Genomic DNA, 57,671 nt, shown 5'->3' with positions numbered 1-57,671 from the left:
CGGACCGCAATCGACTCGGCCGGGGCTGCGGGCGATCTCATTAGCGGTGTACCAGAACTCCCAGAAATACCAGTTGTTGCAGCCTTCGTGAAACGCGAGAGAGCGCGCGTGGCGGACAGATTGGCGTCGTTCCCGCAAGACGTTAGACAGGCAGATCAAGCCGCCGCCTTCTGGTGGGATCTGGTCAGCGATATGGACTCGGCTCGTAATGAAGCAGTAAAGCAGACGGCGTGCGTTGGTCTGCAAGCGCTAGAGTTGGCGCGGAGCCTTCGCGAAGCGTTCACTCTGCCGCGACGAGATCTCGTGTTCGGTGAGTACAACGTCCGAACGACGCTGGAGAGGGAGGCATCCGTCAATGTCGATTAGTAGTTCGATGCGCAAGGAATCACTGCAACCGACGCGGCAACCGCTACGTGCTTGCGGGACCGCTGAGCCTTTTTGTTGAGTTTAAGAGAGAGCGCAGTGTCCAAGACCTTCCGAATCGTGATTCTCGGCGCTGGTTTTTCGAAACCTGCAGGTCTCCCGCTCGGTGATGAGTTGTTCGCGAAGGTTCGAGAGGTAATCAAGCGACGGTACGGGATAGATAATCCAATTGAACGCGACCTAATCCGTTATGCAACTTACATCAAAGACTGCGAAGGAATATCCGTTACGATCGACTCCGTCGATTACGAACAATTTATGGGGTTCTTGGATATAGAACACGTCCTCGGGCTTAAGGGAAAAGATACATGGAGTGATGAGGGAAACGAATCCCAGTTGATGATCCGACAAGGGATCGCCGAAGTGTTAAATACTGCTACGCCGAAAGAGGTTCCGTCACTGTACCGAGAATTTGCGCGACGCCTAAACCCAGACGACGTAATCTTTACATTCAACTATGACACGTTACTTGAGTGTGCTCTTGAAGCTGAAGAAATTCCGTATCGGCTATTCCCAGAGCGTTTCTCGGAGATCGGTTGGGCGTCTAATACGATCGATGACTCTCGTGAAGAAGTTGTTGTTATAAAACTACACGGCTCTATTGATTGGTTTCATCGTGCACCGTATGAAAGGAAGGTAGAGCATGCTCAATCGTGCCCGATGCCTTATACCGTTAAGCATGCGGTTTTCGGGGAGCGATCAATAGTCGATGCAGTTCCACTGACAGATGGTCCAAGAGAAGAAGGAGACCATTTGGCGAAGATCTACCGGGTATCAGATGTTGCTCCTCTGATTAATCGAGGATTCTGGGAATGTTGTCCGCTTGTACTGACGCCCTCGCATAACAAGATCTTCTATTCCGGACCTCTACGGCCGTTTTGGTGGGGATTACAGCGACTCGGCGGGCTAAATCGCTCGTTGTCGGTTATCGGATACTCATTGCCGCCGTACGATGAGTACGCCAAACAAGTCCTATACCATATCTTTTCGAATTTTACTGAAGTTGAGCCGGATTTGGAACTGGCGGGACGGAAGAAGGGGCCTGCACGGATACTCGACTACGATCCGAGCGATAAAAACGACGCTGAAATTCGGGATCGGTATCGCTTCGTCAACTGGGATCGTACAGAGATTTGCCTTGATGGATTTAGTGCCGCAAGTATGGATTGGATATTGAACTAACAGGCTACTGTGGCACAGAGCGATACTAGGGGTAGCCCGGTGTGGTTCTCACTAAGGAAACTCTAATCGATGCGCCCTGACTGGCACTATGGCAGCTCCTAAAGGAAGTGACCGCGCGGGGCGCATTCCGCTAGAGCCTCGGTCCGCGTTCGCTCGGGTAGTGGCTTGAGGTGTCCTCGTTCCCACCTTCACATTCCCGGCGGCTCGAATCCAGGGTACGGTCAGCCTGGCCGCGGCGATCTCTCAGCAGCACAGCCCGCGCCCACTCGGGCCGGAGGCGGACCGAAGACGCACTGATACCGGCAACCGATACGACCAAACCAATCCGCTCGGCCACGGGTGGATGCACCCCTGTGCGCCGGTTCTGGCCATCGCCACCCGAGGCGCGCTACATTGCTCGCACAGGCGCGACTCAGGGAAGGGAATGATGCTCCGGCCAGTACGCGATCCAGCCACGTATGGTGAGAATCGAAGACCAATCACGACCACGAGGAGCGTATATGCGGAAACGCATCGACCGCTACGTTGAAGATGCGTTAGTGGATTTCGGGGACTGGTACATCGATGCGGAGTGGTATGGGAAGGAACGGGATTGCGTGAATATGTATGCGCTCGGCTTTCTTGCTCGCAACGTCCAAAAAGGGGTGGCCATTGAAGACATGGCGCAGATTCGGATTGAATCGCCAGTCCCGCAGCCTCCGGGATATAAAAGTCCAACAGCGCACAAAGACTTGACGGTCTGGAGCGATGGCTTGAGCACGAGTTGGGACCAAAACTGGGAAGTGGCGGACTGGCCCCGCATTGTGATGGAGTGGAAGTTTAAGCGGATAGGTAAACCACCAACAACATTTGATGAACACGACACGGGATGGCTTCGCTCATTCACGGCGGCGTTCGAAGATACATTCGGTTACGTCATTCGGGTCTATGACGGATCGCGTGGCCGCGTAGTAGATTGGGCGAAGATCACCCGAGGGATACTGAACGCTACAAATCGGCGTTCGTAGCATGAAGTGATGGCCAGGTTATCCATCGAATTGGCGCTTTATAGAACAACTCGCGTGGCCTCCGTGGCGGACAACGCGGTAACTATGTGAAGGCGATAAATGGCACGTATGCGGCACCTCTAAAAAAGAAGGGAGGCGCGCGATTGGCGGACGAATACACAGATGGAGCCGTATAATGACGTGGACCGAAAACTATTGGGACATTGTCGGGGAGTTCTATTGGGTGCCTTCGTACTTGGGATTGAAATCGATTCCACGTCGCGATTGGACCATCGATGGCGACATGGTCTCGATTCCCCGAGAGATGACAAACGCTTCAGGACCATTGTATAGGCGGGTGCGGTCCGGAGAGGACTACTGGAAGTTTTTTCGTCGGCAAGAAGAAACCTTCAACCATATTTTCAATCTAACGCTCTCGGTTTTACCGGGTGACATAGTATCCGAGATCTTTAAGGATATTTTGGGATTGGATCGGATACATGATTATCAGTTATGCGGAGCGGGCATTCGTGATAGGTACTCATGGATTGGAGGAGCCAATGTAACAACTCCAGACGCGTTTCTTGTTTCGGCCGAGTCGGTATTGGCGATCGAGATAAAGTTCAATGCTAAAACTTCATTAGATCAGCTCGCCAAATACATTGCATTGATCGCGGGAGAGAAGATTGAAGGACACGCTCATGAAAACCTGAATCTGCTCTACATTTCGCCGTCGCTGGGCGACGAGAACTTCCGCAGGCAGACATCCCTAGAGCCGGATAAGTTGTCGAGTCAAGACGCAGCCTTGCTGGAGAGGTCGGTATCGAATCCTCAGGTAAAGGCGCTTTTCGAGGCCAACAGGGCCGCGATCATGGATGTCGTCTCGCGCCTACAGGTCACGTGTGCGACCTGGGTCGAAGTATTGGCCGCCTTGGACCAATACCGAGACACCCTCAGCAATACGCGAGGCGATAGAACGCTTCGTCGACTACTCGACGGCCTCGCTACGGAGATTCGTATGCATCCGCTTTCGAGGGTAGAGGATGAGAGGCCGGTGGGTGGTCCCGTGGTTTCTAAGTGACCCCAGAAATGGAAATCGAGCGTCCATGGCGGTCTTCATCGTCGGGGGTTCGCCGGGGGCCATATTCGGTCGTTCGTCGTTGTGCGTCCAGAGCCATTCAATACCGACTAACCGCGTTCTGACGCCCGACGGTACCGATTCGGGCGGACTTCGAGCACGGACGAAAGAACGAAACCAACCGTGCATTAGGAATACATAATTGTCGTTTCCCGTGACGCGATCGCAGTATGGCGTTGCTCCGATTCTAGTGTCCTTTGCGAAACGGGTTGGATAAGGTACACCATATATATCGCGCTCCAGCTTCGAAAAAGGAAATCGAGATGACCCGAAACCGTACCGGTATCGTGCTCGCGGTATTGCTCGCCTTGGCGCCGACCTGGGTGGCAGCGAACAGGGAATTCATCGCCTTTGATCCGGATACGGTCTCAGTACCCGAGGGATTGACGGAAAACGAGACTACGAAAGCCCTTATGACCGCGTTCGTCATGCGAGGGTGGAGAATGACCGAGGTTTCACGGGATCAGGGGTACATTGATGCGGAAATCCCGGTGCGTGCCCATGTCGGCCGGGTCCGCGCGCAGATCGACGATGGTGTTATCTCATTTCAGTTTCGAGAGGGCGAGAACTTACCGCAAAAGTGGCTGACCGATCGTGGCGGAACAACGGGGAAAGAGATTTTCTACAAGAAGCAGGACGAGTCGGACGTAATGGCAGTCCATCGGAACTATCTCAGCTGGGTTCAGGAATTAGCCCGGACCGTTGAGGGAACGCTTAGGCTGCAAAGTCTCCCCAAAGACGGGTAGCTACAGAACAGAATGCGCAACGGCGGCGGATGGTTAAGCCCCAAAGGGCGATTGCTCTGGATTACCCAGAGCCATGTGCTCGATATCATTGGATATCCCCAGGCCTTCGGGCTCGCGAGAGCCGATGTGGACGCCATATATCTCGCGCACGTCGAGCCAGTGGGGCAAGTAGGGGATGGCGCGCGAAAAGCTCATACAGGACGCTGTGGCGGCCCACTGGATACGGTTCCGGCGGTATGAGTGGGGTGTGCGTCGGCCGTGCGTAACCGCGTGGGAGATTGTGCGATTGCCCCCGGACTATCTCTGGCTGGACCACGTTACCGGCTTTGTCGAGCCGTCCTGTTAGCTATGCGTTGAGCGTCAAGTTGCGTGCTGTTGCGTTTTGCCGTGCTTTTGACAAGAGGTTCTGAGTATATATGACGGAATCGATTGATATTACGTTTGACTTGCGCCGCGATACACCGTCAGGTAAGGACCCCGACACCCATAGTCCTACGCTTCGCCGCTATCACCGAATGTTGTGGAGCAAACCGCTTCCGAACGGACGGCATTTCCATCTTGTAGATACTAAGCCAGAGGTCTATTTGCATCACAAGTCTGATATGGGCGAGTTCCGACTAGGAAGCGATGCCGTTATTCCTTCGTTCGCGAGGGAGCAAACGATAAGACATGTCATTGAGCAAATTCCGGAGGAAAAGTTAGAGTTTTTTAATGCGGTTGGTTACACGATAGGCGGAATGATGCTCTGGCCCAGTCAGCGCGTTGGTCGAAAAATGACGATAAATCAGCGGCGCGGATTGCATCCGAGAATCAAAGACCGATTTGACCTGACGCTGGAGTGCGTGAAGCGGCATTACGATGCATCGCCGAGTCCTATGTCAGATACCTTGAATCGGCACGAGAAGTTCTTTTCTTTGTTCGGTGACTTTAAGGGGTTCGTTGAGCATTTCCTCTTGCAGGATATTGTCACTAGCAGTTTCGACGGTGTATGCATGTTCATACCATTTAACGGTTTTGACGTGTCTCCGTTACCGCAGACGCCAACTGAATACAATGCATACATGACTGAATCGATAAACTTTATTGAGGCCCGAAACCGAAGAATTTCGCGGTATTGGCAGCTGAAAGGCACGTAAAGGGTCGGAGACCAGCCAGTTGCTCGAGTAGGGGGTGTGCAAGGAGAGAACGCGCTAAGAGCTTATACACCAGGCTGTGTCGGCCCAGTAGCGACGAGTCTGACGATAGGAGCGTCGCGAACCCCGGTGGTCGGTGGTGGTCTTGAGGCTCGATCCCACGCGTGTCGCAGTATCACCGGTCTTTTCCTCCAGATGGTTCACCACAGAACAGCATGGGGACGTGAAAGCCAACTGGGACTCCCACTTCGGATTCTTGAGATCGGTCCGGATGTCGTACGCGAGGAGACTACGATCGCCAAAATCACGGGGGACCGATCATGGAGGACGATTCTGTCGTATTGTCGTATTGTCGTATTGTCGTATTGTCGTAATGCAGCGTGAACGGCGAAGGTGTTTAACAGCAAATAGTTGTGATCACGGGTCTATTTACGCGCGGATAGTCTGGGGGCTGTCGAAGTGAGTGAAGACAATTCGGATAAAGACGCCGCGTGGACAGTGCACAAGTGGCGATTCCGGGCGCTAGTCGGAACCGAGTCGTCCGTGGAGGTCAGCGAAATTAATGTACTGATTTTGGCGTTCGGTGACGCCGCTGCGATCCATGCTGATGCGCTCACGCGCCACGCCCAGGCATGGTGTGCTAAACCCAATTGTCCCCTCGAAACAGAACGCGGTGAGATGAGCCGGTCCGCGTTGCTATCGGTTGTTTCATTGCAGAGGGTAGATCTGGTCGTACTTGTGACGGTTGGTCCGTCGGTTCTATACACTGATCTTGGCCGGGAGATGCTAACGGCGTGTGCGGATCGGTGCTTGCACCTTGAACTCGGTAATGTGGGTGGCGGAGCCACGGACGACGCCTCCGTCGCGCCCAAGCCCCATCTACGCGTTTCGGGCGGAAGCGTACTCGCTCCGGACTGTGATGGCCCGTGTGTGTTCGCGGGATTCGGGCAGGCCTTGTTCACCGGCTTGTTCACTAAGGGAATGGTCGGCGTGGACTGGGCTGACTTCCGGCAGGTGTTCCGGGGCAGCTGGTGGCAAGTGCTCGCGGGCTTCGGCCAGGCCTGTGGAGAAGGCCGCGCAGCGCTGGCCTGCGACCAAGCAATCGCCGCGCTCGAGTGCCGCGCGTTCGACACCACGTGTTACTCGGCGGGTTTCGTTGTGGTCGGGCTGCCGACTGACTGCGCCATCTGGGAGTTCGAGCACGTCGCGGATATGTTCAGGCGAATCGCGCCCGCGGCGAATTTTGCGCTCGCCGCACCGGTGCTGGATGACCGCACCCTCGAGGTCGCGCTCCTCGCGGGCCAACGTGTCGATGACGCTTCGACGTAGCTCTGAACGAGAACTGGGGAGGTGTCCTTTCAACGGGGGCCAGATGCAGTTCGGAGTACGCGTCCTGTTGGGCGTAAGCGCCCATGACGTCGGTGCGACCGACTTCTTGGGCGTGCCATGATCCGGCATTGTCAAGCGACAGGATATTCCTCCCCGGCGCGGAGACGACCTGCAAGGACAAGTAGCGACAGGTTCGTTCCGAAGCGAAACGCGTCGAGACAAAGTATCTCGCGACCCTGGAGGCAGGGATCAGCGAAGCGCAGACGGATGAAATGGTGGCAAAGAAGCTACAGTTTGTGGTCGCATCGCCAATCCAATAAACGTACGGTAGTAATCAAATAAAGTGGATCGTTTTGATCACTGAGTTCGTCAGCGCTTTGTCGTCTGCGGGCAGTAGGAAGGTCCATTCGTAGTTACGACTGTTGAAGAAAGCCGAACGTAAATGTTGAAACCGCTTAGTATCCAGTTACGGAGTTGGGTGAAATTGTGATCCAAGAATTGTGTTGATTATGAAAACGGTACCATCGCGCTATAAGAGGAGAGAAATAAATTGACCGACTTTGTCACCGATACCGATATAGTGCAACGAGTGCGCGATCTTATCGATGAGCCAGGAGATGCATTTCTAATATCTGCTTTTTGGGGAAAGGGCGCGCCCGAGAAGTTGCTGGGTTCTTCCACGCATATGAAGCAGGTTCGCGCTATTTGCAATCTGGCCCTTGGAGGAACAAATCCAGACGCTGTCCAGGACTTGCTTGATAGGGGGGTCTATATCCGACATAACTCGAATCTGCATGCGAAGGTATATGCGAGCGCTCATCGGGCAATCGTAGGTTCCGCGAATGCCTCGGCGAATGGACTGGGATTTGAGGATGAAGGTAGCACTCAACTTTACGAGGCGGCCATTGAGGTATCGGACCCCAATATTCTGGCCGACATCAATTCATGGGCGCAGTCGCTTTGGGATTCCGCGGCGACGAAAGAGATCACGAAGCACGATTTAAAGCTGGCGCGAAAAGCGTGGGAACGGCGCCGCATTAAGGGACGAATCCATCGGAATCGCAATGAACGGCTCCTCGACGTGCTTCAAAATAGCCCCGATGATCTTCGGGATCGGGTTGTGTTCGCCGTATACAATGAGGAGGAGTCTGATCTAAGTAAGGCGGCCAAAGGGTATATCAAAGACCGAGCGCTAGAGTTGCAAGAAGAGCAGCCTCAATTGGCAGAGAATCTTGACGGGTACGAGAATTGGCGGGAAGTAGATAGACTTCTTGATGGTGTAGACATTATCGACTTGTGCTTTGACCGTTGGGGAAACCTGAATAATGAGGACGTCATCTGGCGCGTTTATGGAGATTCGCCGGTAAAGGACGTTAAAGGGGCGTCACCGATAAAACTCGCTTACCGGCCTCCGGATTTCGCCTATCGTCTCCCTAAACGCGATATACGCGTTCTCGAGAAAGCTGGTGAGCGAATCTGGAAAGAAGCCTATCCGGGTGCAGAGCCATTTGAAGTTAACGCTAGAGAAGGACCAGGGGTTCTGTCCGTAGATCAAATGCGGGAACTGATTAGGTGACGCGGACCGCCTGTCAATGTCTCGGCTTCGATTGGGCAAGTTGTACTGGTTGAGTAATTGGCTGGCGCTTGGAGGCGCCGACGACGCCGATTACCCGGCCTCGGTGGCGGCGGTTGCATTCGCCTTCGGGCTGATTGGCGAAAGCTTCTTTCGGCCGGCTGCTTCGCGCGACGTTTAGGCGGGCCTTCTGCCGTTGATCGGCTCGCTCGGATGGCTGCCCTTGAGTATGTGTGCTGAAGGATCGCGTGGCGGAACGCTGCCCTAGCTGCGAAGTCCCGAAGCCGCGAGGCAAAATCAAATTTCGATTCCCCGGGCACGAGGAAAGTGCTCCGGTGGGCGTTTCCGGCAAGGACAGTAGGCAAGGGTATTCGGAAGCAAACAGACAGCGCAACGACGGCGAATGTCTCAGCCCTATCGCCGATTGCATGGGAGTGCCGCGGCGCCAATTGACGGATATGATCGGATATCACCAGGCCTTCTGCCTCACGAGAGCGCATGTGGACGCTGTGTACTGCGAGTATGGCGAACCTGTAGGGCAAAGGCGGGGAAAGCACGGGGAAAGCTCATACAGGACGCTGTGGCGGCCCAGTGGATACGATTCCGGCGGTACGAGCGGGGTGAACCCCGGTTGTCCGTGGCCGTGCAGGAGCTTGACGGCTCGGCGTGCCGCCGGATCACCGGTCTTTTCCTCCGGCTAGTACGGGGGTCGGCGCGGGGGCGCGAAAGCCATCTGGGACTCCCGGTCCGAATTTTCAAACTCGCTCCGAACGCTGTACGGGTGTCTAGCTTTACAATACCGGTCAAAACCATCGCTCAATGACGAGGTGCACGATCGTGCTATCGCGGCAGGAATTAATTCTGGAGGCGTCTACATGACAATGATATGCGGCGGTATGCTGGCAATCGGACAGCCACACGGGCAGCGCTCAGGTATCGAGAGTCCGACTACCGTACTGATTCTACGGAGGGATAAGAAAGCCGCGTGGATTCGGGCATCAATGCCGCGGCGACGTAAAGGTGATGAACCACGTTCACCGAGCGAGCTTTGGTTGGATACTAGAACCTACGCAGGCTACGAGTACCGATACGCGCTTACCGATGCGCTGATCTGGTGGGCGGACAGCGGAAAACTCGGTCTTGATACCGATTTGGTCGGCGAACTACGCGCATACCGGCAAATGGGGGACCTCGTAGCCGACGAAGCGCCCGCCGCCAAACTAAAGGCCGCTAGAGAACAGGTAGAATCGGCCGAATTGACCGGCACGATTTCGCTGTTGATCTCGTTGGTGACCGGAGATGAACCCTTGGCCACGATTCCGCCACGATCGGACCATCTGTCGGGGTTACTAGAGAACCTCCGGAATTTGAACGTTCAATACGAAGTGAGTGCGCCGATCGCATCACGGCTCATTCCGGGTATGAATCAGAAGGTTGTGGAAACGACTTATCAGCCGGATGGCGACGCATTAGGCCTGGGGACAAGTAAACAGGACGGAATGGACGACTAATGTGACCGGACTCCCTTGTCCCGTGTCGACGCTGTAGCACTGACCGGTGACGTTCGCCCAATACGGCGCTGACGCACGGGGCTGCAATGCCGGCACGAAGCGTCTCGCATGGGCGACGGGTCCCCGAATGCTGGTCATCGCCCCCCGGTGCGCGCTACATTGAACGCACAGGCGGAACTCAGGGAAGGAAACGATGCTCAATCCACTCTGCCGCCCAGCCACCCAACGTGGCTCCCACGGTGATTTCGGACGCCAGGTCCCGGTGCTAGAAGGACAATGCGCCTCCATAACGCTTGAGCGCGATGGACGGCGGCCCAGTGCAACTGACATTTGTGCGCCGTCTAGCGTACGGCGCACAACTGCTTTCCTATTAGATATCGTAAGACCAGAACGTGGGTGCGTGACGCCCTGCGGACATTCAAAACTATGTTAGTAGGCAACGTGGGAAATATGTAATGTCGAATAAGAATAACCAAGTCGTGAAGATTAGCGCCCGTGAAGCCCAGCTAAAACGGAAAATACGACGGCATTTGAATGGAATAGGTTTGCGGAAAGGAGCTGACGGCAATCTTCATGCGTCCGGTAATGGTAAAGAGGTGGTGAGAGCGCTGCACGGTCCGCAAAGAGCGGACCGACAAAAAGAGAATAAGGAATTCATACAACATAATATCGATCGTTTAAATAAGTACTTTGCATCTGGAAATGAAGTCGACCCGGAGAGAATTCGACCTACAATAGAACGGGTTCGAGCAAAAAGCTGGCAGGGCGATCTGTTCCGACTCGCTTCGTTGACTTGGTCAGTGCCTGTGTCTCAAGGGTTTGGTCGCAGGCTCAGGTATCTAGTATGGGACGCGTCCAACGGCAAATTGATAGGAATATTCGCAATTGGCGATCCGGTCTTCAATCTTGGAGTGCGAGACCGCTACATTGGCTGGGACTCGAGAGACCGATCAAACCGACTTGCGAATCTCATGGACGCATACGTGGTTGGTGCAGTGCCTCCGTACAACTTGCTACTAGGAGGAAAGCTTGTCGCCTGCCTGATCAGTAGTCGAGACGTTTATGATGATTTTCGAAAGGTCTACGGATCGAGTACGGGGATAATATCGGAACAGCGGAAACAAGCACGTCTGCTCGCAATAACCACGTCCTCGTCGATGGGCCGTTCCTCCGTGTATAACAGACTAAAAATTAACGGTACTCGGTACTTGACATCAATCGGCTATACGGGTGGGTGGGGGCATTTCCACATCCCGGATGGTTTGTTCCAGGAACTCCGCGAGTATTTGCGGCTTATTGGGCATCATTACGCCGATCACCATGCGTACGGCCAAGGACCCAATTGGCGACTTCGAACGTTACGGACTGCGTTCGTGGAATTAGGAATCGGGGACGATATATTACGTCACGGTGTAAACCGGGAGGTGTTTATTTCGTTTTTAGCCCGAAACGGTGCCTCGATTCTACGTACCGGTAAGGGGCGTCCGGACCTATCATCGCTCTCCACGGTTCAGGAAATCGGCGAACAGGCGGTCAATCGGTGGATGGTGCCGCGTGCGTCTAGACGCCCGGAGTTTCGCGACTGGCCGTCAAAAGGAATAAGAGATCTAGTCGCGCATCCACAAAGAGTTGACCTAGCATGGACGAGGGAAGGGGATAGTAACACTCCGAGGACACTGTCGGATGAAGAAGGTTAGTTGAGCGTGTCAGCACCTCTCGATTCGTTGCAAGAGAAACTAGAGGCTCACTTTGCGCGACTCGCATCGCGGCGCAGTGGTACTGGGTTTCGATTGTTCGTATTCGAACACGGACTCTCGCAGTCCGATCTAATTGATCTCTCGGAAGGGCTGCGCGCGCTTGCGTATGATCGAACGGCCCGGGAGCGCTACTGGTTATTGTGGGCCGTGTACGCTACTGAGCAGGGCTATGCCTATGAAGGCGATGAGTACTGGCCATCGTTTGAAGCGAATACACCGGGTTGGGGTATCGGAGACCGTAGCAGCATATTGCCATTTTTCAAAGCGTTTCAGGAACGGTACGACGGCGTAATTCCATCGGGAGCGTGGGCGAACCAGTTTAAGATCATAGCGTGGCCGATAACGCACGCCATTCTTCCGCGCTTCCTGCAGATGCACTTCGCGAAAGCGGTATATGATCTTCGTTATCAGTTGTTATCGCTGAGTACCGGGTCACCGATTGAAATCGGCCGCGTTATGGCGGCGCATGCACATCCGAATTCAAAAAGATTCGGTCAATTCCTTGAGCAGGAAGAACTGTGCGGACGCATCGTACTAGCCATGCTGCACAGCGAACAGAAGCTGGAAATAGAGCCGATATATGAATCGACTTTGTCTCGTATAGTAACGGATCTCGAAAGAGTCCGTAAGGCGCGGGAGTGGCTTAACGAAACGCGAAACGTTGTAACGGATTCATTTCGATGGGCGCGCCGCCGCTCAAGATCGTCAAGGCCGCGGACGCGGGACGCGAGGGAATCATCAGACGATCAGGACGAGAAGTCATACCCCGAGATTCGACCGAAACTGGTCCTGCGCCACGTGGGCGAGAACGAGTGGTCAGTCATCGTCGATATCCCCGGATTGAGCGCCATTTTGGGTATGGTCAATGACGAAACAAGGAACTTCCTTCGCCAAACACGATGCAGGGTCCAAGGTGCTCCGGATTGGAAACCCCGTGGGTGGGCGGCGTCCGGTAGACGCATGGCCGTAATAAGAACATGGCCTGACGACCGGCAGCCGTTGATTCAATTTGAAAGAGCGAATCCGCTTATTGAAAACATTCTCGACAATGACTGCCGACTTAGTGCCGGCCCCGTTTGGCTTTTTAAGGTCGGGCGAGATGGTCTGGCAAAAGAAGTCGTAACGAAGGCTGTCAGGCCGGGTAATCGTTACATCGTAATAAGCAAAAGTGACGCGCTTCAAGATCTACCTGGCATGACTCGGTGTTTGATCGATTGCGATCTGGTATCGGGAGTGCATTTTTCTATGCCGGATCACGTACCGGATGCATTGAGACGCAGAATCGAAAGCGAAGGATTACATGTCGCCAGAACAATCCGAGTATGGCCTGCTGGTTTGCCAGCGCGGAATTGGGACGGTGAAGGTAGGAGCGAATGGCTTACTACTGAGACACCGTGTTTTGGGGTTGTTAGTGACTATCCAGTCAATGGATACGTCGTGTACATCGACGACGATGATGGCACGTCGGTGTCAGCAAAATCAAACGGGGACCCTTCGTTTTTCCGCATACCACCGCTGAGTACTGGATCGCATTACATAGATATTGAAGTTGAGAGAGACGGGGACGATAAGTTCGGGGGTGTAGATGCGCCGCCTGAGGGGGAACTTATCCTGGATGTTCGAAATCCAGAGCCTTGGCGCGCCGGGACCACGTTGCAGAATGCGCTGCTCGTCACGACTGATCCTTATGACGCATATCTCGAGGACTTCTGGGAGAACAAGGTGCAGATTGGGATATCGGGCCCTCCAAGCCATGAGGTCATCTGCACCCTACAATTACACGACTACCAAGGGAATGAACTGTTTTCGCGTCAAGTTGACGGCGCAATGGGATTGCCGGTGTCAACAGAAACATGGGCGCATGAGTTCGACCACTCCACAAGAGATGAAGGGAGCCAATGGGCGTACCTTGAGGCCAACTCGTGCAGGGTAACCATAGACGGTGGCGAAATTGGTGCGTGCACGATCCACTTCGAACGTCGTCCGCGACCAGTGCGGTGGGTTCCTACGCGCCGGAACAGCACTGTCGGTCTAAGAATGATAGACGAGACGGGGATGGAATCGGAGAGAGCGGGGTGCGAGGTGTTCGATATGCAAACGCCGGTGCGCCAGCGGAGGTTTGACTCGACGTTATTTAGAGAGAATGTAGATGTCCATGAGCCGGGCGCGCTCTTCGTAGCGTACGCCGGAGAGTTTCGTGATTCGGTTGTCGTCAGTACGGGACTTGCCGGTGAAGGGCTTCAAGGCTTAAACGTGTCGCCGGAGGTGGATGATCTCAGCGCCGGTCCGCAAGCGTTACTGCGCGGAATGAACGCCCTGGTGCGTTGGAAAGAAGCATGGCTGGCGGGTCTTTTGGCAGATGTTCGCCGCAAAAAGGTTATCGAACGTATCCAAACGGAAATATGGCGCAGCCTATGTGGTTCGAAATGGATGCGACTCGAAGAACAATATTGGAAAGCACCGACTGACGAAAAGGCGTTACGGAACCTTATGCGCGGTGTGGGGCCAAGCACTAGCCAATGCGTTACGGAACTACGGAAAAGCAATTGGGAGAACCTTCCGACTTTTCGGGATGTGGAAAGTCACTTTGCAGGGATGGCTCAAACATATCGTCTTTGCGGTGATCGATCACATCTGTACGGAGCATTTTGGCTGGCGGTCGATCCGGCGCGAATCAATGACGAATACAACCAAGGTATGGAGAGTCTCCTCCAGTATATTTGGGCGAACCAATATATCATGCGCGCTGCCAGATTCGCGGTGCTTATGTGGCGAATGAACCGTGAACTAGATGGATAGGGACGCAATGGCCGTGGAAGAGATCGAGGCGCACGACGTAATCGCGCTATCAAAGAGAACCACAGGTTTAAGGTACGATAGTGAAGGAACTATTAGCGGTGAATTGCTCGCAATGCTTGTGCGTCGAGCGGCAGGCATCCTATGTCCTTGCGCACCAGCGACTTTGCGTAGCACAGTATGGGAATCGTTACAGTATTTAAGCAAAGCGTCGCGGTCACTGGAAGACGAGATAACGCATGCCATTGAAATGTTGGTGGTCGGAGGCGATTTGCTCGAGGTCCGGGACCTGTCGTCACATGACCCGGCGCTTAAGGGGACGTGGGTGTATGGGGCACCGCCGAGCTTCGTAGTGCGTCCTAGCGGTAATATATTCCTGATTGGAATCTCGCCGGATCAAGATACGTTTATCCCGGCCGCGCTGGTCGATCGCGTGGTGGTCGTGGGATCGATGCGCGTGATTAATCCGGAAGCAACGGAGGATCTAGCGGAGAAACTCCGGGAGTACGGGTTTCTGGAACTGTCTATGGACGCCTGGCTGAAAACACCAAGGGCCGACACGGCGGACGAGTTGGTAATCGATATGGAGAATAGACTGGCCGCTCAGGCTGAATGCGGAAAAGTCCCTAAGCTAACGATTATAGATATGGATAAGCCCGTCACGTATTACACAGGTAGGTGGGTAGAGCCTAATGCGCACACGGGAATGTTTGTTGGGCGGCGCCCGCAAGAGTACGGAAACCCGCTTTGGTGTTTAGTTAAACTGAAAGATGGTGTGCCGACGCGGTTAATGGATCTTCCCTCGGGGAATTCCCGCTGGAGAGGGTGTGATATCGCATGGCATGTTCAGATGGCACTGGATTATCTTTCAGGACAGCCGCAGCGCTACCGACGACAAGAGCAGGATGGAGAGGTCCGGCTGGATTTCCTGTCACCGCTGCCAAAGTGGGCAGAGCGGCGGTTGATGGCAGTGGGAGCCGCGTGTCCGAGCAACCGAAGCGTTGTGTCGTACGTCCTATCGAACGAGGAAGCAGAGACTGAGGAAGAGTTTCTGAAAAGCCGAACTTGGTTGATCCCGACCGATGACTGAAATGCGAGCGAAAACTGATGGTCGATACAATTCACAAGACGATCGATGAATTACACAGCGCCTTAACGGATTATATTGAAGCGACATATCATATTAGCGCTCCCTCGCTGATACAGCAACGAAAGAAGTTGCTCGACACCCCGGGGGTCGTCCATCAGGTGCCGTACGTCGAGTCAACCCGACGTTACCAGTTGGGCCATTCATTTGACGCAATCAAAGGATTGCCACAAGCGGCTCTGGACATCTATTCGCGGCTTTCGGGGCCGGAGGATGAACTTCCACGTATACTTTATGACCCGCCTTATAAGCACCAGTCGGAAGCAATCCGATATAGCTTGGTTGAAAATAAAAATCTTCTCGTAATGACCGGCACCGGTTCCGGGAAAACTGAATCATTCCTGCTTCCTGTTTTGGGCCGGTTGGCGAACGAGGCGAAGGAAAGTCCGACGACTTTCAATTCGAGGCCCGCTATGCGCGCATTGGTTTTGTATCCAATGAACGCGTTGGTCAACGATCAGTTGGGGCGTTTAAGGGCGTTGTTTGGGGACAGGCGTCTCGTCGACCAATTTATGGAATGGGCGGGCCGTCCCGTCCGATTTGCGCGGTACACGAGTAGAACACCATACGCAGGGGTGAGGACGGCAAAAAAGGATGGTGTGAAGCTTAAGCCGTTCGAGTCATTTTACGTCGACGTCTTGGTACGCAGGGGCAGTGACGATCAGAAAGAGAGAGAAGAGGCGGAGCGTTTTTTCAAGGCGCTGCAGGCAAAGGGTAAGTGGCCCGCAAAGGACGATTTATTGAAATGGATGGGGAATAAAGGGACTGAATGGCAAAATCGAAGTACAGGTAAGTTTCAAAGGGCGGTGACTCAGCCGTTGGACGCAGAGTTATTGACAAGGCATGAAGTGCAGGAGACTCCGCCAGATCTTCTCGTAACCAATTACTCGATGCTCGAGTATATGCTTATGCGACCGATAGAGCGGTCGATATTTGACAGCACAAGAATGTGGCTGGAAGAGAACCCGAGCGAAAAATTCGTCGTGGTTTTGGATGAGGCGCACTTGTATCGGGGTGCAGCTGGTGCAGAGGTTGGTCTACTTATCCGGCGTCTACGAGATCGACTCCACATTCCCCCAGAGCGGCTGCAGGTCATTTGCTCTACAGCGAGTTTCGAGCAAGAGAGCTACGCACCGGAGTTTGGTGAGCAGCTATCGGGAATTCCGGCGGATACTTTCAGAGCGATTAAAGGAGATCTTTCACTTAAGGATAATGGGGACGGTGGGACACGGGCCGATGCGGAGATGTTGGCGGGCATTGATATCGATAGATTTTACGATGCAAAAACAGACAACGAAAAGTCCGACATAATAAAGCCGCTATTAGATCACCGTGGAAGTTCCGCGACGGGACTCCCGGAGATGGATCTATTTGACGCGCTCATCGAGTACCCCCCGATGAGTCGGCTCATTAATGAAACGATGGTTGATGCCAAGAAAATTGAGGAACTTGGACCATTATTATTTCCGGAGGCTTCGCCGGAAACGGCAGATGCAGCCGTTACAACATTAATGGGACTCGGAAGCAGCGCGCGACGCGAGGAAGGCGAAGCGGGTTTGCTTCCCTGCCGGATACATAACTTCTTCCGAGGGCTTCCTGGGTTATGGGTGTGTATGAATCCAGAGTGCACTAATTTGGACGGGAAGGAGAAGGATGACATTTGTGGAGCGATGTACTCGCAGCCGGTTGAGCGGTGCGAATGCGGTTCGCGGGTTCTCGAGCTATTTACGTGCAGGAACTGCGGCACCGCGTACGCGCGAGCATATACAGACGACGTGGATGCTCCGTCTGCTTTGTGGTCGCATCCGGGCCACCGTATTCGTATTGGAGAAGAGCGGACCGAGGCGTTAAAGCCACTGGATCTTCTCCTTGAAAGGCCAAGCAACGAGGAGGTCGTTGAACCTGCAGAGTACGATGTTGAGACCGGAAGATTGAACCCTGAGATGCTCGGGCCTCGGATGAGGCAGGTGTATATACGGAATGAGCGCATTGCGGACAGCGTATCTGAGACGGGTGAGGGTTCCCGATTGGAGTCACGTGGTCAATTCATTCCGTGTGCTGTGTGCGGTAAAGGGGCCAGCTTTGGGCGATCGTCGGTTCAAGACCATCAAACGAAAGGAGACCAACCGTTCCAGGCGCTCGTGGCACGACAAATACAGATTCAGCCGCCCACGAGCACGGAAGAGAGTAGTTTCGCCCCGTTACGTGGTCGCAAAGTCCTGACATTCTCGGACTCGAGACAAGTTGCGGCTCGGTTGGCCCCTAATCTACAAATGTACTCGGTTCGGGATTCGTTGCGCCCAATGATCGCATGGGGATTTAAACGCCTGCAGGCGTTTAAGTCACTTTCGACGCAGTTGAGTTTGGAGGACTTGTACTTTGCGGTCCTGCTCGCGTCAAAGGAGTTGAAGGTACGGCTACGGCCGGAGTTGAAGACCGGTGAGAGTTTTGCAGCGGAGGATCGTGTTCAGGAAGCGGTCGACAATGCCTCCATCCAGACGGAAGATGGTGTCCGCGAATTGTGGATGGAGATGCGGAACGAACGGCCACCGCTAGCGCTGCTAGAGGATATTATAAAGACGGTGCAGGATCGGTATATCGGTTTTGAGTCGCTCGCGATCGCCTCCATACGCGAACGCGGAAAACATACCGAAGAAATAAAGAAATTACCCGATCTACCAGGTGTTGCGACGTCAGACGAAACGAAAGTCGAATTGGCACGCGCGTGGCTGCGGTGCTGGCAAAACTGGGGATTCTGGCTTAACTCAATGCCTGGCGATTGGCAGAACCGGTCGAAAACCGAAGGCGTCAGTGTAAAGACGCGGGACGGGGGAGCGCAATTCGAGGCTATCAAAAAGCTACTACGTGAAAAAGCGAACCGAGAGTCGTTCCGGGACTCGTGGACGCCGAAACTTAATGAGATCTTCACGGAAAATGTTGCGGGAGGATACAGACGGCTCCGTGGATCGGAATTGTCGTTGTGCTTTGACGGTGCGTGGGTGCAATGTCGGAGTTGTCGATCAATCCATCGACCCTTGACGGAAGTGAAGCGCTGTGTCGATTGCGCAGGCACGGATTTAAGGGAAATTGATCCAGAATCGGATCAGGTGTTCCTCGCGCGAAAAGGATTTTACAGGAAACCCGTCATGGAGGCCCTTGGTGATAAACAACGCCGACCTATGGCGCTAATCGCGGCCGAGCACACAGCACAGTTAAACTCACCGCAAAATGAAGATGTATTCTCCAAAGCTGAAGAAAATGAGTTGCTTTTTCAGGACATTGCATTACCGTCCGACGGGAGCCGTTCTAGGGCAACTGCGATCGATCTGTTATCGAGTACTACGACGATGGAGGTTGGGATTGACCTCGGGGCGTTGTCGGGCGTAGCGCTTAGGAACATGCCGCCAAGCCGCGCGAATTACCAACAACGCTCGGGTCGTGCTGGACGACGGGGTAAGGCGGTAGCGACCGTAGTGGCGTTCGGCAGTTCGGATACGCACGACGAGCATTACTTTGCAGAGCCGGACGAAATGATCCGCGGCGCGGTAGTAGACCCACAGCTTACGCTTGATAACCGTGAGATCGTACGACGGCATGTACGTGCCTCAGTACTGCAGGCTTACCATCAGGATCGGATTCGGGTAGTCGATCCGCAGCAACCGCACGATTTGTTTTCAGTGCTGGGCACCGTATCCGAGTTCTTAAAGGAAGACGCCGTCTTGAACAGGTGGGACTTCGAGAACTGGTTAAACGAACATAGGAGAGAACTGAGCGAGAATATACTAACGTGGATTCCGCGGCAGCTCCCTAAGTCGGAGCAGCGGGAGATAGTTGACAACCTTGTGTCGGATTGCCTGCGAGCAGTGGACCACGCAACGGGGCAATCACCAGATGCTGTACGGGGGGAATCCGAAAGCACTACGGTCGAGACCGATATAGTCGAGAGCGTTCCCGAGGAAGGCGACGACCTAAAACGAGAACTCACCGACCAAGATAAGCTTCTCGACCGTTTACTGTACTGCGGGCAACTCCCACGTTATGCCTTCCCGACGGATGTCGCCACATTCCACGTATTTGATACGGAGAGGTCGACCCGGTTTCGTCCGGTCATGCGATTCGCACCGTCGCAAGGCTTGCCGGTGGCATTAAGTCAATATGCGCCGGGGAAGCAGGTGTGGATCTCCGGAAAATGCTATACATCGGGCGCTATCTATTCCGTAATGAAAGAAGATCGGTACGCGGCATGGAATGATAAACGTCTATATATGGAATGTAGCGATTGTGGATTTGCGAGAACGCTTAGTCCAGATGAGGCCGAGCGGAATGAGGTGCGTGATTGTACCGCCTGTGGCGGCGAGGAGACCTTTGGTCCGGCCCGCTACTGGATGTGTCCCCCGGGATTTGCACACCCTATCGACGCAGAGGAAGTAACCTCGCCGGACGATATGCCCGAGACGAGTTATGCGACCCGTGCAAAACTGACGATGGGAACGCCTGACGCCGACGCGGGGTGGACTGCCGCAACCGAACGCGTACGCTCTATTCCAATCCGGCAACACTTGCTTGTATCCAATACAGGGCCGAACGACGAGGGATATACATACTGCGTCAAGTGCGGTCGTATCGAAGCAAGTGATACGCCAAACCCTTCTGTTTCGGGTGCGCATAAAAAACCTTACCCCGATACCGATCGACAGCAAACATGTGAGGGCGGCGGAGCAACTAAGCACTTGGTTCTCGGAACGGACTTTATTACAGATATCCTTCTCTTATCCATGAAGGTCGCCGCTCCGATCAAATTGAAACCTGGTGAGTATACAACGGACGTTGCCCTCCGAACCGTGAGCGAGGCGTTAGCACAGGCGGCCTGCCAGATTTTGGAGATTGAACCCGGTGAGTTGATGGCCGAGTATAGACCGGCACTAACGGCCGGAGGGTCGAGCGGCCTTGAGTCAGAGATCTTTTTATATGACACGTTGCCAGGTGGAGCGGGGTTCGCAAGTCAACTATCGGAATGTACATTGGACCTATACCGGCGGGCATTACGTTTATTGCAATCGTGTCCATCCAACTGCGACGCCTCATGCTATCGATGTCTTCGCAGCTTCAAGAATAGGTTCGAGCATGAACTGCTGGATCGTCACGTTGGCGCTGAACTATTGGAGTACCTGATTGACGGACGGCAACCCGAATTCGACGAAGCCCGTATCCGTGCGTCCACGGATCTACTGTGTAGCGATCTCGAGCGTCAAAGTGACGGAAGTCGAATCATATCAAAAGATGCGCGAGTCCCGGGACCGGATGGCGTGACTCGAGAGGTGCCGATCCTCGTGCAAGATGAGACGGGGGAGCAACATATTATTGCATTGTCTGGCGCGCTAACCGCCGGACATCCGGCCGATCCGAAGATTAGAGATATGCTAGATGGAACAATCCCCGTCTATGTTGAGAACGAATTACTCGTACGTCGGAATCTACCTACAGCGACTCGGAATGTGCAACGTCAACTGAAGGAGGCCAACCTATCATTCAGGTGAGTGAATAGCAGCAGTCCTGAGAATCTGTCGACCGAAAGACGATAGCCAACGAGTTCAGAGTAATGCTTGAGATTGTCGGGGTAAAAGAAGGTTCGGAATATGAGGCGGCGACCCATCTCGCATATCAGCTAAAAATGCTGTGGCCCGATATAACCCAAAGCCGCGGAGATCAGGTCAAGATCTTTGCTGGTATGAAGATGCATGGCCGACGTATTGAGGATTTAGATCTTGTCGTCCTCGGCAGGTTTGGCGATCCGCGTGCATTTGGCGTGGAGTGCGAGTTTCATCCACGGAATGGGGAGCGCTTCATCCCGAAGACGGCGGAAGTCCGAAACTTGGCTCTTGTGATCGAAGTAAAAGGTCACGACCCAAGTGGCGTCCACTTCGACGATACCGTAGCGTCGGTTCGGTATAGACGAAATGGAAAGGAGACGTGGCAGACGGTTACTGAAAAGAACCGAGATCAAATGTTCGAGTTCAAATACTATTTGGCCGATCATGGAATCCACGGTGTCTATGTTCAGAATCTAGTATTCTTTACCGGCCTTCGGGAAGATAACCTTCCGAAACGTCCCCATAATTTTTTTGGGATCGATGCAAGCGTCGAGAGGATACTCAATATTCTTGGCCAAGTGAGTGGGCCGATACGTAAGGGCCGACACGCCGTTATATCGGCCGGGTCCGACGACATGTTCAAAAGGGCGCTCGATCCGAAAACAGGGGTTCTTGCGCGACTGGAGCCGTCGGCATTAGACAGAAGACGCATGGATTCGATCGCTAAAGGAGGCGTACCAGAAACGTGGTTACGGGACGTTGGCGAAAAGCAAGTTACCATTCGGGGACGTGGAGGGGTTGGGAAGACGGTCGTGTTACTGCAACTTGCATATCGCGCGTTTGACCAGAACCAGCTGCGCTCACTGGTTCTAACATATAACCGCGCGCTAGTAGCGGACCTGAAACGAACTATGGCGCTACTGGGGGTTCCGGAAGGGTTGGACCGAGGCGGGATCTCGGTCACGACGGTGCACTCGTTAGTGAGAACCGTGTTGAAAGCCGTTGGACTACTGGACGACGACGAAGACAGGTTCTTGGAGAAATACGAGGACAGTAAAGCACGCTTACTCGAATACATTAAGGCCGGCGCGATCTCATCCGGGGACATTGAGGATGTAAAACGTGGCCAACCATTCGAGTTGGATTGGGATGCCGTGTTCGTCGACGAGGCGCAGGATTGGCCGGAGAATGAGATTGAAATCCTTCGCCATATGTACGGAGCCGAACGGCTAGTGATCGCCGATGGGGTCGATCAGTTCGTTCGGAAATCCATTGGAAACTGGTCGTCGGGAATTGACAAAAAGCGACGTAAGACACAACGCATGACGAAATGCCTGCGGATGAAAGCGAATCTGACGGCGTTTGTGGGCCGGGTAGCTAAGCACCTCGGATTGAACGAATGGGACCTTGCGGTAAATCGAGAGGCGAATGGTGGGCAAGTAGTCGTGATCGAAGGGGACCTTACAGGGCGTGCAGACGTGTATGAGGAGTTTCGTGCGTCGGCCGAAGAGCTAGGAAACGATCCCATCGACCTTTTAGCTTGTGTACCTCCGTCACTAGTGCGCCATGATGGCGCGCGGGCAGAGTCCGTGATCGGCCGCGAGATTGTATCGCGAGGAGGCAATGTATGGGACGGAACTGGAACGGATGTACGCAGAACATATCCGGTGGAGAAAGACGCGTTGCGGATCGTTCAGTATGACTCATGCCGGGGATTAGAGGGATGGTCGGTAATTAACTATGCATTAGATGATTTGTGGCGATATAAGTATCGCGAAGGCCTTGAGTCTGTCGATCCGGTTGACGAATTAGGTGGATCTCGCGAGGACTTGGCCGCGGTGTTCGCGTCAAGATGGGTTATGATTCCTCTTACCCGCGCAATGGATACATTGGTGATAAATATTCGAGATGGCGGAGGCCCAGTCAGGGACGCGCTGAACGCCGCATATCAGGAGTATCCAGATTTCGTGGAATGGAGGTCATTGTGACAGTCAGGTTTGGTGGATAATTGAGTTCGGTCGGTGGACGCGGAAAAAGCGAGCGCGATCGATAGACTGAAGCGGTAGGCGACTAGGAATTCGGGATCGGGCGTTCTTAAGGCGATCTTTGGATGATTGTATTCCATCGGAAACGGTGCTATAGCAAGTCGGGTAAGAGGCGGTGATCCGCGGGCGTAATGAATGCAGCAGTATCGCTCGCCAACCCGTGACGTAAGTATCTGTGTTTTCTGAAGGGTATATATAGGAGCCGATATCTAACGCGAACGTGAGTTCGGGCACGGTGCGCTTATAACTGTTGACCTCCGTTACGCTGGGAACGGACGGTGTCCTGGAACTGCTCCTAGTTCCACAGCCAGCTGTAGGAATCCATTGAATCAGGGCTAGTCCGATGGCCGACGAAATCACCCAACTCAAGAATGAACTTCAAAGGGCCGTAAAAACGGTCCAAGACATCAACGCTCAGCTTGAGTCGATGTGTCGGAACTGCGAGCAGTACCGGCAGGAGATACATCAACTCGAACACGCAAGGCAACCGTATCAGTTTCTGCGGGCGCGAGAAGTAGCCCGGCGATTTGATGCAAGTATACCGACGATCTATCGTTGGGTGAGCGAAGGGGTGCTCCCCGGACCGCATAAGCTGTCGAAGAATACTTCGCGGTGGCTGGAAAGTGAAATTGAGGCGGCGGCCATGAGGATTACTGAACCCGGCGAGAAGTCCAAGCCAGGGTGATTCAAGTCCAAGCCAGGGTGATTCGGGGAAACTGGGCCTTGAACAGAGAACTGTAGATGTAATTGGAACGCCATCGGGCAAGTTCAGCGCCCCGTTGCTCACGCTCGCGGCCTATACGGTAGTCTCGTTCAACGGCGCTGCCGCGGGGTAACCACTCTCTCTTAGGGAATGAAGGTTTTGAGTAGATACCCCGCGGCAGATGCTCAGCCTATATAACCTTATCGCGCCTTTCGAGATAGTTGAACAGCCGCGTCGTGTGACATTGATCGAACTCGAAAAACTTGACCCGTTTCGGTAACTCTTCAACTCCCAACGCGGTTTCCAAAACCTCCCTAACAGAGGCTGACAATTGACCAATTCGGTACTCTTTGGGACTAGGCCGGAAGCCGAATTCCTCGAGAACGCGTTTCAGGTATGAAGAAGGCTGTGCAACGACGTTGCTCGGGACTTTGGCTTTAAACACTCGATTAGCCTCGTCTCTGTTTCTCAATAAAAACTGCCCGAGTCCTCTACTCTTAAGAAGGGCATTGCAGATTATGGCCGACGGAATATCATAAATATCCGAGCATCCATCGATATGTCCGATAATCTCATCAAATAGGACCTTTCTTGCGGCTTCCGAGCGCCAATGAACGAGAGCGTCCGAACGCCCGGCCGCAGTATCTCTTCTCTGCAGAGTGGCCAAGTCGCAACATAGAGACTCCAATTTCGGTATGGCTTGCCGCATGGCACCGGATTCGTCGAATACGATTAGCGCCTCGGATATGGGTTCAATATAGAACTGTTCCATATCGTAACGTTCGAGCCTCCAGTTGTCGCTCGCGGACCGTGCAGTCCGTTGACGCAACTGCCAGGCTTCCGAATCGGCCGGCAACGACGCTTCTAGAATGCGCTCATTCCGGTCTTCGTCGGAATAGGTACGGCCTTCGGACAAAAGTGCTAGTCCGTTCGTGTGTTCCGTCTCAGTGCTGTCTACGTATTCCAGTGAATAGCCTTGTTCCTCAAGGAGTGTTATGAAGTGGAGAGTACCGCGACCATATTGGTCGTATTCGTGATGGCCAACTGTGGCAAGTAACTGCAGATACTGCTGACTGAGGGCGTTTTCTAGCGTCGGCTGGAGGTTCTGGTCGTAGGCGCAACGAATATGATCACCATCCTCCAAAATCTTTAGCAGCGCTTCATTGGTTTTCCATTCATTTTCGAAAAGATAGACACTACGGTCCGCCCGAACGCCTGAAAAGTCATTTATTCCGTGTTTACGATAAACCTTCCGTAAATGGGCATTCCGTATCCGGGCGAGCTGCTGGGCGTTATCGCTTGGGATCAGATACGAAAAATGGCCGTACACCGTATCGAATGACACGTCGTCAATCGAGTAACCAGTACCAAGCGTCGGCGAGTAGACCAAGTAATCGAAGTCGGCGAGTCGTTGGTCCAGGTTCGACCAGATTTCATCAATATCGGTTGGGCGTAACGAGACGTGGCGGTTAAACTCGGCGCTCGTTGTGACGCCATCAGCCGTTATAAGAAGACCGTGTTTTTCGGGAAAGGACTTCGCAACAGCATTGAATGTATTCTTCGCGGTTGATTTGTTGTCAACGGCGAGCGCGACGGTGTAGTGGTTCTTGACGCTTTCCTGAAAGTCGGCAAGCAGGGCATTCCCATCGTCTAACATCTCGACCGGTCGGCCCGCATAGGGCTGGAAGGTATTCGTAAGCTCCCTGACAGGCGTCGGCGGATCATACTGCGCAATGTAATCTTTGGTCAGACTGGACAGGTGAGCATCCAACGCTATAACTGAGGTAGCGCCGCGAATCAGATGACTCATGTACTCAAGGACTGGGAAACGCTGCGATCCGGAGTTGTTATTGTTCCCGAGTGTGTCACCGGTCAAATGACGGACGACCTGGTCGCTCTCGTCGATAATCACGTGATCGAACAGTACGCGGGCACGTCGTAGCTTGTGAACGGAGTTAACGCATATCGATAGGCCGCCGTACGGGTTGAGATTGTCGATATTGATCTGATCGAAATCACCGTAGAAAGCCAGTCCATGCTTATCCGCCACCTGGCGCGCGAGCTTGTGACGATGACAGATATAGACGACCGGGAGTCTTACCGGGAGGCGTTTTGGAGTGCCCGTTACCGAATGCGAGCCGGATATGGGCGTGTTTTGTGTTCCTTCTATGTATTCCCCCAAAGCGGTGGTTTTTCCAGTCGCCATTTGAGACCGAACAAACGTAGTGCCCGTATGGTGGAGAAGTGCAGGATCAAGGTACTGTTGTTCGACCGTGACTGTTTTGTCGATGTGCGCTGGATTGAGGAGTAGGGTTGGTCGTGCCCAGTAGATTATGTCCAACTTGCTGTCGTAAACGTATGGGACACCATAGGGATTCCGGGCCACAAAGGCCGATGGCCTGCTGTCATCCCTGAAAGGCGAGTGTATCGGCTGTCTGTAGGTAACTTCTCGGACCGTTATGATCTGATCGTCGGCGGTTCGGAGCGATTGGTCCATGTCGAGGTATGTAGGTTCTGAATTCTCGAAACAATCCTGTACGAGGTTCGACGGTACGTTCTGTGTAGTTCCGGAGGAGGTGAGGCATGCAAATCCTGATCCATCTTTCCAGCAAAACCCGCGGTCAACACGTGCTTCATTTTTAAGCTGGCGACAGAGCGGTTCGTAACGGTCCCTTTCGGCCTTGCTGAGCGCAGGGGGCGTAGGCAGAAGCGCGTGGGGGCGCGCCTGGGTTTCAAGATGAAGATCATCACTCCCTTCCGGGCGATACAAACCCGAGCCGAGTGCCGGGGGCGCCTCGATAAACCACTGGTTCGGGTTTTGGGTAACTGGGTCAATTAGCGACGCTATGTAGTAACGGTCGTCGGTCTCGGGTACGAACCCATATCCGGAGAGCACGAGGCGTTTGAACAGATTCTTGAGGTCGCTGGGTTTCCACGGCTTCTCCGTCATGAACCTGATATGGAAACCAAGTTTCGTGGAAACGAAGTCGTCGTTGTCCGTGTAGATATTCGCGCTGCTGCTGTAATTCCACAGGTAGGGTGTTTCCGCAAATGGCGGATGCACTTCCGAAAGAGCGGCCATTACTCCGCCTAGCGTGGAAATCCCGAGTGGATTATTGACGGGGAGGTCAACGTCCAGAACAAGGCCGCATGAGAGGTCGAAATCGGCATTTGTTCGGGATAGACGTTGTTCGACCTGATTGTTGTCGGGCACACAGGACTTGTGGCGGTGTTGAACGAATCCCGCAGACTCACGTAGATACAATATCTCGTTACGTAGCTCGCCCAGGCTGGAGTAGGTACAACAGGCTCCCCGCCAGTATTGTCCCTGAACCCCGTTAGCGAACGATTGGATGCCGGATTTTGATGAATCCCAGTCAATGTGCTTACGGGGAATAGGTCCGGATCGCATTATCGTAAAATAATGCGTGGGTACCGTGTTCGGATTCGGGTAGCTAGAAAAAAAGGGACGGAAGTCCGCATCGGAATCGTTTTTATTTTTATAGTTGAAAGTACTATTTTCGATATTTGTCGTCATTATTATTGTCTCCTTGTTGTTGTTATTAGCCGGACAATATGAATCCTCCGAGAACTAATTGGGGGGATTGTATGGGCGGGTCCGGTATATTGCAAGTATCGGTTTTTAAAGGAAAAATAGATTAAAAACTTACGTTTCCGCGAGCACTTACGCGTGCGAAAGAAGCCGGATGAAGGCATCGCCGTTTGAAATACGATCCAGGACGGCTCGGTATGCCCATGGGTGTGTTTCAACTCTGTCCCCGTCGGCGGGTCTGAGTACGGAGCGGCGGTTGGGCGCCGCGGACTTTCGTGTCCGTGAGCCATTCGTCCAGTTCACTGATCCGTATCCGGACGTTCCGTCCAATCTTGTGGACGGGAAGGGCACGACGTGAGGCCATATCCTGGACGGTCCGGACGGACAGACCGATGTACTGCGAGACAGTCTCGAGGGGGATAAGCTGGTCCGGTCCGTAAATCGTTTCGCCAATTCGTACTGATTTTGTGCTCATGATGATCGTCTCCTCTGGTTGTCATTCTCCGTATTTAGTCACGCCGCGCAGTGGGGCGTTGTTGAACGTAGTTGGGCGGAGAGGAGGGAGGACTGTCAGGAGCGACTGTTGCCGTGATCAGCTGAAGGCAGTCAGCGGGGAGGGGTCGCGATATAGAACCGGTGCGTCCGCGGGAAGAGCCGGGAGTGCCCAGCAGAAGAGCATCGGCCGGACGTGAAACGGGGCGTTACACGGTTCTTCAGAGCGCGTTCATGGCCGTTTGCTGGATAGGGCGTTGATGGAGATTGGTTGAGTCGTGGTCTGTCACGGACTTCGGTTTAAGGGACTGTTGACCGAGCGCTGGGCGTCTGGGGCTAATGCATGGTGGAACAGATCGCAGGTGGGCGAGGGCGCGCAGCGGTGTTTGATCGACCCTGTCGGTTGATATGGGCCTATGATCCGCGTGTTGGTTCGCGTGGCCAAGCGTTTGGTCTACGCGGTCGAGACACTGAGTCGCGCCTGTATGCGGCTTGTGAGGGCGGCAACCGGCAGAAGCGATTGCTGCCATCGCGGAGTATGGGTGGTAGTGCCTGCTCGGGTGGGCGGGTGAGTCTTTTGGAGTGGGCTGCGGGGTAGATTTTCGCTGGGGAATCCTCCAGGTTAGGTGCCTGAGCGAGACACCTTGAATGCATGAGGAAACTGTGGCGGCGCGCCATTGCCCCCTCAGTGCCCCCTCAGTCAGCTGGGCATTCGTAACTGTCTGTTATATAATAGATTTTCAGGAGGTATTTCGTCGCGCAAGGGACTTAAAATCCCTCGGCCGCAAGGCCGTGCCGGTTCAAGTCCGGCTCCGGGCACCATTCCACACGTCGCCGCGGAACGGCGACCGCTGAGGCGCGTGCCCGCCCATCCCTGGGCGAGTCCGTGTGCGCCACGCCGTTACACGCGCAGCAGCAGGTACTGGCGCTCCCATGAGCTGATGACGCGGAAGTACGCGCGGTACTCGGTGCGCTTTGCCGCCAGGTAGGCCTGCGTGAAGCGCTCGCCCATGAGTTCATGCAGCTTGCGACACTCGTCCAGGGCGTCGAGGGCCCGGCCAAGTTCCGATGGCAGATTCTGGCCGGCCTTGTAACCCACGCTCTGCAACGGCGGGCGGGGCTCGATCTGCTCCATCATGCCCAGGTATCCGCACACCAGATTGGTCGCCATGGCGAGATACGGGTTGGCGTCCGCGCCCGCGATCCGGCTCTCGATCCGGGTCGCCTCGGGACTGCTGTGCGGCGCGCGCAGGCCGACCGTGCGGTTGTCGTAGCCCCATTCGGTATTGATCGGGGCGGCCAGGTTGCCCGGAACGAGGCGCCGGTAGGAATTGACGTTCGGCGCCAGATAGGCGATGGCCGAGGGCAGGTAGCGCTGCAGGCCGCCCATATAATGCTGGAACAGACGACTTGGCCGGCCATCTTCGCCGGCGAAGATATTCTCGCCGCTCTCGCTGTCCGTCACGCTCTGATGGATATGCAGCGAACTGCCGGGCTCGTGCTGCATCGGCTTGGCCATGAACGTGGCGTATATATCGAACTCGAAGGCGACCTCGCGCAGGGTCCGCTTGAACATGAAGACCTGATCGGCCAGATCCAGCGGCGATCCGTGCTGGAAATTGATCTCCATCTGGCCGGAGCCTTCCTCCTGGATCAGCGTATCGATATCCAGATCGAGCGCTTCGCAGTAGTCGTACATCTTCTCGAACAGCGGATCGAACTCGTTGACCGCATCGATCGAGTAGGCCTGACTGGACGCACCCTGGCGGCCGGACCGGCCGATCGGTGCCTCCAGCGGGTAATCGGGATCGGTGTTTTTCTGGACGAGGTAGAACTCCACCTCCGGCGCCACGACCGGCTTCCAGCCGCGCTCCTCGAACAGTTCCAGCACGCGGTGCAGGACGTAGCGCGGGGCGAGGTCGACCGGTTCGCCGTTGAGGTAGTAGCAATCGTGGATGACTTGGGCCGTCGGTTCATCGACCCACGGTACCAGGCGCATGGTGCTCAGGTCCGGGACCAGTTCCATGTCCTGCTCGATCGGGTTCCAGATCCGCTCGTCGTCCTCCGGGTAATCACCCGCGGCGGTCTGGATAAAGATGGAATCGGGCAGGCGGGGCCGCCCCCCGTGCAGATATTTGCTGGCGGGCATGATCTTGCCCTTGGGCGTGCCGGTCATGTCCGGGACCAGGCACTCGACTTCAGTGATATCGCGTTCTTCGAACCACGCCTGCATCGCGGCGGTTTTGTCGTCTTCCTTCTTTTGCATAAATCACCGTTGATGGAAAGAAAACGGCCCGGGGGAATCCCCCGGGCCGTGCACTGCTTCAGCGCGACTGCACGTCGGTCCACAACTGCTGGAATGTCTGCAGTTGCTGGCCCTTGAGGCTGGGCGTGAAGTGCACACGCTCCATCTGCTCGTCCGTCGGCGTCGCCGGCGCTTTCAGGAGGATGTCATCGAGCATCGGCTTGGCGGCCTCGTTCGGGCTGCTGTACCAGGTCCAGTTGGACAACTGGGCGCCGATCTCGGCATCCAGAATGAAGTTGATGAACTTGTGCGCCATGTCTGGATTCGGCGCCTCGGACGGAATCATCATGCTGTCGACCCACAGCTCGGCCCCTTCCTTCGGGATCGTGAACTCGATGTCCTCATAGGCATCGGGGTCCTCGTCCGCATAGAAGAGGTAGTCGCCGTTATAGCTCATGCCCGCATCGATGTTGCCCTGGGCAATCTGCTGCAGCTGCGGCGTGCCGTCGGCGAACCCGTTGAAGTTCGAACGGCCCTTGGTGTTGATGATCAGTTTTGCGGCTTCCTTCCACTGCTCGGTATCCTGGCAGCGGTAGCCGTGGCCGAGGTAGGCACAGGCAATGCCCATCGACACCTGACCGTCACTGATCAGGGAGAACGGATTGTCCGGGTTCCTCTCCTCATCGAACATGACGTCCCAGCTGTCGACCTCACCCAGTTCCGCCTTGTTGTAGATCAGGCCGGTCGTGCCCCACTGGTAGGCGGCGGTGTACTCGTTCCCCGGATCGAAACTCGGGTCGAGGAAACGGTCGTTGAGATTCTCCAGGTTCGGGAGCTTCGAGTGATCCAGTTTCTGGACCAGCCCGGTTTCGACCAGACGCGGCACGAAGTAGTTCGACGGTACGATGATGTCGTACTGCGACTTGCCGCCGGCACGCAGCTTGGAGAACATCTCCGGCAGGGAGTTGTAGTAGTTCTCGACCACCTCGACGTCGTGTTTCTCCTCGAACGCCTTGATGATCTCCGGGTCCATGTACTGCGACCAGTTGAAGATGTAGAGCTTGTCCTCCTGTGCCTGTGCGCTGACGGCAAAGCCAAGCGCCAGACTGCCCAGGAGTGACATCACCACGGGTTTTATGATGGGTCTCATGGGTCGGACTCCATTGTCACTGTTGTGACGGTTTGCTCACGGGCTTCGCCCGCTGGATGGCATAACTGATCGCCGCGGCCGTGAAGACGGCGACGATCATCAGTGTCGAGATCGCGTTGATCTCGGGGGTAATGCCCTTCTTGATCGCACTCCAGATGAAGATCGGGAGCGTTGTGCTCTCGGGACCTGCGGTAAAGAAGCTGATCACGAAATCGTCGATCGACAGCGTGAACGACAGGAAAAACGCCGAGATCAGCGCCGCCTGGAGCGTGGGAATGATGAAATGCCATGCCCGCTGCCAGGGGGTCGCGTACAGGTCCTGGGTCGCCTCGAAAAGGAGCGGGTCGAGCTGCAGCAGCCGCGAGTACACCAGCAGGGCGACGAACGGGATCTGGAACGAGATATGCGCGATGATCATCGTCAGCAGTCCCGGTTTCAACAGGCCTGTCGCCTCGTGGATCTGCACGAAGAAAGTCATCTGCGAGATCCCGTAGACGATATCGGGCATGACCAGCGGCAGGTAGATGAACCAGATCAGCCACCCGAGATTCAGGTGGCGATAACGGTACATGCCATAGCCGAGGATCGCGCCGAGCACGGTCGCCAGGGTGGAAGAGACGATCGCCAGGGTCAGGCTGTTGTAAATCGCGTTGACGATCGTCTCGTTCGCGAAGAGTTTTACGTACCACTCGAGCGAGAACCCCTTGAAGGTCGAATAGGTCCGCGTCGAGTTGAACGAGAACAGCACGACGATCGCGAGCGGCGCATAGAGGAAGAACAGGACGATGTACCACCAGGCCCGCAGTCCTCTCTGGAAGTTTGCACGTCTCACAGTACCACCTCCTTGCCGCCCCCGAGGCGTTGGCCGAGTCGGCGCAGGACCATCAATCCGCCCAGGGTCGCCAGGATCATGATCAGGGCGGCCGCGGCGCCGAGTGGCCAGTTGGAGGCCTCGGCGAACTGCCGTGCGACCAGATTACCGATCATCATCGACTTGCCGCCACCCAGCAGCTCGGGGATCACGTACATGCCGAACGCGGGAATCGATACCAGTACGGTACCGGCCATCAGCCCCGGCAGGGTCTGGGGCAGGATCGCGTGGCGGAACACATTGACCGGCTTCGCGTACAGGTCATGCGCCGCCTGGACGATCTCTGCATCCAGCCGCTCAAACGAGGCATAGAGGGGCAGCACCATGAACGGCAGAAAGTTGTAGACAAGGCCGAGCACGACGGCGAAGTTGGACGGGAACAGGCCCATCTCCGACGGGATCAGGTCCGCGCTCGCCGCGAGGTTCGAGATCGGCGTATCCGGTGCCAGGATGTTCATCCAGCCGAACGCCCGGATGACCTGGTTGGTCCACGACGGCACCACGACGATCAGCAGCATCAGCGGGCGGCGCCCGGGCGGCTGGGTGCTGATGAAATACGCGAGCGGATAGGCGATCAGGATGACCAGGCCGGTCGCGATCAGTGTCTGCCAGAGCGATCGGGCCAGCGTGTAGAGGTTCCCCGGGCTCCACCCAAGGAAGCCAAAGCCGGCCAACTGCTCGAACGACTGCAGGGACAATGGCATCTGTGGCAGGCCGTATGGCCCGTTCGACATGAACGCCACCGACATCAGGTAGAAGCTGGGCAGCACCAGGAAAAAGACGATCCAGAGGATCCCCGGCGCGATGGTGCCGAGCAGGTGCGTCGTCCGGCCCCAGTATCCAAAGCCGCCGGTCATTTTCCGCCGCGCCATCAGGCTACTCATCGAGAAACACCAGGCCTTCGCAATCGACCGCCAGCGCCACGTATTCACCGGGCTCATGCGGCGTCTGGCCCCGATTACTGACGATGGCGGTGATCCGCGAATCGCCGCACTCGAGTTGGTACTCGGCGAACGCGCCGCGGTACAGGCGATCGAGGATGCGGGCGCGGAATCGGTTCTCACCGGCCTCCTCGGGCGGCAGCAGGTCGAGTGTCTCCGGGCGGATCAGGACATACGATCCGGTACAGTTGTCGCAACCCGTCAACGGACCGAGGGCAGTGTCCAGCGTGCCGTCGTCCGCGCGCTCCACGGGGTAAAGATTGGTATGACCCATGAAGCGGGCGACGAACAGGTTCGCGGGGCGTTCGTAGATATCCTCGGGCGGTCCAACCTGCTGGATGCGGCCATCGTTCATGACCGCGATCCGATCGCTCATCACCATCGCTTCCTGCTGATCGTGGGTGACGAACACGAACGTCATGCCCAGGCGTTGCTGGGTCTGCGACAGTTCCACCTGCAACTGCGAGCGCAGGCCGGCATCCAGCGCCGAGAGCGGCTCGTCGAGGAGCAGCAGGTCGGGCTCGTTGATGAGCGCGCGGGCGAGGGCGACACGCTGCTTCTGGCCCCCGGAGAGCTGGGCGACATCGCGCTCGATCAGGTCGCTGATCTTGATGAATTTCGCGGTCTCATCGACACGACGCTGGCATTCGTCGCGGTCGACCCCGCGCATACGCAGGCCGAAGCCGATGTTCTCGCGCACATTGAGATGGGGGAAGAGGGCGTAGGACTGGAACACAGTGTTGACGCTGCGACGGTGGGCCGGCGTGCGCAGGATATCCTCGCCACCGACTTCGACCGCGCCGCCGGTGGCATCCTCGAGCCCGGCCAGTATGCGTAGCAGGGTGGTTTTACCGCAGCCCGACGGTCCGAGCAGGGTGAAGAATTCGCCGGCATCGATCTCGAGGTCGATATGCTCCAGCGCGACCACGCCGCCGGGGAAGTGTTTCTGCACACCCCGGAGGGAAATCGCCGATGCCTCGCGCGGCTTGCCCCCGGTCGCGTTGCGTCGCACTTCCGCGTACGGGTCGGGTGGTTTGCCGGTCTGCCGCTGCGCCTCGGCCTCGGCGGCCTCGGCCTGCATGGTGTCGGAGTTCGTCATGACTCGGTATCCCCCGGGAAGTTGCGGTCAGATCAGGTCCCGCATTCGGTAGAAGTTGGTCGCGAGCACGAGCAGAGGCGTGCGCAGGTGGCGCCCGCCCGGAAAATCGCGGTGCGGCATGCGAGCGAACAGGTCGAATCGTTCCGCCTGGCCGCTGATGGCCTCGGACATCAGTTTGCCGGCCATTCCGCTCATGGCCATCCCCTGACCGGAGTAACCATGGGCGAAGTACACGTTGGTACCGACGCGGCCGAAATGAGGGGCGCGATTGAGCGTGATGCCGACCCAGCCACCCCAGATATATTCCACCCGGACACCCGCCAGGGCGGGGAAGATCCGGGTCATTTTGGCCTCCATGCGCTGGCGCAGATTCCGTGGTTCACGTCCGTTGTAACTGACCTGGCCGCCATACAGCAGGCGCCGGTCCCCTGAGAGGTGATAATAGTCGAGGACGAAATTGGCATCCGAAACCGCTTCGTCGGTGGGCAGCGACTCGCGTACGCGCGCCTCATCGAGCGGCTCGGTCGCGATCACGTAATTGCCGACCGGCATGATCTTCGAGCGCAGAGCCGGGTCCAGCTCATCGAGGTAGGCGTTGCAGGCGAGCACGACGAAGTCGGCCTCGACCTGGCCGTATTCCGTGTACACCTTCGCCGGCTCGCCAGGCTCGATGCGCGTGACGGCGCTGCCCTCGTGCAGCTCGGCGCCGTGCGACTGGGCGGCACGCGCGAGACCTAGCGTGTAGTTCATGGGATGCAGACGGCCGGCCCGGGGTTCGTGGATACCGCCGATATAGTAATCGCTGCGCACGCGCTCCCGGACGCCGTGGTCGTCGAGCAGCTCCATGTCGTGATAGTCGTACTCGGTCGCCATCTGATCGACCCACTCACGGTACATCTTCATGTGCCGCTGGCGGATCGCGGTATGGACGTAGCCCCAGCGCAGATCGCAGGGGATCTCGTATTCGCGGACGAGATCATCGACGAGCTGGAGGCCTTCGAGCGACATGTCCCAGACGGCGCGCGCCGCGTCACGGCCCAGCCCTTTGGCGATCGTGTCCATCCCGGTACCGAGGCCCGGCAGCACATGCCCACCGGCACGGCCCGACGCACCCCAGGCGATGCGCTCGGACTCGAGCAGTTTCACCCGGTAACCGCGGCGGGCGAGGTGCAGTGCGGTCGAGCAGCCCGTTATCCCGCCGCCGACGACACAGATGTCGGTGCGGTGCGCGCCCTCGAGCCGCGGCGTCGGCTCCAGCTCGACGCGGATCGAATGGCCATACCAGGAATCGACGTAATCGGTCATGGGCATGGGCTGCTCAGAACCGGATCCAGGTGGTCTTCGTCTGGGTGTATTTATCGATCGCGTGGAGTGATTTGTCGCGGCCGATACCGGACTGCTTGTAGCCGCCGAACGGCACCGTGATGTCGTCGTCGTCGTAACAGTTCACCCAGACGGTCCCGGCCCGCAGCCTGCGCGCGGCCGGATGCGCCTTGCTGATGTCGCGTGTCCAGATGGCCGCTGCGAGACCGAACGGGCTGTCATTCGCGACCGCGAGCGCTTCGTCGACCCCGCTCACGGGGATCGTCGCCAGTACCGGACCGAAGATCTCCTCACGCGCGATCGTCATCGAGCCGCTCACATTGTCGAATACCGTCGGCTCGACGAAGGAGCCGCCGCTATCGACGCGACTGCGCTGACCACCCACGCGCAGGCGCGCGCCCTCGGCCTGACCTTTCTCGATGTAGCCGAGCACGCGCTCCATCTGATCGGCATCGACCATCGCGCCCAGCCGGGTGGCCGGGTCCAGCGGGTCGCCCGGCGCGCGCTCACGCGCATGCGCCACGATCCGCTCGATCATCTCTTCGCAGATGGATTCCTCGACGATCAGGCGCGAGCCCGACATGCAGACCTCGCCCTGGTTGAAGAAGATCGCATTGGCCGCGGCGCTGGCCGCCTGATCCAGATCCGGTGCATCGGCGAGCACGATGTTGGGCGATTTGCCGCCGCACTCGAGCGCGATGTGCTTCATGTTCGACTGGCCGGCGTACTGCAGGAAGAGCTTGCCGACCTCGGCCGAGCCCGTGAAGGCGAGGGCGTCGACTTCCATGTGCAGGCCCAATGCCTTGCCGGCGGTCGGCCCGAATCCAGGCACGACATTGAGCACGCCCTCGGGCAGCCCCGCCTCGATCGCCAGTTCCGCCAGTCGCAGCGCGCTGAGCGGGCTCTGCTCCGCCGGCTTGAGCACGACCGAGTTGCCGGCCGCGAGGGCGGGGCCGAGTTTCCAGGCGGCCATCATCAGCGGGAAATTCCAGGGCACGACCGCGGCGACGACACCGATCGGCTCGCGCGTAATCGTGGCCAGCACGTTGTCCGCGGTCGGCGCGGTCTCGCCGTAGAGCTTGTCGATCGCCTCGGCGTACCAGCCGAACGTACGCGCCACCAGCGGGATATCGACGCCGCTGGAGTCGGCGATCGGCTTGCCCATGTCCAGTGTTTCGAGCAGGGCGAGTTCCGCACGGTGTTCTTCGATCAGCGCGGCGAGTCGCAACAGGACCGTCTTGCGCGCGCGGGGATCCATGCCTGCCCAGCGCTCGTCCTCGAACGAGGCCCGGGCGGACTGAATGGCCCGGTCCACGTCCTCGCTGTCGCATTCGGCCACGCGGGTGATGATTTCACCGGTGGCCGGGTTGACGCAGTCGAAGGCTCGGCCGCTGGCGGCATCGACATAGCGGCCGTCGATGAACGCGCGATTCCGGATGTCGAGCGAGTCGGCCAGTGTGGCCCAGGCTTGCCGTGTTTCGGGCAATTCCATCCTGCGATCCTCCGCATATCGGTGAACGCCGGCGCGTCTTCGCCGGGTGTTATTTTGTGATCACAATAGCGTCTCGCGCTTTCGGGCGCAATCCCCGCTCAACGGCCCGGCTCATCGCTGGCCTTGCGGGTCGCGGCGTCGAGATCCCGCCATTCCGACTCCGTCAGCGACCCCAAACCCTCGCGGACATCCGCCTCGATCGCGAATCGCAGCGCTGCGTGGTCCTGGCGTTCGAGTGCGTTCAGTGCGTCGGCGTGGCGGTCGACGATGTAGTCGACCCCGATATGACTCACGACCAGCCGCAGGAACGGACTGAACTGCAGCCAGACGCTCTCGATCAAGGGCATCAGCACCTCGGCCGAACCCAACTCGTAGATGCTGAAGTGGAACTCCCGGTGGCGGTGCAGGTAGCGGTTGATCTCGCCGTTCTCGACCGCCTCGTCGACCTCCGCGTCGAGGCGGCGAAGGCGCTCCAGGTGACCCGCGTCGATGTGCGGCATGGCACGCTCCGCCGCCAGCGTCTCCAGCGACACGCGCACGGCGCAGAGATCATCGAACTTGCGCCGCGTCATGGTCGGGACGCTCACGCGCCGGTTGCCGTGGACCTCCAGTGCGCGCTCCGACACGAGCCGCCGCAGGGCCTCGCGCACCGGCGTGGGGCTGACCTCGAGCATGGCCGCGATCCCGCGCAGCGTCACGCTGCGCCCGGGCACGAACTGGCCGGTGAGGATCCGCTCCTTGAGCTGCCGGTATACCCATTCCTGTACGGTGATGGCGCCATCATCGGCGCGCGGGTGGAGCGCTGTGGTGTTCACGGAATCGAGCATCGCCCGCGTCCTCCGGAAAACGGTAACCTGTACCGAGGTTAGCAAATTTGATCACAGTGTGTTGCCAGGCGCCAGATGGGCTGCTAGTTTGTGATCACATTACATACGGTCCGTGGCGCGCCCTGGTCGTGCCCGACCGCCAGACGCGAGGACGGTACCCATGTCCGAGGAGAAGGAAGACACCGGCACACCGGCGGAGGTCGAGCGGTTTCTCGACCGGTACCCGGGGCTGGAGTACATCGAGGCCTTCGTCACCGACATCAACGGAATTGCACGCGGCAAACGGGTTCCGGCCGCGGCGCTCGCGCGTCTCTATGACAAGGGCCTGTGCCTGCCGGCATCGACGCTGATCCTTGACGTCTGGGGCAATGAAGTCGAGGCCTCCGGCCTGATCTTCGATACGGGCGATGCGGATCACCCATGCTGGCCGATTGCGGGAACACTGCAACCGCTGCCATGGACCGAGGGGCGCGGCGGCCAGCTGCTGTTGCGCATGGAGACACCGGATACCACGCCATACCACGCGGATCCGCGTAATGTCCTCGTCGGTGTAGCCGAGCGGTTCGCCGCGCGCGGGCAGACGCCGGTCATCGCCACGGAACTGGAATTCCGGCTGTTCGAGCCGGAGCCCGCGGCCGACGGCTCACCGGTGCCGCCGACCCGGCTGGGACGCGGGGGCGGTTCGCAGCTGTTCGGCCTCGATGAGCTCGACGTAATGGACGCGGTTTTCTCGGAGATCGACCGGGCCTGCCGCGCGCAGGGAGTGCCCGCGGATACGGTCATCGCCGAGCAGAGCGATGGCCAGTACGAAGTCAACCTCACGCACGTGGGCGATCCGGTCGCGGCCGCGGATCACGCCATTCTCCTCAAGCGCACGATCAAGGCGGTCGCACGACGCCACGGCCTGGTGGCGAGCTTCATGGCGAAGCCGTTCGGCGATGAGGCGGGGAACGGACTGCACGTGCATGCCAGTCTGTTGGACCGTGATGGCAACAATATCTTCACCGATGGCGAACGCCCGACCGCGGCCCTGCATCATGCCGTGGGTGGCCTGATGGAGACGATGTACGACGCGGCCGCGGTATTCGCGCCGCATGCGAACTCCTGGCGCCGATTCCAGGTCGGTGCGCACGTTCCGATGGGCCCCACCTGGGGATTCGACAACCGCACGACCGCGGTCCGCGTACCACTCTCGAGTCCAGCCGCGACACGGGTCGAGCACCGGGTAGCGGGCGCGGATGCGAATCCCTATCTCGCCGTCGCGGCCATACTGGCGGGCATCGATCACGGACTCGCGAACGCGGTCCAGCCGCCGCCTGAGACGAAGGGCTCGGCGTTCAACCAGCATGCGCCGGGACTGCCCGAGACGTGGGAGAGCGCGCTGGGCGCCTTCGGGGAATCGGCGTTCGTCGCGGAGTACTTCGGCGAGGAGTACCGGCGCCTGTTCACGGTCTGCAAACGTCAGGAGCAGGCCCGCTTCCGCCGGGATGTTCCGCGCTTCGAATACGAAAGTTACCTGGGTGCGATCTGATATGAACGCGACTGCCGAACAGACCGCCGCGCGCACAGTGGCGCCCGGCGCGACCGGAAGCCTGGAGCACGCCGAATCCTGGTATGCGGCGACCGCCAGACCTTCCCCCGAACGGCCAGCGCTCGAGGGCGACGTGACGACCGACGTGTGCGTTGTCGGGGCCGGGTTTTCGGGCATGTCGACGGCGCTGCATCTCGCCGAGCGCGGCTACGCGGTGACCGTGCTGGAAGCCGCACGTGTCGGCTGGGGCGCCTCGGGGCGCAATGGTGGGCAGCTCGTCAACGGCTACAGCCGGGATCTCGCCACCATCGAGAAACGCTATGGCCCGGAGGCCGCCCGCCAGCTCGGCTCGATGGCCTTCGAGGGCTCGGGGATTATCCGCGAGCTCGTCAAACGCTACGACATCGACTGCAATCTGCGTGAAGGCGGACTCTTCGCGGCCTTGAACCGCCGGCAGTTGGGGGAACTCGAGCAGCAGAAAAAGGAATGGGGAGAATACGGCCACGACGGGCTCGAACTGCTGGATCGCGATTCCATCCGCAAGCACGTCGCGACGGATCTGTATGTCGGCGGGCTCCTGGATCGATGGAGCGGCCACATCCACCCCCTCAATCTCGTGCTGGGCGAGGCGGAGGCAGTGGAATCGCTCGGCGGACGGATCCATGAGCATTCGGCCGTCACACGGGTCGAGCAGGGCGAGCGGCCGGTCGTTCACACGTCCGGTGGACGGGTCCACGCGAAGCACGTCGTGCTCTGTGGCAATGCCTATCTCGGCGATGCCGTTCCGGCGCTGCGCGATCGCGTGATGCCGGTCAGCACCCAGGTCATGGCGACCGAGCCGCTTGACCCCGCGGTGATCGAGCGCCTGTTCCCGACCGGCGTGTGCGTGGAGGACTGCAACTACATCCTCGACTATTACCGCCCGACCGCGGATAACCGGATTCTCTTCGGTGGCGGCACGATCTACGGCGGTGTCACCCCCGATGACATCGTGGGCAAACTCCGCCCGCATCTCGCACGCACATTCCCGGAACTCGCCGACGCGCGCATCGATTACGCCTGGAGCGGGAATTTCGCGCTCACGCTCACCCGCATTCCCCATATGGGGCGGCTGAACGGCCCGGTGTACTTCACCCACGGGTACAGCGGCCACGGTGTGACCACCACCCATCTCGCGGGACGCCTGATCGCCGAGGCGATCGACGGCGAGACCGAGCGCTTCGATGCGTTCGCGCGCCTGCGCAATTACCCGTTCCCCGGCGGCCGGACCCTGCGGGTGCCGTTGACGATGCTGGGCGCCTGGTACTACCTGGCGAAGGAAAAAATCGGGCTGTAAGAGTCGGACAGGCGGCACGCGGCGGGTCCCGCTTAGTGGTGCGGCATGCGGGTCGGCAGACAGATCATGGGGGCAGTTGAATGAGCGAACACGGGCAGGGCGATCAGGCGTTCCGCGCGACCACGCTGTATGGTCGCGAGCCGGAGATGACCTATGGCGGCGCGCTCAGCTTCCTGCGCCGGCGCTACACGCGCGAGATTGACGCGGCCGATGTGGTCGTCAGCGGCCTGCCATTCGATCTGGCGACGACCAACCGCCCGGGCAGCCGATTCGGTCCCCAGGCGATCCGCGCCGCATCCACCCAACTGGCGGAACTCGACGCGTTTCCCTGGGGGTTTGATCCGTTCGACCACCTCGCGGTGGCCGACTGGGGCGATTGCTACCTGCCACCCGGCGACCCGCACGGCATGGCCGAATCGATCCTCGAGCATGCGCGCGCCATCCTCGCGCGGGGTCCGGGCATGCTGACGTTCGGGGGCGACCATTACGTCACCTGGCCACTGCTGAAAGCGCACGCCGAGCGGCACGGCCCGCTGGCCCTGATCCAGTTCGATGCGCATCCGGATACCTGGCCCGACGATGGCGTCCAACTCGATCACGGCACGATGATCGGGCGCGCAGTGCACGAAGGGGTGATTGATCCCGGCCGTTCGGTACAGCTCGGCATCCGCACCCACGCACCGGCCATGGGATTCAACGTGATCGACGCCCCGTGGATTCATGCCAACGGTCCCGCTGCGGCCGTGGAGCGTATCCGCGAGACCGTGGGGTCAGACCCCGTCTACGTGACGTTCGATATCGATTGCCTGGATCCCGCCTTTGCACCGGGCACGGGCACGCCGGTCCCCGGCGGGCTGAGCTCGGCCCAGGCGCTTGCGATCCTGCGCGACCTGGGCGACCTCTCGCTTGTGGGCATGGACGTCGTCGAGGTCGCGCCCGCGTACGACCACAGCGGCATTACGGCAACGGCCGCCGCGACCATTGCCCATGATTACCTGTGCCTGCTCGCCGCCCAGCGGCGCGACGGCTGACCAACCGCCTGACAGGGTGGTCGGTTGGGGCCGACCCGCTTCAGGCGCCGGCGTACCCACGGATCTTCTCGTACAGCGCGTCGGCGATCGTAATCCCTTCCGCGCCCGTACGCTCGCGGGCGGCAAGCCGCCCCTGACCGGGCAGGCGAGCACCTTCCTGACCCTCGATCGCGGCCAGCATATGTTCCAGCCGATCGCCGAAATCGGGCCCGCCGAACGCAGCGGGATCGATGGCGATGAAGAACTGCCCGGTACGCGGCGATCCACCTTCGTTGGTCGCGAACGATGACGCATCGATCGCAAAGTTCGAGCGCGTCATCGCGGCCGCCATGATCTCGACAATGAGGGCGATCCCGGCGCCCTTGTAGCCGCCCATCGGCAGCATCGTCCCGCCGTCGAGTGCGGCTTCCGGGTCGGTGGTCGGATGCCCGTGTTTGTCGAGTGCCCAGCCTTCGGGGATGGGTTCGCCTTTCTGCTTGTGCACCACGACCTCGCTCTTCGCGATCACCGACGAGGACTGGTCGATCACCAGCGGTGCACCGGACCGCCGGGGTACGGCACAGGAGAGGGGATTGGTGCCGAACACGGCCTTGCTGCCGCCCCAGGGCGCGATGGATGCGGGGGCGTTGACGAAGCCGAGTGCGACCAGCCCGGCATCGGCGATCCGCTCGACGTGATAACCGCAGACGCCGCAGTTATACGAGTTCGTGACAGCCAGCGCGGCGATTCCCTGTTCGCGGGCGAGCGGATACAGCCGCTCCAGTCCGCGATCGATCGCCGGATGCGCGAAGCCGTCCTTCGCATCGGCCAGCAGCCCGGACGGCGCAACCGGCTCCACGGTCGGATTGGCGTTGCCGTCGATCTTGCCGCAGCGGGCATGTTCACAATAGGTGGGCAGGCGCGCCAGACCGTGGCTGTGGATACCGTCCGCCTCGCTGGCGACGACCGACTGCGTCACCGAACGGGCATTGTCTTCGCGCGTGTTACAGGCGACCAGGGCGCTCTGCGTGAGTTCTTCCACCTGCTCGAGTGTCAACTGGGCCGACATATCGCCTCCATCCGTTTCGTTGTGCTTGCCGCCCCGCGGTCGGCGGCGGCGCAGGCCCCGGATCGGGGCAGACCGGGGAAGTGTAAGCACCCGCGGCGCGAACGGCCATTGGCCGATGTCGAGGCGTCTTTATCGCCCGATCAGTAATCCTGGCCCGGGCGCCGGGTTACCCCCGAACGGTCTGGAAATGGATGCTTTCGAGTTCATTCGCGATCCCGCGCAGGCGGCGGCCGATCGCCAGGCGCTGCAGCGGCGTCAGTGTCCCGGCGAATTCGGTGAGCAGATCGATGAGCCCCGCCCTGAACCGGTCGAATGCAGCACGCTCGTGCGGCCGCAATGCCGCGCGGTCCACCCACCAGCCGCGCATCCACGCGGCCACTTCCGCCGCTTCTGCATCACGGCGGAGCAGGGCGAGCAGCCCCGCCTGCATGCGGGTCCGATAGCGGTACCATTCGGCAGAGGTATCGGGCAATTCGCGTACACCGCGATACAGTAATTGCGTTTGATGGACGTCCAGCGGGCCGGTCCAGCTCTCGATGAAGTCGATCATCCGTTCGGCGAGCGCCCGCTGGCTTGCACGGTGGGAGACATCGACATAGCGCTCGCGGTACGCCGCATTTTCCGTCTGCATCCGTTGACGCAGGTACCGGCGCTGGTCCTGATCGGTGTCCGCGAGTACCGACGCCAGCCACCCATCGATCGCGTCGCCCATCAGCGCTTCATACCGCTTTTTGGCGCCACGGTAGGCCCATTGGACATCGGCACCGGTCAGCTCACTACGGGTTCGAAGGGCGGCGGCGCGCAGGAACTCCGTATATCCCGGCATGCGCTCGACCGCGATCCGGTCGAGCCACGGTTCCAGTTGGCTCTGCAGATCCGAGCGCTGTGCCGGTTTCAGGGCGACCCAGTCATCCACACGATCGACGAGCACGCTGTCGACGTAGCTCCATGCGAGGGAGAACGCACTGCAGCCTGTCAGCACCACGAGCAGAACGAGCACCGTCATGCGCAGCGGGGGTGGTGACCAGGGGCGATACGCCCGCGCGGCTCCGTGCATGCCGATTCCCGTGTAAGGCGCCGATCGACCGCGACCGGCTCGATGATCATCTCCCGATGGTCGCCAGGGATCAATCACACCGGGACACCTGGTGTGCCGGCTGCCAAGTGCAATACGGTTGCCTTGTCGGCCCGCGGGCACCCCCGTACCATTCCCTTCGGGAGCGCCCGATGGGCACCAGGACCCGTCCTGGATGGACCGAAGCGACGGTCGTGATGCCGTTGGGCCGAAACGCGTTCAGGCGGGAGCCAGCATGCACATAACCGAAGGATTCACCGGAACTGTCGGCAATACGCCGTTGATTCGCCTGTCGCGCCTCAGCGAGGAGACCGGCTGCGAGATTCTGGGCAAAGCGGAGTTCCTGAATCCCGGCGGGTCCGTCAAGGATCGCGCCGCGCTGGGCATCATCGAGGCGGCCGAGGCAAGCGGTGAACTGCGCGCCGGCGGCACCGTTGTCGAGGGTACCGCCGGCAATACCGGCATCGGGCTCGCGCATATCTGTAATGCGCGTGGCTACCGCTGCGTGATCGTGATCCCCGAGACCCAGTCCCAGGAGAAGATGGACCTGCTGCGCATCCTGGGGGCCGAGGTCCGGCCGGTTCCCGCGAAGCCCTACCGCGATCCGGACAATTACCAGCACGTGGCCCGCCGCCTGGCGGAGGAGACGGACAACGCGATCTGGGCGGCTCAGTTCGATAATACCGCGAATCGAGACGCCCATTATGCGACCACCGGCCCCGAGCTCTGGCGGCAGACCGAAGGGCGGATCAACGCCTTCGTCGCCGCGACCGGCACGGGCGGCACGCTCGCCGGCGTATCCCGGTATCTTAAGCAACAGAACGAGGGCGTGCGGATCGTACTGGCGGATCCGCCCGGAAGCGCCCTCTACAACTGGGTGAAAAACGGCGAATTGCAGGCCGTCGGTTCCGGCTCGATCACGGAGGGGATCGGGACGAGCCGGATTACCGCCAACCTCGAGGGCACGGCCATCGACGACGCGGTCATGCCCGCCGACCAGGAATCGGTCGACATGGTCTATCGCCTGCTGCATCGCGATGGGTTGTTCCTGGGCGGATCTTCCGGACTCAATGTCTGCGCCGCCGTGCAGGTCGCACGCGAACTGGGCCCCGGCCACACGATCGCGACCATTCTCTGCGACAGCGGGGCACGCTACCAGTCGCGCCTGTTCGATCCGTCCTGGCTCGCGGGCAAAGGACTCGAAGCGCCGGCCCTGAACGCCTCCTGATCGCAGCGGCAGGAACGCTGTTCCTGCCGCGGCCATCAAGCGCCTGTCGGCAAGTAGAGACCCACGCGGAACCCGCTTCCGGGAGCGGTCTCCACATCCATACTGCCGCCGAGCATGTCGACGCGTTCCCGCATGACCGAGAGGCCGATACCCGGCGTGCCCTGGTGGGGGAGGGCCTGCGCGACCTCGTCGCCGCTGCCATTGTCTTCGACGGCGACGCGGACCGCCTTGGCGGTCTGGTCCAGCGTGACCTCCACGCGGGTGGCGTCGCCGTTCTTGAGGGCGTTCAGGAGCAGTTCCCGGATCGCCTGGAACAGGAACGTCTCGAGGTCCTCCGACAGCGACAGTTCCGCATCGACCTCCACACGCACATCCATGACCTGGTCACGACGGTATTCCTCGGCGAGCCACTCGAGCGCGGCGGCGAGGCCGTGATCCGAGAGGATCAACGGACACAGTTCATGGCTCAGGCCCCGTGCACGCTGGATCGCCGAGTCCAGCAGTTCCTGCAGGCGCTGCGCCTTTTGTTCGACCTCGGCCGGGGGGGCGCCGACGAGCCCTACGGTCTGCAGTTTCGCGGTGACCAGCACCTGCTGCAGTTGATCATGGATGAAGCGGGCGATCCGCCGACGCTCACTGTGCTCGGCATGCGTCAACTGGAGCGTCAGCGCCTGCAGCTGTTGCGTCCGCAGTTCCGCCTCCCGGGCACGGCTTTCCAGCTCCCGATTGAGCGCCTCCAGATGCGCTTCATAGTCGGCCGCGAGCTCCCGGGCTTCGCGGGTCGCGGATTCGTCCGGATGTTCCGATTTCCGGTCGGCGTGATCGCGTTTCATGGCTGTAAGCTCCTGACACCTTGCTCCGCGCTGCGCAGCGGGCGAAGTGGGGACAGGAGAGGGCGCCGGTGCGGTTCCGTCCCCGGCTTCGATCGCCGGCAAGCGGCGGTGTAACGATCCTTACATTGATAATAGTCAATTGCGCCAACAAACGCCCGAATTCCCGGGTGGCATCATAATCGCAGCGAACCATAGTCAGGGCTAACCGGTGACGGAAAACCATCGACCGGTGCTCATCCAGATCACGGCGCGCCGCGGGTTCCCGGCCAACCCGGCTGGACGCAGCGGAAAACACGGCAGGGAGGCGGAGCGGTAGTCGGGTTTCAGCGGACACTACGATGAAAGACCCCATTTCAACGTCGCTGCGGCCACTGGGCCTGTTCGGCGAACTGCTGCTCGGTTCGGACGCGATCGGGCTGCTCGGTATCGACAGCGCGGGTCGGATCCGCCTCAGCGGGAGCGGCGCGAACCTCCTGTTCGCATGCGCGGACGGAAAACTGATCGGACAATCGATCGAGGAACTGTTACCCGGATTCTCCGTGGATCAACTCCGCCGCAGCCGGCGCGTGATGGAAATCGGCCGGTGGCGCCCGGAGTGGCTCATCGACCGCCAGCGGGGCGAAGCGCTTCGCTTCAATGGTACGCACTTCGCCGTACAGATCTCGGTAGTCAGTATCATCGACTCCGGCGATATCTGCTATGTCGTGCTTCTTGTCGACCTCACCGCGCAACTCGAACACGGTGACAAACTCACTCGTCTCGCCTATAGCGACACGGTGACCGATCTGCCCAACCGGGCCCACTTCATGCAGCGTCTCCGCGAGGCCAGCGCCGGAGCAAAGCAACGTGGCGCCGGCATTGGGCTGCTGTTCGTCGATATCGACCGCTTCAAGGAGATCAACGACACGATGGGGCATTCGGGCGGGGACCGGGCGCTGGAGATCCTCGGTCAACGGCTCACGAGTGCCGTCCGACCGCAGGACATCGTCGCCCGCTACGGGGGCGACGAGTTTGTCGTGCTGATGGAAGAGCCGGGCGAGCCGGCGGTCGCGGAGGAGATTGCCGAGCGTGTCGCCGAGCGGATCCTGCAGGCGCTGCAGAAACCCGTCCGGCTCGCGGATCGCGGCATCCGCTTGTCGGTCAGTATCGGCATCGCGATAGCGACCGAAACCCGGGAAACGCCGGAGTTGCTGCTGGAATCGGCGGATGCTGCCATGTACAGCGTCAAGGTGCGCGGCGGCGGTGCGTTTGCCCACGCGTCAATCGTCAAGCCACCACCGGTTCAAAGCGGCGGTCACGCCGGATAAGCAGAGGGCGCATTCCCGCACGTTAACGTCACCAGGGGTGCTCGCTGCCGTCCCGGGTGAGAAAACGGCTCGAGTGCGCCGGTTCGAGGCGGTCGATCACGGTCAGCATGTCATTCACGGACTCGCTCGCGGTCAATTCGGCGTGCGGGCCACCGAGGTCCGTTTGCACCCAACCGGGATGCAGCGCCACCACGATCATGCCCTCGGGAGCGAGGTCGTGCGCGGCCGCCCGGGTGAGCATATTGAGCGCGGCCTTGCTGGCCGCGTAACTGTAATGGCGGCCGGATTCCTTGTGCGCCAGTGAGCCCATGGACGAACTGATATTCACGATCCGGGGGCGCCCGGAATGAACCAGCAGCCGGTGGCAGCGCTGGGCCACGATCAGGGGCGCAATGGCGTTCACTTCCAGAACGGCGGTCATCGAGGCCGCATGGAGATTCGAGAATTCCTCGCCGCGTGGAGAAGTGCCGGCGTTGTTGATCACGAGATCGAGAGAGCCGTCGCCGTCGAGGGCAATCCGATTGACCACCGCGTCGATGGAATCCCGCCGCGTCACATCCAGTTCCAGCACCTCGATCCTGTCCTCGCGGTGCGCGACCAGCGTGCTGAGGAAACCGGCCCCGTCCGGATTGCGGCAGCCCGCAAACACGCGGGCGCCGCGCTCGGCGTACTGCCGCACGAACTCCAGTCCAAGGCCGCGATTGGCGCCCGTTACGAGAACCCGTTCACCGCTGGTGCGGGATTCAGTCATTGACCGTAACCGTCAGTTGTCGGCTGTAGCCGCGATAGCGGTGTTCCCAGATGTAGATGCCCTGATACCGCCCAAGCGCGAGGCGCCCATCGGTGACCGGGACCGTGAGATCGGAGTGGGTCATCACGGTCCGCACGTGGGCCGACATATCGTCGTCGCCTTCGGCACGGTGACGGAACATCGGGTCACCGTCGGTGACCAGCCGGGAAAAGAAGCGTTCCAGATCATCACGGACATCTGGATCGATATTTTCGCAGAGCATCAATGAGGCGCTCGTATGATGCAGGAAGACGTGCGCGAGGCCCGTTTCGACACCGCTGTCCGCGACCGCCTGTTGAATCGCCTCGGTAACCTCATGCGTTGCGCGGGTGCGCGTTTCGACGCTGAGCTGCTTCTGGTACATCGATCAGGCTCCGCCAGGGGCTCGCACGCGGACCCCCATGCTGTGATGTCCCCAGGCCGGTGTACAAGGGGGCGTCACGGGTTCAGAAGCGTCCACTGCCAGCATTCCCCATCGAACCAGATCAGTTCCCGTTCATGCTGGCGGTATTTGCGCTCATGCCAGAATTCGATCCGGTCGGGAACGATCCGCAGGCCGGACCAGAAGGGCGGACGCGGCACCTCGACACCGTCGAACCGCTGCCGGTACTCATCCAGCCGCTGCTCGTACGTCTCGCGTCGATCCAGCGGTGCCGACTGCTCCGAGGCCCAGGCGCCAAGCTGGCTCTCGCGCGGCCGGGAGGCCCAGTAGGCGTCCGCTTCGGCATCGGCGACCTGTTCCACCGGACCCTCGATCCGGACCTGCCGGGCCAGGGACTGCCACAGGAAGAGCAGGGCGGCCTGCGGATTGTCGCGGACCTGGGTGCCCTTGCGGCTCGTCAGGTTCGTGTAGATCACAAAACCGCGCTCGTCGAAGTGCTTCAGCAGGACCGTCCTTGCGCTGGGCCGACCATCGGGGCCCGCCGTCGCAAGGGTGACGGCGGTCTTTTCGCCCGGTTCGGCCGACTTCGCCTGTTCGAACAGCCCGCTGAAACGCTCGATCGCCTCCGTATACAGAGGGTCCGACGCCGACGCCATTTACGCCGGTTCCTTCGTCGCCGCCATCTGGCGCAGGACGTAGTGCAGGATCCCGCCATGGCGGTAGTAATCCCGCTCCTTCGGCGTCAGCAGGCCGACCTTTGCCGTGAACTCGACCGGTTTGCCGGACTCCGGGGTCGCGCGCACGGTCACTTCCCGTTCCTCCCCGGTCTTCAGTCCCTCGATATCGAAACTCTCGGTCCCGTCCAGGCCAAGCGACTCGGCGTTTTCACCATCGCGGAACAGCAGGGGCAGGACGCCCATTCCGATCAGGTTCGACCGATGAATACGCTCGAAGCTCTCGGCGATCACGGCCTGCACGCCGAGCAGCTTGGTGCCCTTGGCCGCCCAGTCGCGTGACGAACCGGTGCCGTATTCCTTGCCGGCGAGCACGACCAGTGGCGTGCCCTGCTCGCGGTAGCGCATGGCCGCGTCGTAGATCCACATCTCGTCGCCGTCGGGCTGGAAGCGGGTGACGCCGCCCTCGGTGCCCGGTGCCAGCAGATTGCGCAGGCGGATATTGGCGAAGGTGCCGCGCATCATCACCTCGTGGTTGCCCCGCCGTGAGCCATAGGAGTTGAAGTCCTTCGGCTCGATACCACGGTCCATAAGCCACTGACCCGCCGGGCTGTGTTTCGCGATCGCACCGGCCGGCGAGATATGGTCCGTGGTGACGCTGTCGCCCAGCAGGGCGAGTACGCGGGCGCCCTTGATGTCACCGATTTCCGGCGGCTCGTGGGTGATGCCCTCGAAGAAGGGCGGGTTCTTCACGTACGTCGAGTCCGGATCCCACTCATACAGCTCGCCTTCCGGGATCGCGAGGCTGTTCCAGTTCTCGTCGCCGCCGAACACCTTCCCGTAGTTGCTCTCGAACATACCGGCATTGATGTGCTGGGTGATCATCTCCTGGATTTCCTGCGGATCCGGCCAGATGTCGCGCATATAGACGTCACGACCGTCACTGTCCTGACCCAGGGGCTGTTCCAGCAGGTCGATATCCATCGTGCCGGCGAGGGCGTAGGCGACCACCAGCGGCGGCGACGCCAGGAAGTTCATCTGCACATCGGGGTGGATGCGGCCCTCGAAGTTGCGGTTGCCGGAGAGCACCGAACAGCTCACGAGATCGTTATCGTGGATGGCGCTGCTGATCTCCTCGCGCAATGGACCCGAGTTGCCGATACAGGTGGTGCAGCCATAACCGACCACGTAGAAGCCCAGTGCCTCGAGGTCGTCCAGCAGGTCCGTACGCTTGAGGTAGTCGGTCACGACCTTGGATCCCGGTGCCAGGCTGGTCTTGACCCATGGCTTGACCGGCAGGCCGCGCTTCAGCGCATTCCGTGCCAGCAGGCCGGCGCCGATCATCACGGCCGGATTCGAGGTATTGGTGCAGCTGGTGATCGCGGCGATCACCACGCTCCCGTCCTTGAGCTGGAACTGCTGGCCGTCCATCTCGACATCCGCGATCCCGTCGGGAGCCGCTTCCGTCGCGCCCGGCGCGGCGCCGCCGCCTTCGCCCTCGAAACGACCCTCGTCGCCGTTACCGTTTGCACGGGCCTCGATCATGGGCCCGAGGTGCTTGTGGTAGGTCTGGCGAGCGGTGCGCAGCGGCATCCGGTCCTGCGGCCGTTTCGGGCCCGCGATGCTCGGCTCGACATCGCCGAGATCGAGTTCGATTACATCGGTGTATTCCGCTTCCACCGCGCCGTCGTCACGCCACAGGCCCTGTTCGCGTGCGTACTGCTCGACCAGTGCCATCTGTTCTTCACTGCGCCCGGTGAGCTCCAGGTAGCGGAGTGTCTCGCGATCGAGCGGGAACATGGCGCAGGTGCTGCCGAATTCGGGCGACATGTTGCCGAGCGTGGCGCGGTCGGCGAGGGGCAGCTGCGACAGGCCATCGCCGAAGAACTCGACGAAACGCCCCACGACGCCTTTCTCCCGCAGCATCTGGGTCACCGTGAGGACCAGGTCGGTCGCCGTGGCGCCCTTGGGCAGGCTCCCGGTCATGCGGAAACCGATCACCTGCGGGATCAGCATCGTAATCGGCTGACCGAGCATGGCGGCCTCGGCCTCGATACCGCCGACGCCCCAGCCGAGCACGCCGAGACCGTTGATCATGGTCGTGTGCGAGTCCGTGCCGACCAGCGTGTCCGGATACGCCTGCAGCACGCCGTCCTTCTTCTCGCCGAATACGGCGCGGGCCAGGTACTCGAGGTTCACCTGATGGACGATGCCGGTGTTCGGCGGGACCACCTTGAAGTTATCGAACGCCTGCTGGCCCCAGCGCAGGAACTGGTACCGCTCCTTGTTGCGTTCGAATTCGATTTCGTTGTTCCGCCGCAGCGAGTCGGCGTCGCCGTAGCTGTCGACCTGTACGGAATGATCGATGACCAGTTCGGCCGGGGAGAGCGGATTGATCCGCTTGGGATCGCCTCCGAGCGTCGTCATCGCTTCGCGCATGGCCGCCAGATCGACGACGGCGGGCACACCCGTGAAGTCCTGGAGCAGCACCCGCGCCGGGGTAAACGCGATCTCATGACTCGGTTCCGCCGCTGGATCCCAGTCGATCAGGGCCTGAATGTCGTCCCGCGTCACGGTCTCGCCGTCCTCGTGCCGCAGCAGGTTCTCGAGCAGAACACGCAGGGAATAGGGCAGCCGGGCGATCTGGCTTTCGCTGGCGACGGCGTCGAGGCGATGAATGCGGTATTGGCGGTCGCCCACCTCGAGGGTCGCGCGGGCGTCGGAACGTTCTGTCATGAAACCTCCAGGGGATTGGAGCGGCGGGCTATCACCGTTCAATTATAGCCGCAGGACCCGGTCCCTATCGATGCCCGCGGCAAATGTTTCGCGGCGGCTTCGCTACCGATCTCCTTGACCCGCCACGCCCACATCCTCGGGTTTTGGTCTATTACTCCTTTTCTGTCAGAAAGTTACCGCCTATTCGTATCAAGATTTTTATATATACCCTGTAAGTGGGCAATCCACTAATCGTGCCCGTTATAAGACCTCATAACAATGAGTTACGCATACTTTCCAGAAGCCATCGAGACTGAATGATTGACTGCACCTATCGACCGAAAGGCGAACTCGCCGGCATCCGTACACGCCAGCCTACTGTCTTCGTTACCGCGGCAGGCGGGCAGCATGCCTTCGCGAAGGCAAAGGTTCGCGAGCCGATCCACGCATTTGCGAGTCAACTCGGGAGTGCAAACCGGGGGACTAAACGGCCCCGTGATGCGCGAGAAGTCTTCAGTCGGGGGAACTGCGCGGATGGCGGTGTCCTCAGGCGGACGATTGGTGCGCCGGTCGAATCCGTCTGGAACGAACACGGACCAGCAAGGGATTCTGGCAGGGAGCCGATCTCGGCCGGCCGAGCGCTCAAGATCACATGGCCTCAGGCACTATTTAACATAATATACATTATGCGCAGTACAGGATCGGGCAGAAATGCCCGGACGCCCGCATGAGTGGTCGAGAACAGAAAGCACTTAAGTTTTTGACAACAAGTGCTAAATCTTTACACAAAGTGCTTGTGTCGTTGACCAGAACCGGGTCTTGGTCGTATCCGGGAAATGCGGCATGAATCGGCTGAGCAGAAACCGTCGGTTTCTTGCGCGGAAAGGCGTACCGGCTACGCGGAGCTCTGCTCTAGCGCGACGACGAGCGATTGCCTGGACGACGATTGCCAGCCGCTCGGCTCGTTGCGCCGCAGTGAATGCGAGGTACATGCCGCTTCGCCGTCTGCTCGTATAAGGTAACGAGTGAATCCCCGAGAATTTCCACCTTGCGCTTGTCCGGCCGGGTCTGGAGTTCCATCGCCCGATCTCCGCGTCCACCGAGCGAGGAGCGCCGGGGTCGCGGTCTACCTGGGCCATGCAGGCGCCCGTGCCCATGGTCTCGAGAAACTGTACCGCCGGCGGAATACTGATGGCCTACGGGCCAGAAACCTGCGGACGCCGCGCCCGACCGCTCTCGTCCCAGTCTTCCCATCCGGGGAAAGCTCTGGGAGCGTCCGTGTGGAGATTGACGAGGCGCTCGTGCCAGCGCGCCAGATGTCGCTGGAGCAGTCCATCGGCCGACTCAGCATCCTGGTAGCTGTAACCGTGTCCCTGAACACCGGGCGCGATAAACGGCGTGAGTACGCGAAACCCCATGTAATGCAGCGAGTACTCGACCGGCCAGAGCATCGTGTCCGGATCGCCGCCCCGGCTGCCGGGGCCGAGCGTCTCGGCCGGAGCCCCGGTGGTGACGGCACACAAGGCGGTACGTCCGCGGAAGTAGCCGTTGTCATAGCGCATCCGGCTCGTATACAGCCCACCGCTGATGAACACTCGATCCATCCAGCCCTTGAGTATCGCCGGCGGACCATGCCACCAGAGCGGGAACTGCAGGATCAGCCCCTCGGCGCGCTGGAGGCGCGCGATCTCGCGGGTGACTTCCGGGGCCAATGCGCCCGCCTTCCAGGCATGGCGCTGCTCGCCGAGCGCAGCGAAGTAGTCGGAATCGGCGCGCTCTGCGTAGTGCGCGGGCCCCTCCACCGGGTCGAAGCCCTCACCGTAGAGGTCGGACACCTCGATGCTGTCGCCGCGGCCCTCCAGTGCCCGGCGGGCCGTAGCCGTAAGCGCCCCGTTGAAGGAATCGGGCTCCGGGTGGGAATGAACAATCAGCCAGTGCATCGCATCGCTCCTGTGCCCTGCCCCTGCTTCCGCCCCCAAGGGCTCACCTCCGCCTCCTCAGTGGACGCACACGAGGCCCTCGGAATGTGGCCGCAAGCCGGGACACCGCGCTGACGAGTATCTTCCCGGCCGCAGCGAATGCGGCGGACCGTGCGGCCGTGTTGTGCTTCTCGATCGAAGAAAGACGACTGTCACCCGTGTAGAACATTACGGTACGAGCTCTCCAAGGGATGCGGATTCCCACGCAGAAGGCATAGAGCCGTATTATCCATACCGTTTCCGGCGTCCGCAGCGAAGAACTGTCAACTGGACCTTACAGAATGTCATGCGTTGCGGTGCGATCATGGCTCATGGGCGGTTGCAGCGAGCGTCGGGGGCACGCGGGCTGACCGAGTCCGACCGGGCCCGGCGCCGCCTCGGGATCGCGCCGAGCGACCGGAGCCGTGATGGATATCGCCCCTGTATGCCCCGGTCAGCGATTGAGCCAATATCGAATCCCGGCTCCCTGTGCCAGCCCGCAAGGGTCTCAAGTCACAATATTGTTTACTCGGCGATGCCTTCGCCTGCACAGGTCTTGAGCCACTCCAGCACACGGGCGGCATGGCGATTTGGCGGGCGCTGCTCCGACCAGACCACATACCAGCAAGGGCCGGTATCGACCCAGTCTGGGAACGGGGCGACCAGATCGCCGCGCGTGAGCGCGTCGTGGACCATCGGTGTGCGGCCCATGATCAGGCCCGAGCCGGCGAGTCCGGCCTGGAGCACGAAGTCGAAGGATTCGAGCGATCGCGTCTTGTTCGGCGGGGCCCGACCGGTGGCCTCGCACCACGCCGCCCACTCACCCGGGTGGGCTTCGTTCACGATGACTCGTTGATTCGGTGCCAGCGCCCCCCAGCCATGTCCACGCAGATCCTCGGCGATGCCCGGCGTCGTCACGGGGCAGATCCGCTCAGGCATCATAAAAACGCCATCCAGCCCGGGCCATTTGCCCTCGCCGAGCCGGATTGCCAGGTCGATCTGTTCTCGCTCCAGATCACAGCGCCGGGTGGTCGGCAGCAGTTGCAATTCCGGTTCGCCGGTCTGCGCGTACAGGCGCGGGAAACGCGGCACGACCCAGTGGGTCGCCAGTGAGCGCGGCAAGGTCAGCAGGACCCGGCCGCTCTCCGCACCAGCGACCGCTCCCACGGCTTCCTCGAGCCGCGCGACAGCATCGCGAGCCAGCGGGGCGAAGCGCTCTCCGGCCGCCGTGAGGACGACACTGATCCCGCCCCGCTCGAGCAGTTTCGCTCCGAGGGCATGCTCCAGCTTGCGCAGGTGATGGCTGACGGCGGACTCGCTCAGCCCGAGCGCCGCGGCAGCTCGATTCAATCGCCCGTGAGCCACGACCGCGACGAATGAGCGGATCTGCGAAATGGGGGGAATGGCGCCCATGCCGCTACTGTGATGCATGACGTTGCGTCAAGTCCAGTTGGCGATTCTTCGCTGCAGAGTCCGGAAACGGTGCGGATAATTCGGTTCAGCAGTTCTGGCGCGGGAGTCCAAAGGATGCATTGTCATTTGACCGAACGATCGCCCTCGTCCGCGGGGAGGATCGCATGGGGCGCGGTAGGCGACGGGCCCGACGTGGTGCTGGTGCATGGTACGCCAACCAGTTCGATCATCTGGAACGAAGTGATCGAGCGCCTGCAGGGGCGCTACCGCATCCATGTCCTCGATCTGCCGGGCTACGGACAATCCGCGCAGTACGAGGGCCAGGAAGTCCGCCTGCGGTCGTTTGCCCGGATCCTTGCCGAGTTCCTGGTCGACCGGGGGCTCAATCACCCGCACCTGGTCGGGCACGATTTTGGGGCCGCGGCGGTGATGGGGGCTCATCTGATCGAGGGCCGAGCCGCGGCATCCATCACCGTCGCGGACGGCGTCCTGCTCGGACCATGGGGCACACCCTACTCGCGCCACGTCCGCAATCACGAAGCCGTCTTCGCGGCGGTCCCGGACTATATCCACCGGGCCTCGCTCGCGGCGCACCTTGCGACGGCCGTCCATCGCCCGATGCCACCGACACTGCAATCGGCACTGATTGAGCCCTGGACGGGTTCGATCGGTCAGCCCGCGTACTACCGTCAGGTAGCGCAATTTGACTATGAGTACACGGACTGGCTCGAGTCGCGTTATCCGCAGTTGGATATCCCGGTCGGGATCCTCTGGGGCGAACACGACCAGTGGGTTGCACCGTCCGTCGGCGACCGTCTATGCGATCTCGCGCCCGGCTCATCCCTGCGAATTCTGCCCGATGCCGGGCACTTTTCCATGGTCGATTGCCCCGGACTGTTCGCTCGCGAACTGGACATGCTCCTCAGGGATCACGAATCACGCGCCGCGCGGGGAGAATCCGGAGCAACCAGCGGGGCGAGCCAATCTGCATGAACGATGCGAGCAGCTCACCGGGCGGCGGGCGTTTCGGTTACGCGAGATTTCAGGTGGCCGCATCTGCGGCCCAGTCGCTCCGGTATTCAGGGATTGCTCACGGCCGCTTCCGCGAGCAATGCTCTCGGGCGCGGGTCACGGAGCGCCCGACGAAAGACCATGACCATGCAGGCGATGGCCCCGTAACCGAGACAGGGGCATACGCCGCCCCGATTCTGGACGATGCTCGTTCCCAAAGCGCTAGCCCGAAAGAATTTTTCGGCGGTTGCCACGGAGGATTGCCATGCTGACACTTGACCGCACGTTCGATTTCCACGGTGACGCCGTGGCCTGGGGCTGGATCAAGGGCCCGGATACGGCACCACCCGCCGTGCTGATCCACGGATTCCCCTGGTCGGCCCAGGCATGGCGCCGGATTGCGCCCTGGCTTGCGCGCGAGCGTTCCGTGTACTACTTTGACATGCTCGGGTGCGGTCAGTCCGCCAAGCATGCGGAGCAGGATGTGTCGCCGGCCGTGCAGAATGAGCTGCTGGCGAACCTGATCGATCATTGGGGCCTCTCGAAGCCGCTCGTCGTTGCCCACGACTTCGGCGGGCTGGCTGCGCTGCGGGGCCACTTCCTCAGCGGCATCGAGTACAGTGCGCTCTACCTCATCGATGCGGTCTCGGTGCTTCCGTCCGGCTCGCCGTTCTTCGCCCACGCGAAGGAGCACTTCGAAGCGTTCGCTGAAACCCCGGGGTTCACCCATGACGCGCTGTTCAGGGCATTCGTGAACTTCGGCTCGCTCCACGGCCTCTTGGCCGAAACCATCGACATGTACGCAGCCCCCTGGCGCGGTGACGTCGGTCAGCCCGCATTCTATCGACAGATCCTTCATTCGGGGTCCGGCTATATCCAAGAGGTACAGGACTGCTATGCGCCCGTGGCGTTCCCGGTTCACCTCGTGTGGGGCGAGCACGACGACAACATTCCGGTCTCGCAGGGACGTGAGCTGGCCGACGCCCTGAACGCCGATTCATTCACCGTGGTTCCCGATGCCGCGCATATTGTCATGGAAGATGCGCCAGAAGCGGTCGTGGCTGCATTGCTGGGTGCACGTGACGGGCGAGCATGAGAGAGAGATCACGGCTCGGCGCGGGAGAACAGTCAGCCTGGTGGACGTGGTCACTGTTCGGCGAGGTCCGCACCCGACTCAAGCCGCCCTTACCGACCGTGCCACTGCGCGCAGCACGAGGCCTGCCGCAACGGGACAATCGATATTCGAGACAACGCGACAACCGCGCCGTTTGCATGAAGTGCAACCG

The 57,671-nt window shown here is 59.4% G+C and carries 41 protein-coding genes, 1 tRNA gene and 1 pseudogene (1 of these 43 only partly in view); 24 read left to right on the top strand and 19 right to left on the bottom strand.

What is annotated here, in order from left to right; translation table 11 throughout:
* From A0W70_RS07450 to A0W70_RS07400, 16 genes and pseudogenes are all read left to right on the top strand, one after another.
* Positions 1–366 carry the 3' portion of a hypothetical protein gene (locus tag A0W70_RS07450; RefSeq protein WP_070988603.1) on the top strand. 180 nt of this gene lie to the left of the window's left edge, so 366 of the gene's 546 nt are visible here — the last part of the coding sequence; its start codon lies off the left edge, out of view; it ends in the stop codon at positions 364–366.
* 96 nt (positions 367–462) lie between these two features.
* The gene (locus tag A0W70_RS16445; protein WP_075109844.1) at positions 463–1,605 is read left to right on the top strand and encodes an SIR2 family protein; all 1,143 of its coding nucleotides are present in this window, start codon (positions 463–465) and stop codon (positions 1,603–1,605) included.
* A gap of 500 nt (positions 1,606–2,105) precedes the next feature.
* Positions 2,106–2,612, top strand: a complete 507-nt coding sequence (locus A0W70_RS07445; protein WP_070988601.1) for a hypothetical protein — start codon at positions 2,106–2,108, stop codon at positions 2,610–2,612.
* A gap of 175 nt (positions 2,613–2,787) precedes the next feature.
* Positions 2,788–3,672, top strand: a complete 885-nt coding sequence (locus A0W70_RS07440; protein ID WP_070988599.1) for a hypothetical protein — start codon at positions 2,788–2,790, stop codon at positions 3,670–3,672.
* A gap of 320 nt (positions 3,673–3,992) precedes the next feature.
* Entirely contained in the window at positions 3,993–4,475 is a 483-nt protein-coding gene (locus A0W70_RS07435) for a hypothetical protein (protein ID WP_070988597.1), read from the top strand.
* A 416-nt stretch (positions 4,476–4,891) separates the two neighbouring features.
* A complete protein-coding gene (locus A0W70_RS07430; protein WP_070988595.1) occupies positions 4,892–5,611 on the top strand; it encodes a DUF6994 family protein in 720 nt (239 codons plus the stop codon).
* A 540-nt stretch (positions 5,612–6,151) separates the two neighbouring features.
* Entirely contained in the window at positions 6,152–6,937 is a 786-nt protein-coding gene (locus A0W70_RS16980; RefSeq protein ID WP_175443079.1) for a hypothetical protein, read from the top strand.
* A gap of 197 nt (positions 6,938–7,134) precedes the next feature.
* A pseudogene (locus A0W70_RS17325) lies at positions 7,135–7,257 on the top strand (type II restriction endonuclease); the annotation flags it as partial.
* Between the two features lie 230 nt (positions 7,258–7,487).
* Positions 7,488–8,513 (top strand): phospholipase D family protein, encoded by a 1,026-nt coding sequence (locus A0W70_RS16740; RefSeq protein WP_139150786.1) that lies wholly within the window; start codon positions 7,488–7,490, stop codon positions 8,511–8,513.
* 1,049 nt (positions 8,514–9,562) lie between these two features.
* Entirely contained in the window at positions 9,563–10,021 is a 459-nt protein-coding gene (locus A0W70_RS07420) for a hypothetical protein (RefSeq protein WP_083330851.1), read from the top strand.
* A 455-nt stretch (positions 10,022–10,476) separates the two neighbouring features.
* Positions 10,477–11,718, top strand: coding sequence for a Druantia anti-phage system protein DruA (locus tag A0W70_RS16435; protein ID WP_075109843.1), 1,242 nt, complete (start codon positions 10,477–10,479; stop codon positions 11,716–11,718).
* Positions 11,719–14,577 (top strand): hypothetical protein, encoded by a 2,859-nt coding sequence (locus A0W70_RS16735; RefSeq protein WP_139150785.1) that lies wholly within the window; start codon positions 11,719–11,721, stop codon positions 14,575–14,577.
* Between the two features lie 7 nt (positions 14,578–14,584).
* Positions 14,585–15,664, top strand: coding sequence for a hypothetical protein (locus tag A0W70_RS07415; RefSeq protein WP_139150784.1), 1,080 nt, complete (start codon positions 14,585–14,587; stop codon positions 15,662–15,664).
* A 17-nt stretch (positions 15,665–15,681) separates the two neighbouring features.
* Positions 15,682–21,258: a DEAD/DEAH box helicase gene (locus A0W70_RS07410; RefSeq protein WP_070988586.1), complete on the top strand. Its 5,577-nt coding sequence runs from the start codon at positions 15,682–15,684 to the stop codon at positions 21,256–21,258.
* A gap of 62 nt (positions 21,259–21,320) precedes the next feature.
* Entirely contained in the window at positions 21,321–23,300 is a 1,980-nt protein-coding gene (locus tag A0W70_RS07405) for a DEAD/DEAH box helicase (RefSeq protein ID WP_070988584.1), read from the top strand.
* Between the two features lie 400 nt (positions 23,301–23,700).
* A complete protein-coding gene (locus tag A0W70_RS07400) occupies positions 23,701–24,042 on the top strand; it encodes a helix-turn-helix transcriptional regulator (RefSeq protein ID WP_217495409.1) in 342 nt (113 codons plus the stop codon).
* Between the two features lie 208 nt (positions 24,043–24,250).
* On the opposite strand, the gene A0W70_RS07395 is transcribed toward A0W70_RS07400, so the two are convergent.
* Together A0W70_RS07395 and A0W70_RS17320 are read right to left on the bottom strand one after the other, a co-directional pair.
* Positions 24,251–27,598, bottom strand: a complete 3,348-nt coding sequence (locus A0W70_RS07395) for a plasmid replication protein, CyRepA1 family (protein ID WP_139150783.1) — start codon at positions 27,596–27,598, stop codon at positions 24,251–24,253.
* Between the two features lie 229 nt (positions 27,599–27,827).
* Entirely contained in the window at positions 27,828–28,088 is a 261-nt protein-coding gene (locus A0W70_RS17320) for a helix-turn-helix domain-containing protein (protein WP_075109842.1), read from the bottom strand.
* 690 nt (positions 28,089–28,778) lie between these two features.
* Here A0W70_RS17320 and A0W70_RS16975 point away from each other — a divergent pair.
* Positions 28,779–28,927 (top strand) — tRNA-Leu (locus tag A0W70_RS16975).
* A 79-nt stretch (positions 28,928–29,006) separates the two neighbouring features.
* Here the strand turns inward: A0W70_RS16975 and A0W70_RS07390 are convergent.
* The 8 genes from A0W70_RS07390 to A0W70_RS07355 form a co-directional block, all read right to left on the bottom strand.
* Positions 29,007–30,371 carry a glutamine synthetase family protein gene (locus A0W70_RS07390; protein WP_070988582.1) on the bottom strand — a complete coding sequence of 455 codons (1,365 nt, stop codon included), beginning with the start codon at positions 30,369–30,371 and terminating at the stop codon, positions 29,007–29,009.
* 58 nt (positions 30,372–30,429) lie between these two features.
* On the bottom strand, positions 30,430–31,500 hold the full coding sequence (locus A0W70_RS07385) for an ABC transporter substrate-binding protein (RefSeq protein WP_070988581.1): 1,071 nt from the start codon (positions 31,498–31,500) through the stop codon (positions 30,430–30,432).
* A gap of 16 nt (positions 31,501–31,516) precedes the next feature.
* The gene (locus A0W70_RS07380) at positions 31,517–32,332 is read right to left on the bottom strand and encodes an ABC transporter permease (protein WP_070988580.1); all 816 of its coding nucleotides are present in this window, start codon (positions 32,330–32,332) and stop codon (positions 31,517–31,519) included.
* On the bottom strand, positions 32,329–33,255 hold the full coding sequence (locus tag A0W70_RS07375) for an ABC transporter permease (RefSeq protein WP_245675829.1): 927 nt from the start codon (positions 33,253–33,255) through the stop codon (positions 32,329–32,331). The genes A0W70_RS07380 and A0W70_RS07375 overlap by 4 nt, the downstream gene beginning before the upstream one ends.
* Positions 33,248–34,411 carry an ABC transporter ATP-binding protein gene (locus A0W70_RS07370; protein WP_245675828.1) on the bottom strand — a complete coding sequence of 388 codons (1,164 nt, stop codon included), beginning with the start codon at positions 34,409–34,411 and terminating at the stop codon, positions 33,248–33,250. Before A0W70_RS07370 ends, A0W70_RS07375 begins: the two co-directional genes overlap by 8 nt.
* Positions 34,412–34,438: 27 nt before the next feature.
* Entirely contained in the window at positions 34,439–35,716 is a 1,278-nt protein-coding gene (locus tag A0W70_RS07365) for an NAD(P)/FAD-dependent oxidoreductase (RefSeq protein WP_217495408.1), read from the bottom strand.
* Positions 35,717–35,729: 13 nt separating this feature from the next.
* Entirely contained in the window at positions 35,730–37,226 is a 1,497-nt protein-coding gene (locus A0W70_RS07360) for an aldehyde dehydrogenase (protein WP_070988577.1), read from the bottom strand.
* 98 nt (positions 37,227–37,324) lie between these two features.
* Entirely contained in the window at positions 37,325–38,053 is a 729-nt protein-coding gene (locus A0W70_RS07355; RefSeq protein WP_070988576.1) for a GntR family transcriptional regulator, read from the bottom strand.
* Positions 38,054–38,213: 160 nt separating this feature from the next.
* Here A0W70_RS07355 and A0W70_RS07350 point away from each other — a divergent pair, with 160 nt between their 5' ends.
* From A0W70_RS07350 to speB, 3 genes are all read left to right on the top strand, one after another.
* Positions 38,214–39,584, top strand: a complete 1,371-nt coding sequence (locus A0W70_RS07350; protein WP_083330850.1) for a glutamine synthetase family protein — start codon at positions 38,214–38,216, stop codon at positions 39,582–39,584.
* A 1-nt stretch (position 39,585) separates the two neighbouring features.
* A complete protein-coding gene (locus A0W70_RS07345; RefSeq protein WP_083330849.1) occupies positions 39,586–40,920 on the top strand; it encodes an NAD(P)/FAD-dependent oxidoreductase in 1,335 nt (444 codons plus the stop codon).
* An 80-nt stretch (positions 40,921–41,000) separates the two neighbouring features.
* The gene (gene speB / locus A0W70_RS07340; protein WP_070988575.1) at positions 41,001–41,951 is read left to right on the top strand and encodes an agmatinase; all 951 of its coding nucleotides are present in this window, start codon (positions 41,001–41,003) and stop codon (positions 41,949–41,951) included.
* Between the two features lie 40 nt (positions 41,952–41,991).
* On the opposite strand, the gene A0W70_RS07335 is transcribed toward speB, so the two are convergent.
* Entirely contained in the window at positions 41,992–42,999 is a 1,008-nt protein-coding gene (locus A0W70_RS07335; RefSeq protein WP_070988574.1) for an Ldh family oxidoreductase, read from the bottom strand.
* A 166-nt stretch (positions 43,000–43,165) separates the two neighbouring features.
* The gene (locus A0W70_RS07330; protein WP_139150782.1) at positions 43,166–44,056 is read right to left on the bottom strand and encodes a DUF6279 family lipoprotein; all 891 of its coding nucleotides are present in this window, start codon (positions 44,054–44,056) and stop codon (positions 43,166–43,168) included.
* Between the two features lie 253 nt (positions 44,057–44,309).
* On the opposite strand from A0W70_RS07330, the gene A0W70_RS07325 reads away from it, so the two are divergent.
* Positions 44,310–45,302: a cysteine synthase A gene (locus tag A0W70_RS07325; RefSeq protein WP_070988572.1), complete on the top strand. Its 993-nt coding sequence runs from the start codon at positions 44,310–44,312 to the stop codon at positions 45,300–45,302.
* 35 nt (positions 45,303–45,337) lie between these two features.
* Here A0W70_RS07325 and A0W70_RS07320 read toward each other — a convergent pair whose 3' ends face one another.
* Complete coding sequence (locus A0W70_RS07320; protein WP_070988571.1) at positions 45,338–46,135, bottom strand: sensor histidine kinase; 798 nt, start codon at positions 46,133–46,135, stop codon at positions 45,338–45,340.
* 338 nt (positions 46,136–46,473) lie between these two features.
* On the opposite strand from A0W70_RS07320, the gene A0W70_RS07315 reads away from it, so the two are divergent.
* Positions 46,474–47,442 carry a GGDEF domain-containing protein gene (locus A0W70_RS07315; RefSeq protein WP_070988570.1) on the top strand — a complete coding sequence of 323 codons (969 nt, stop codon included), beginning with the start codon at positions 46,474–46,476 and terminating at the stop codon, positions 47,440–47,442.
* Between the two features lie 28 nt (positions 47,443–47,470).
* Here A0W70_RS07315 and A0W70_RS07310 read toward each other — a convergent pair whose 3' ends face one another.
* The 6 genes from A0W70_RS07310 to A0W70_RS07285 form a co-directional block, all read right to left on the bottom strand.
* A complete protein-coding gene (locus A0W70_RS07310) occupies positions 47,471–48,193 on the bottom strand; it encodes an SDR family oxidoreductase (RefSeq protein WP_070988569.1) in 723 nt (240 codons plus the stop codon).
* Positions 48,186–48,596, bottom strand: coding sequence for a secondary thiamine-phosphate synthase enzyme YjbQ (locus A0W70_RS07305; RefSeq protein ID WP_070988568.1), 411 nt, complete (start codon positions 48,594–48,596; stop codon positions 48,186–48,188). Before A0W70_RS07305 ends, A0W70_RS07310 begins: the two co-directional genes overlap by 8 nt.
* A 74-nt stretch (positions 48,597–48,670) precedes the next feature.
* Positions 48,671–49,270 carry a pyridoxamine 5'-phosphate oxidase gene (gene pdxH / locus A0W70_RS07300; protein ID WP_070988567.1) on the bottom strand — a complete coding sequence of 200 codons (600 nt, stop codon included), beginning with the start codon at positions 49,268–49,270 and terminating at the stop codon, positions 48,671–48,673.
* A complete protein-coding gene (gene acnA / locus A0W70_RS07295; protein ID WP_070988566.1) occupies positions 49,271–52,024 on the bottom strand; it encodes an aconitate hydratase AcnA in 2,754 nt (917 codons plus the stop codon).
* A gap of 1,175 nt (positions 52,025–53,199) precedes the next feature.
* Complete coding sequence (locus A0W70_RS07290) at positions 53,200–53,943, bottom strand: NAD(P)H-dependent oxidoreductase (protein ID WP_070988565.1); 744 nt, start codon at positions 53,941–53,943, stop codon at positions 53,200–53,202.
* Positions 53,944–54,486: 543 nt separating this feature from the next.
* Positions 54,487–55,392 (bottom strand): LysR family transcriptional regulator, encoded by a 906-nt coding sequence (locus tag A0W70_RS07285; protein ID WP_083330848.1) that lies wholly within the window; start codon positions 55,390–55,392, stop codon positions 54,487–54,489.
* 108 nt (positions 55,393–55,500) lie between these two features.
* Between A0W70_RS07285 and A0W70_RS07280 the strand changes: the two genes are divergently transcribed.
* The gene (locus A0W70_RS07280; RefSeq protein ID WP_175443078.1) at positions 55,501–56,367 is read left to right on the top strand and encodes an alpha/beta fold hydrolase; all 867 of its coding nucleotides are present in this window, start codon (positions 55,501–55,503) and stop codon (positions 56,365–56,367) included.
* Positions 56,368–56,650: 283 nt separating this feature from the next.
* Entirely contained in the window at positions 56,651–57,481 is an 831-nt protein-coding gene (locus tag A0W70_RS07275; RefSeq protein WP_070988562.1) for an alpha/beta fold hydrolase, read from the top strand.
* Positions 57,482–57,671: the final 190 nt, after the last annotated feature.

Origin of the sequence: Halofilum ochraceum (assembly GCF_001614315.2) — a bacterium.
GTDB lineage: Bacteria > Pseudomonadota > Gammaproteobacteria > XJ16 > Halofilaceae > Halofilum > Halofilum ochraceum.
The sequence above is the reverse complement of the archived record's forward strand: the minus strand, read 5'-3'. Positions and strand labels throughout refer to the sequence as shown.

Excerpts from the sequence above, each read along its gene's own strand:
- A0W70_RS07445 (WP_070988601.1), top strand. The coding sequence starts at position 2,106 with ATGCGGAAACGCATCGACCGCTACGTTGAAGATGCGTTAGTGGATTTC.
- A0W70_RS07440 (WP_070988599.1), top strand. The coding sequence starts at position 2,788 with ATGACGTGGACCGAAAACTATTGGGACATTGTCGGGGAGTTCTATTGG.
- A0W70_RS07435 (WP_070988597.1), top strand. The coding sequence starts at position 3,993 with ATGACCCGAAACCGTACCGGTATCGTGCTCGCGGTATTGCTCGCCTTG.
- A0W70_RS07430 (WP_070988595.1), top strand. The coding sequence starts at position 4,892 with ATGACGGAATCGATTGATATTACGTTTGACTTGCGCCGCGATACACCG.
- A0W70_RS16435 (WP_075109843.1), top strand. The coding sequence starts at position 10,477 with ATGTCGAATAAGAATAACCAAGTCGTGAAGATTAGCGCCCGTGAAGCC.
- A0W70_RS07415 (WP_139150784.1), top strand. The coding sequence starts at position 14,585 with ATGGCCGTGGAAGAGATCGAGGCGCACGACGTAATCGCGCTATCAAAG.
- A0W70_RS07410 (WP_070988586.1), top strand. The coding sequence starts at position 15,682 with ATGGTCGATACAATTCACAAGACGATCGATGAATTACACAGCGCCTTA.
- A0W70_RS07405 (WP_070988584.1), top strand. The coding sequence starts at position 21,321 with ATGCTTGAGATTGTCGGGGTAAAAGAAGGTTCGGAATATGAGGCGGCG.
- A0W70_RS07400 (WP_217495409.1), top strand. The coding sequence starts at position 23,701 with ATGGCCGACGAAATCACCCAACTCAAGAATGAACTTCAAAGGGCCGTA.
- A0W70_RS07395 (WP_139150783.1), bottom strand. The coding sequence starts at position 27,598 with ATGACGACAAATATCGAAAATAGTACTTTCAACTATAAAAATAAAAAC.
- A0W70_RS17320 (WP_075109842.1), bottom strand. The coding sequence starts at position 28,088 with ATGAGCACAAAATCAGTACGAATTGGCGAAACGATTTACGGACCGGAC.
- A0W70_RS07390 (WP_070988582.1), bottom strand. The coding sequence starts at position 30,371 with ATGCAAAAGAAGGAAGACGACAAAACCGCCGCGATGCAGGCGTGGTTC.
- A0W70_RS07385 (WP_070988581.1), bottom strand. The coding sequence starts at position 31,500 with ATGAGACCCATCATAAAACCCGTGGTGATGTCACTCCTGGGCAGTCTG.
- A0W70_RS07375 (WP_245675829.1), bottom strand. The coding sequence starts at position 33,255 with ATGAGTAGCCTGATGGCGCGGCGGAAAATGACCGGCGGCTTTGGATAC.
- A0W70_RS07370 (WP_245675828.1), bottom strand. The coding sequence starts at position 34,411 with ATGACGAACTCCGACACCATGCAGGCCGAGGCCGCCGAGGCCGAGGCG.
- A0W70_RS07365 (WP_217495408.1), bottom strand. The coding sequence starts at position 35,716 with ATGACCGATTACGTCGATTCCTGGTATGGCCATTCGATCCGCGTCGAG.
- A0W70_RS07360 (WP_070988577.1), bottom strand. The coding sequence starts at position 37,226 with ATGGAATTGCCCGAAACACGGCAAGCCTGGGCCACACTGGCCGACTCG.
- A0W70_RS07355 (WP_070988576.1), bottom strand. The coding sequence starts at position 38,053 with ATGCTCGATTCCGTGAACACCACAGCGCTCCACCCGCGCGCCGATGAT.
- A0W70_RS07350 (WP_083330850.1), top strand. The coding sequence starts at position 38,214 with ATGTCCGAGGAGAAGGAAGACACCGGCACACCGGCGGAGGTCGAGCGG.
- A0W70_RS07345 (WP_083330849.1), top strand. The coding sequence starts at position 39,586 with ATGAACGCGACTGCCGAACAGACCGCCGCGCGCACAGTGGCGCCCGGC.
- speB (WP_070988575.1), top strand. The coding sequence starts at position 41,001 with ATGAGCGAACACGGGCAGGGCGATCAGGCGTTCCGCGCGACCACGCTG.
- A0W70_RS07335 (WP_070988574.1), bottom strand. The coding sequence starts at position 42,999 with ATGTCGGCCCAGTTGACACTCGAGCAGGTGGAAGAACTCACGCAGAGC.
- A0W70_RS07330 (WP_139150782.1), bottom strand. The coding sequence starts at position 44,056 with ATGCACGGAGCCGCGCGGGCGTATCGCCCCTGGTCACCACCCCCGCTG.
- A0W70_RS07325 (WP_070988572.1), top strand. The coding sequence starts at position 44,310 with ATGCACATAACCGAAGGATTCACCGGAACTGTCGGCAATACGCCGTTG.
- A0W70_RS07320 (WP_070988571.1), bottom strand. The coding sequence starts at position 46,135 with ATGAAACGCGATCACGCCGACCGGAAATCGGAACATCCGGACGAATCC.
- A0W70_RS07315 (WP_070988570.1), top strand. The coding sequence starts at position 46,474 with ATGAAAGACCCCATTTCAACGTCGCTGCGGCCACTGGGCCTGTTCGGC.
- A0W70_RS07310 (WP_070988569.1), bottom strand. The coding sequence starts at position 48,193 with ATGACTGAATCCCGCACCAGCGGTGAACGGGTTCTCGTAACGGGCGCC.
- A0W70_RS07305 (WP_070988568.1), bottom strand. The coding sequence starts at position 48,596 with ATGTACCAGAAGCAGCTCAGCGTCGAAACGCGCACCCGCGCAACGCAT.
- pdxH (WP_070988567.1), bottom strand. The coding sequence starts at position 49,270 with ATGGCGTCGGCGTCGGACCCTCTGTATACGGAGGCGATCGAGCGTTTC.
- acnA (WP_070988566.1), bottom strand. The coding sequence starts at position 52,024 with ATGACAGAACGTTCCGACGCCCGCGCGACCCTCGAGGTGGGCGACCGC.
- A0W70_RS07290 (WP_070988565.1), bottom strand. The coding sequence starts at position 53,943 with ATGCACTGGCTGATTGTTCATTCCCACCCGGAGCCCGATTCCTTCAAC.
- A0W70_RS07285 (WP_083330848.1), bottom strand. The coding sequence starts at position 55,392 with ATGCATCACAGTAGCGGCATGGGCGCCATTCCCCCCATTTCGCAGATC.
- A0W70_RS07275 (WP_070988562.1), top strand. The coding sequence starts at position 56,651 with ATGCTGACACTTGACCGCACGTTCGATTTCCACGGTGACGCCGTGGCC.